At 39.3% G+C, this 57,167-nt stretch carries 64 protein-coding genes, 1 tRNA gene and 1 pseudogene (1 of these 66 only partly in view); 20 read left to right on the forward strand and 46 right to left on the reverse strand.

What is annotated here, in order from left to right; translation table 11 throughout:
- Positions 1-25, reverse strand: partial view of an enoyl-CoA hydratase/isomerase family protein gene (locus tag AWM71_RS00205; RefSeq protein ID WP_060776125.1) — the beginning only. It extends 764 nt beyond the left edge of the window; the window shows 25 of its 789 coding nt (coding positions 1-25); its start codon is at positions 23-25; its stop codon lies beyond the left edge, outside the window.
- A 733-nt stretch (positions 26-758) separates the two neighbouring features.
- Between AWM71_RS00205 and AWM71_RS00210 the strand changes: the two genes are divergently transcribed.
- Entirely contained in the window at positions 759-1,703 is a 945-nt protein-coding gene (locus AWM71_RS00210; RefSeq protein WP_060776126.1) for a 2-dehydropantoate 2-reductase, read from the forward strand.
- Positions 1,704-1,995: 292 nt separating this feature from the next.
- Positions 1,996-3,042 carry a PTS sugar transporter subunit IIC gene (locus AWM71_RS00215; protein ID WP_060776127.1) on the forward strand — a complete coding sequence of 349 codons (1,047 nt, stop codon included), beginning with the start codon at positions 1,996-1,998 and terminating at the stop codon, positions 3,040-3,042.
- A gap of 352 nt (positions 3,043-3,394) precedes the next feature.
- Here AWM71_RS00215 and AWM71_RS00220 read toward each other — a convergent pair whose 3' ends face one another.
- From AWM71_RS00220 to comGA, 24 genes are all read right to left on the reverse strand, one after another.
- Complete coding sequence (locus AWM71_RS00220; RefSeq protein WP_060776128.1) at positions 3,395-3,697, reverse strand: hypothetical protein; 303 nt, start codon at positions 3,695-3,697, stop codon at positions 3,395-3,397.
- A gap of 76 nt (positions 3,698-3,773) precedes the next feature.
- Complete coding sequence (locus AWM71_RS00225; protein ID WP_062121831.1) at positions 3,774-4,019, reverse strand: hypothetical protein; 246 nt, start codon at positions 4,017-4,019, stop codon at positions 3,774-3,776.
- Positions 3,980-4,573 (reverse strand): InlB B-repeat-containing protein, encoded by a 594-nt coding sequence (locus tag AWM71_RS00230; RefSeq protein WP_060776130.1) that lies wholly within the window; start codon positions 4,571-4,573, stop codon positions 3,980-3,982. Before AWM71_RS00230 ends, AWM71_RS00225 begins: the two co-directional genes overlap by 40 nt.
- Positions 4,574-4,665: 92 nt before the next feature.
- Entirely contained in the window at positions 4,666-4,950 is a 285-nt protein-coding gene (locus AWM71_RS00235; RefSeq protein WP_060776131.1) for a hypothetical protein, read from the reverse strand.
- 305 nt (positions 4,951-5,255) lie between these two features.
- Positions 5,256-5,329 (reverse strand) — tRNA-Arg (locus AWM71_RS00245).
- Between the two features lie 68 nt (positions 5,330-5,397).
- Positions 5,398-6,633 carry a GTPase HflX gene (gene hflX, locus AWM71_RS00250; RefSeq protein ID WP_082632682.1) on the reverse strand — a complete coding sequence of 412 codons (1,236 nt, stop codon included), beginning with the start codon at positions 6,631-6,633 and terminating at the stop codon, positions 5,398-5,400.
- Between the two features lie 44 nt (positions 6,634-6,677).
- Positions 6,678-7,625 (reverse strand): tRNA (adenosine(37)-N6)-dimethylallyltransferase MiaA, encoded by a 948-nt coding sequence (gene miaA / locus AWM71_RS00255; protein ID WP_060776133.1) that lies wholly within the window; start codon positions 7,623-7,625, stop codon positions 6,678-6,680.
- Positions 7,622-9,325, reverse strand: a complete 1,704-nt coding sequence (gene recN / locus AWM71_RS00260; protein WP_060776134.1) for a DNA repair protein RecN — start codon at positions 9,323-9,325, stop codon at positions 7,622-7,624. Before recN ends, miaA begins: the two co-directional genes overlap by 4 nt.
- Before the next feature lie 15 nt (positions 9,326-9,340).
- Positions 9,341-10,150, reverse strand: coding sequence for a TlyA family RNA methyltransferase (locus AWM71_RS00265; protein ID WP_060777411.1), 810 nt, complete (start codon positions 10,148-10,150; stop codon positions 9,341-9,343).
- A 7-nt stretch (positions 10,151-10,157) separates the two neighbouring features.
- Positions 10,158-11,066 carry a polyprenyl synthetase family protein gene (locus tag AWM71_RS00270; protein WP_060776135.1) on the reverse strand — a complete coding sequence of 303 codons (909 nt, stop codon included), beginning with the start codon at positions 11,064-11,066 and terminating at the stop codon, positions 10,158-10,160.
- Position 11,067: 1 nt separating this feature from the next.
- Complete coding sequence (locus AWM71_RS00275) at positions 11,068-11,307, reverse strand: exodeoxyribonuclease VII small subunit (protein WP_060776136.1); 240 nt, start codon at positions 11,305-11,307, stop codon at positions 11,068-11,070.
- Entirely contained in the window at positions 11,304-12,704 is a 1,401-nt protein-coding gene (gene xseA / locus AWM71_RS00280) for an exodeoxyribonuclease VII large subunit (protein ID WP_060776137.1), read from the reverse strand. The genes AWM71_RS00275 and xseA overlap by 4 nt, the downstream gene beginning before the upstream one ends.
- Positions 12,701-13,552: a bifunctional 5,10-methylenetetrahydrofolate dehydrogenase/5,10-methenyltetrahydrofolate cyclohydrolase gene (locus tag AWM71_RS00285; protein ID WP_060776138.1), complete on the reverse strand. Its 852-nt coding sequence runs from the start codon at positions 13,550-13,552 to the stop codon at positions 12,701-12,703. Before AWM71_RS00285 ends, xseA begins: the two co-directional genes overlap by 4 nt.
- A 108-nt stretch (positions 13,553-13,660) precedes the next feature.
- The gene (gene nusB, locus AWM71_RS00290) at positions 13,661-14,218 is read right to left on the reverse strand and encodes a transcription antitermination factor NusB (protein ID WP_082632681.1); all 558 of its coding nucleotides are present in this window, start codon (positions 14,216-14,218) and stop codon (positions 13,661-13,663) included.
- A gap of 15 nt (positions 14,219-14,233) precedes the next feature.
- Positions 14,234-14,599 (reverse strand): Asp23/Gls24 family envelope stress response protein, encoded by a 366-nt coding sequence (locus tag AWM71_RS00295; RefSeq protein ID WP_060776139.1) that lies wholly within the window; start codon positions 14,597-14,599, stop codon positions 14,234-14,236.
- Positions 14,600-14,632: 33 nt separating this feature from the next.
- Positions 14,633-15,190 (reverse strand): elongation factor P, encoded by a 558-nt coding sequence (gene efp / locus AWM71_RS00300; protein WP_060776140.1) that lies wholly within the window; start codon positions 15,188-15,190, stop codon positions 14,633-14,635.
- 149 nt (positions 15,191-15,339) lie between these two features.
- Positions 15,340-16,419, reverse strand: coding sequence for an aminopeptidase P family protein (locus AWM71_RS00305; protein ID WP_060776141.1), 1,080 nt, complete (start codon positions 16,417-16,419; stop codon positions 15,340-15,342).
- 110 nt (positions 16,420-16,529) lie between these two features.
- Entirely contained in the window at positions 16,530-17,546 is a 1,017-nt protein-coding gene (locus AWM71_RS00310; RefSeq protein ID WP_060776142.1) for a hypothetical protein, read from the reverse strand.
- Positions 17,539-18,024 (reverse strand): competence type IV pilus minor pilin ComGF, encoded by a 486-nt coding sequence (gene comGF, locus AWM71_RS00315; protein WP_060776143.1) that lies wholly within the window; start codon positions 18,022-18,024, stop codon positions 17,539-17,541. Before comGF ends, AWM71_RS00310 begins: the two co-directional genes overlap by 8 nt.
- On the reverse strand, positions 17,990-18,283 hold the full coding sequence (locus tag AWM71_RS08215; RefSeq protein ID WP_060776144.1) for a hypothetical protein: 294 nt from the start codon (positions 18,281-18,283) through the stop codon (positions 17,990-17,992). The genes comGF and AWM71_RS08215 overlap by 35 nt, the downstream gene beginning before the upstream one ends.
- On the reverse strand, positions 18,264-18,698 hold the full coding sequence (locus AWM71_RS00325) for a type II secretion system protein (protein WP_060776145.1): 435 nt from the start codon (positions 18,696-18,698) through the stop codon (positions 18,264-18,266). The genes AWM71_RS08215 and AWM71_RS00325 overlap by 20 nt, the downstream gene beginning before the upstream one ends.
- 17 nt (positions 18,699-18,715) lie before the next feature.
- Positions 18,716-19,072, reverse strand: a complete 357-nt coding sequence (comGC, locus tag AWM71_RS00330; RefSeq protein ID WP_060776146.1) for a competence type IV pilus major pilin ComGC — start codon at positions 19,070-19,072, stop codon at positions 18,716-18,718.
- Positions 19,072-20,154, reverse strand: a complete 1,083-nt coding sequence (gene comGB, locus AWM71_RS00335) for a competence type IV pilus assembly protein ComGB (protein ID WP_060776147.1) — start codon at positions 20,152-20,154, stop codon at positions 19,072-19,074. Before comGB ends, comGC begins: the two co-directional genes overlap by 1 nt.
- Entirely contained in the window at positions 20,099-21,106 is a 1,008-nt protein-coding gene (gene comGA, locus AWM71_RS00340) for a competence type IV pilus ATPase ComGA (RefSeq protein ID WP_060776148.1), read from the reverse strand. Before comGA ends, comGB begins: the two co-directional genes overlap by 56 nt.
- 223 nt (positions 21,107-21,329) lie before the next feature.
- Here comGA and AWM71_RS00345 point away from each other — a divergent pair, with 223 nt between their 5' ends.
- The 10 genes from AWM71_RS00345 (at position 21,330) to AWM71_RS00390 (ending at position 30,681) form a co-directional block, all read left to right on the forward strand.
- On the forward strand, positions 21,330-21,722 hold the full coding sequence (locus tag AWM71_RS00345) for a hypothetical protein (protein WP_060776149.1): 393 nt from the start codon (positions 21,330-21,332) through the stop codon (positions 21,720-21,722).
- Positions 21,715-22,743, forward strand: a complete 1,029-nt coding sequence (locus AWM71_RS00350) for a V-type ATPase subunit (protein ID WP_060776150.1) — start codon at positions 21,715-21,717, stop codon at positions 22,741-22,743. The genes AWM71_RS00345 and AWM71_RS00350 overlap by 8 nt, the downstream gene beginning before the upstream one ends.
- Before the next feature lie 20 nt (positions 22,744-22,763).
- The gene (locus AWM71_RS00355) at positions 22,764-24,698 is read left to right on the forward strand and encodes a V-type ATP synthase subunit I (RefSeq protein ID WP_060776151.1); all 1,935 of its coding nucleotides are present in this window, start codon (positions 22,764-22,766) and stop codon (positions 24,696-24,698) included.
- 53 nt (positions 24,699-24,751) lie between these two features.
- Positions 24,752-25,198: an ATP synthase subunit C gene (locus AWM71_RS00360; protein WP_101660634.1), complete on the forward strand. Its 447-nt coding sequence runs from the start codon at positions 24,752-24,754 to the stop codon at positions 25,196-25,198.
- Entirely contained in the window at positions 25,198-25,506 is a 309-nt protein-coding gene (locus AWM71_RS00365) for a V-type ATP synthase subunit F (RefSeq protein ID WP_060776152.1), read from the forward strand. The genes AWM71_RS00360 and AWM71_RS00365 overlap by 1 nt, the downstream gene beginning before the upstream one ends.
- Positions 25,507-25,517: 11 nt before the next feature.
- Positions 25,518-26,096, forward strand: coding sequence for a V-type ATP synthase subunit E (locus AWM71_RS00370; protein WP_060776153.1), 579 nt, complete (start codon positions 25,518-25,520; stop codon positions 26,094-26,096).
- Positions 26,097-26,100: 4 nt separating this feature from the next.
- A complete protein-coding gene (locus AWM71_RS00375) occupies positions 26,101-27,867 on the forward strand; it encodes a V-type ATP synthase subunit A (RefSeq protein ID WP_060776154.1) in 1,767 nt (588 codons plus the stop codon).
- Between the two features lie 13 nt (positions 27,868-27,880).
- The gene (locus AWM71_RS00380) at positions 27,881-29,311 is read left to right on the forward strand and encodes a V-type ATP synthase subunit B (protein WP_060776155.1); all 1,431 of its coding nucleotides are present in this window, start codon (positions 27,881-27,883) and stop codon (positions 29,309-29,311) included.
- The gene (locus tag AWM71_RS00385) at positions 29,311-29,970 is read left to right on the forward strand and encodes a V-type ATP synthase subunit D (protein ID WP_060776156.1); all 660 of its coding nucleotides are present in this window, start codon (positions 29,311-29,313) and stop codon (positions 29,968-29,970) included. Before AWM71_RS00380 ends, AWM71_RS00385 begins: the two co-directional genes overlap by 1 nt.
- 156 nt (positions 29,971-30,126) lie before the next feature.
- On the forward strand, positions 30,127-30,681 hold the full coding sequence (locus AWM71_RS00390; RefSeq protein WP_060776157.1) for an ECF transporter S component: 555 nt from the start codon (positions 30,127-30,129) through the stop codon (positions 30,679-30,681).
- 61 nt (positions 30,682-30,742) lie between these two features.
- Here AWM71_RS00390 and araD read toward each other — a convergent pair whose 3' ends face one another.
- From araD to AWM71_RS00410, 4 genes are all read right to left on the reverse strand, one after another.
- Positions 30,743-31,459, reverse strand: a complete 717-nt coding sequence (gene araD, locus AWM71_RS00395) for an L-ribulose-5-phosphate 4-epimerase AraD (protein ID WP_060776158.1) — start codon at positions 31,457-31,459, stop codon at positions 30,743-30,745.
- On the reverse strand, positions 31,452-32,309 hold the full coding sequence (locus AWM71_RS00400; protein WP_060776159.1) for an L-ribulose-5-phosphate 3-epimerase: 858 nt from the start codon (positions 32,307-32,309) through the stop codon (positions 31,452-31,454). Before AWM71_RS00400 ends, araD begins: the two co-directional genes overlap by 8 nt.
- 100 nt (positions 32,310-32,409) lie before the next feature.
- Positions 32,410-33,048 (reverse strand): 3-keto-L-gulonate-6-phosphate decarboxylase UlaD, encoded by a 639-nt coding sequence (locus tag AWM71_RS00405; RefSeq protein WP_060776160.1) that lies wholly within the window; start codon positions 33,046-33,048, stop codon positions 32,410-32,412.
- A gap of 41 nt (positions 33,049-33,089) precedes the next feature.
- Positions 33,090-34,160: a PTS fructose transporter subunit IIC gene (locus tag AWM71_RS00410; RefSeq protein WP_060776161.1), complete on the reverse strand. Its 1,071-nt coding sequence runs from the start codon at positions 34,158-34,160 to the stop codon at positions 33,090-33,092.
- Between the two features lie 486 nt (positions 34,161-34,646).
- Here AWM71_RS00410 and AWM71_RS00415 point away from each other — a divergent pair, with 486 nt between their 5' ends.
- From AWM71_RS00415 to AWM71_RS00425, 3 genes are read left to right on the forward strand one after another with little or no spacing between them, the layout of a single operon-like run.
- The gene (locus tag AWM71_RS00415) at positions 34,647-35,456 is read left to right on the forward strand and encodes a TrmB family transcriptional regulator (RefSeq protein ID WP_060776162.1); all 810 of its coding nucleotides are present in this window, start codon (positions 34,647-34,649) and stop codon (positions 35,454-35,456) included.
- Between the two features lie 11 nt (positions 35,457-35,467).
- Entirely contained in the window at positions 35,468-36,343 is an 876-nt protein-coding gene (locus AWM71_RS00420; protein WP_060776163.1) for a sulfite exporter TauE/SafE family protein, read from the forward strand.
- Positions 36,344-36,353: 10 nt separating this feature from the next.
- Positions 36,354-37,346: an ornithine cyclodeaminase family protein gene (locus AWM71_RS00425; protein WP_197415344.1), complete on the forward strand. Its 993-nt coding sequence runs from the start codon at positions 36,354-36,356 to the stop codon at positions 37,344-37,346.
- A 188-nt stretch (positions 37,347-37,534) separates the two neighbouring features.
- Here the strand turns inward: AWM71_RS00425 and AWM71_RS00430 are convergent, their stop codons facing one another.
- From AWM71_RS00430 to AWM71_RS00470, 9 genes are all read right to left on the reverse strand, one after another.
- Positions 37,535-38,503: a TIM-barrel domain-containing protein gene (locus AWM71_RS00430; RefSeq protein WP_250636674.1), complete on the reverse strand. Its 969-nt coding sequence runs from the start codon at positions 38,501-38,503 to the stop codon at positions 37,535-37,537.
- Positions 38,504-38,505: 2 nt separating this feature from the next.
- A complete protein-coding gene (locus AWM71_RS08530; protein WP_082632703.1) occupies positions 38,506-38,829 on the reverse strand; it encodes a TIM-barrel domain-containing protein in 324 nt (107 codons plus the stop codon).
- A gap of 744 nt (positions 38,830-39,573) precedes the next feature.
- Positions 39,574-40,422 carry a DUF2871 domain-containing protein gene (locus tag AWM71_RS08385; RefSeq protein ID WP_236701129.1) on the reverse strand — a complete coding sequence of 283 codons (849 nt, stop codon included), beginning with the start codon at positions 40,420-40,422 and terminating at the stop codon, positions 39,574-39,576.
- A gap of 15 nt (positions 40,423-40,437) precedes the next feature.
- Positions 40,438-40,998, reverse strand: a complete 561-nt coding sequence (locus AWM71_RS00445; RefSeq protein ID WP_060776167.1) for a TetR/AcrR family transcriptional regulator — start codon at positions 40,996-40,998, stop codon at positions 40,438-40,440.
- A 156-nt stretch (positions 40,999-41,154) separates the two neighbouring features.
- Positions 41,155-42,345, reverse strand: a complete 1,191-nt coding sequence (locus AWM71_RS00450) for an ABC transporter permease (RefSeq protein WP_060776168.1) — start codon at positions 42,343-42,345, stop codon at positions 41,155-41,157.
- A complete protein-coding gene (locus AWM71_RS00455) occupies positions 42,332-43,546 on the reverse strand; it encodes an ABC transporter permease (protein WP_060776169.1) in 1,215 nt (404 codons plus the stop codon). The genes AWM71_RS00450 and AWM71_RS00455 overlap by 14 nt, the downstream gene beginning before the upstream one ends.
- Positions 43,539-44,477, reverse strand: a complete 939-nt coding sequence (locus AWM71_RS00460) for an ABC transporter ATP-binding protein (RefSeq protein WP_060776170.1) — start codon at positions 44,475-44,477, stop codon at positions 43,539-43,541. The genes AWM71_RS00455 and AWM71_RS00460 overlap by 8 nt, the downstream gene beginning before the upstream one ends.
- Before the next feature lie 65 nt (positions 44,478-44,542).
- Positions 44,543-44,827, reverse strand: coding sequence for an FIVAR domain-containing protein (locus AWM71_RS00465; RefSeq protein ID WP_060776171.1), 285 nt, complete (start codon positions 44,825-44,827; stop codon positions 44,543-44,545).
- Between the two features lie 338 nt (positions 44,828-45,165).
- Complete coding sequence (locus AWM71_RS00470; protein ID WP_060776172.1) at positions 45,166-45,354, reverse strand: YSIRK-type signal peptide-containing protein; 189 nt, start codon at positions 45,352-45,354, stop codon at positions 45,166-45,168.
- Between the two features lie 165 nt (positions 45,355-45,519).
- Here AWM71_RS00470 and AWM71_RS07835 point away from each other — a divergent pair.
- From AWM71_RS07835 to AWM71_RS00500, 5 genes and pseudogenes are all read left to right on the forward strand, one after another.
- Positions 45,520-46,943 (forward strand): annotated as a pseudogene (locus AWM71_RS07835) (IS3 family transposase).
- Positions 46,944-47,199: 256 nt separating this feature from the next.
- Positions 47,200-48,303 (forward strand): sensor histidine kinase, encoded by a 1,104-nt coding sequence (locus tag AWM71_RS00485; RefSeq protein WP_060776173.1) that lies wholly within the window; start codon positions 47,200-47,202, stop codon positions 48,301-48,303.
- Positions 48,284-48,937, forward strand: coding sequence for a response regulator transcription factor (locus AWM71_RS00490; RefSeq protein WP_060776174.1), 654 nt, complete (start codon positions 48,284-48,286; stop codon positions 48,935-48,937). The genes AWM71_RS00485 and AWM71_RS00490 overlap by 20 nt, the downstream gene beginning before the upstream one ends.
- A 122-nt stretch (positions 48,938-49,059) precedes the next feature.
- The gene (locus tag AWM71_RS00495) at positions 49,060-50,253 is read left to right on the forward strand and encodes an O-antigen ligase family protein (protein ID WP_060776175.1); all 1,194 of its coding nucleotides are present in this window, start codon (positions 49,060-49,062) and stop codon (positions 50,251-50,253) included.
- Between the two features lie 153 nt (positions 50,254-50,406).
- The gene (locus AWM71_RS00500) at positions 50,407-51,207 is read left to right on the forward strand and encodes a MetQ/NlpA family ABC transporter substrate-binding protein (protein ID WP_060776176.1); all 801 of its coding nucleotides are present in this window, start codon (positions 50,407-50,409) and stop codon (positions 51,205-51,207) included.
- Between the two features lie 148 nt (positions 51,208-51,355).
- On the opposite strand, the gene argS is transcribed toward AWM71_RS00500, so the two are convergent.
- The 8 genes from argS to AWM71_RS07845 all read right to left on the reverse strand — a co-directional run bounded on the left by argS (position 51,356) and on the right by AWM71_RS07845 (position 56,987).
- Positions 51,356-53,047 (reverse strand): arginine--tRNA ligase, encoded by a 1,692-nt coding sequence (argS, locus tag AWM71_RS00505; protein WP_060776177.1) that lies wholly within the window; start codon positions 53,045-53,047, stop codon positions 51,356-51,358.
- A 235-nt stretch (positions 53,048-53,282) separates the two neighbouring features.
- On the reverse strand, positions 53,283-54,050 hold the full coding sequence (locus AWM71_RS00510; RefSeq protein ID WP_082632705.1) for a thiazole synthase: 768 nt from the start codon (positions 54,048-54,050) through the stop codon (positions 53,283-53,285).
- On the reverse strand, positions 54,037-54,669 hold the full coding sequence (gene thiF, locus AWM71_RS00515; protein ID WP_197415358.1) for a sulfur carrier protein ThiS adenylyltransferase ThiF: 633 nt from the start codon (positions 54,667-54,669) through the stop codon (positions 54,037-54,039). The genes AWM71_RS00510 and thiF overlap by 14 nt, the downstream gene beginning before the upstream one ends.
- Positions 54,669-54,866, reverse strand: coding sequence for a sulfur carrier protein ThiS (gene thiS / locus AWM71_RS00520; RefSeq protein ID WP_060776178.1), 198 nt, complete (start codon positions 54,864-54,866; stop codon positions 54,669-54,671). Before thiS ends, thiF begins: the two co-directional genes overlap by 1 nt.
- Before the next feature lie 73 nt (positions 54,867-54,939).
- Positions 54,940-55,215, reverse strand: a complete 276-nt coding sequence (locus AWM71_RS00525) for a hypothetical protein (protein WP_060776179.1) — start codon at positions 55,213-55,215, stop codon at positions 54,940-54,942.
- Positions 55,216-56,061 carry a carboxylating nicotinate-nucleotide diphosphorylase gene (gene nadC, locus AWM71_RS00530; RefSeq protein WP_060776180.1) on the reverse strand — a complete coding sequence of 282 codons (846 nt, stop codon included), beginning with the start codon at positions 56,059-56,061 and terminating at the stop codon, positions 55,216-55,218. It abuts the gene before it with no gap.
- A 348-nt stretch (positions 56,062-56,409) separates the two neighbouring features.
- Positions 56,410-56,859: an amidohydrolase family protein gene (locus tag AWM71_RS08390; RefSeq protein WP_082698930.1), complete on the reverse strand. Its 450-nt coding sequence runs from the start codon at positions 56,857-56,859 to the stop codon at positions 56,410-56,412.
- On the reverse strand, positions 56,826-56,987 hold the full coding sequence (locus tag AWM71_RS07845) for a YSIRK-type signal peptide-containing protein (RefSeq protein ID WP_144428605.1): 162 nt from the start codon (positions 56,985-56,987) through the stop codon (positions 56,826-56,828). Before AWM71_RS07845 ends, AWM71_RS08390 begins: the two co-directional genes overlap by 34 nt.
- Between the last annotated feature and the right edge of the window lie 180 nt (positions 56,988-57,167).

A 57,167-nucleotide genomic window follows, 5' to 3' on the forward strand; every position in this document is an offset into this window, starting at 1 on the left:
CTACAGTTACAGTTAACACTGACATAAGAGTCACTCCTTTTAAATTTTTGTGTTTCAATTCACAATAAAATTTTCGCATGTCCCTCTTCATTTCACAAATTCTTTTTTTCAGCATTTACCATAACTATTTAGGAATTCCTATGAATTCAACTTCTTTCTTCCTTTAGTTCCTTTGATTTCTAAATATTTTCTTTCAAATATCCCCTCATTATTTTTTTTATAAAGGTCTTAGTGTTTTTAATAACTAATACTTTTTTAGTAAAAGTGAAAATTTTTGCTTCATGTGTAAGAAATAACAAGTAAATTCTCGTGAAAGCCCCTTAAACTTTGCTTTTTTTAAAGTTTTTAGGTATAATATTCACACTAATATGTGAATATTTTTGTTAAATTTTTAGTTTATTTTTTGTTCTTAAATCTCATAAAAAACCTATTCGTCCTATAAATAGATTCTATGCTTTTAAAACTATGCTTTTAAAAAGCTTGAAAAATCAACGTTTTCTAGGGTCTTTTAAAAATTTTAAAAAAAACTGTTCATTTTGTATCAAAATACTGATATAATAACCTTGGTAATTGATAGGTGAAATAAAGCGCTATCTTTCATGTCACTAAGCTTTTTATCACAAAGTGCAAAAGTGGATTCAACTATCGACGTAAGCGCAATCATCTCTCACTTTCAAGCGAGTTTGTGAAGCTCGTCTCCATTTTAATTTATGGTCGTCATTATTTAAAATATTTCAAACTAAAAAGGAGGTATGTTCATGAAAATTGTTATTGTAGGTGCCGGTGCTATGGGTTGCCGGTTCGGTTTAATGTTAAAAAAAGCAGGTAAAGATGTCACATTGATTGATAGCTGGGACAAACAAGTCGAAGAAATCAGTAAGAATGGGATCAATGCTAATTACAATGGTGAAGAAGTCCACGTAGATATTCCTATCTATCACCAAAAAGCTGTAGATCCTAGCTTAAAAGCAGATCTCGTTATTATCTTTACTAAAGCTATGCAATTAGAACAAGCTCTAGAAGATACAAAATCCATTGTGACTGACAGTACACAAGTTCTTTGCCTCATGAATGGGATTGGTTACGAAGATATTCTTCGCAAATACTTCGACGGCGAACATATTATTATCGGGAATACTATGTGGACAGCTGGCTTAGAAGGCCCAGGTCATCCAAAACTATTTGGTAACGGATATGTTAACATGTTAAATCTCGGTAAGAGTGATAAAGCCGTTGAGGGTGCACAAGAAGTCGTTAAAGTCCTCGACGAAGGTGGACTTAATGCAATCTATGAAAAAGAAATCTTCTTCCTCATTTACAAGAAGATCTGCGTTAATGCTACAATGAATGGTCTATGTACCATTTTAGAAGCCAACATGGCTGATCTTGGTGAAGCTAAAGCTTCTGATCACATCGTTCGCAACATTGTTTCAGAAGTTGTTGATGTTGCGCGCGCTGAAGGTGTTGAAATGGATAAAGAAGAAATGTATCAACACGTTTATGAATGCTACAACCGTGAAACTATCGGGGCTCACTTCCCATCCATGTATCAAGACTTAGTTAAGAATAACCGTTTAACAGAAATCGACTATATTAACGGTGCTATTGCTGCTAAAGGTGAAAAATTAGGTATTCCAACCCCTTATAATCATTTCTTAACAGCATTAGTTCATACCAAAGAACAAATTTTAGGCGCTAAATAAAGCTTTTGTTTTTCACATCGACTTCTACATTTTTGACTTCTGCACTTCATTTTTTAATTTTATAGTTGAGCAAAGCCATTTATTAACCAAATATGGCAAGGAACGCAAATCATAGTATTTGTACGGCGACAGATTTTCTTCTTTCCTTGTTTCCTTATAGGTCTTTCTAAGTTTGGTTACTAATGTTTGAAATATTTTAAAAGAAAGACTCTAACTAAGGATATAATTTGCTCTGTGTTACTAATCAAAAATGTAGAGGTCTTCATTGATTTGATCCAGGGAGGTTTATATTATGGAAACTGAATCAAAAATGACTCCTAAAGTCTTTTTAAATAAAGTCTTAGGAGGGACCGCTTTAGGGGTAGTTATCGGACTTATTCCAAACGCTGTTTTATCTGGTATCCTTAAATACTTTACACACATTCCTTTAGCTGTAACCATTACTCAAATTGCAGTTATTATTCAATTAGCTACGCCAATTATCATTGGTGGTTTGATTGCTATTCAATTCGGGTTTAAGCCTATGCAAATCATGGTTACGGCAGCCTGTGCCTTTGTAGGTTCTGGGGTTATTAAATTTAATCCTCAAGTTAAGGCCTATGTCGGTGCAGGGACCGGTGACCTGATTAACACCATGATAACAGCTTCTATTGCTGTTCTCGTTTTAATGTGGGTCAAAGATAAATTTGGTTCAACGGCTGTTATTGCGATGCCAATCTTAGTCGGGTGTGGGGTTTCCCTCATCGGGGTACTCTTACTCCCTATCGTTGCTTCCTTAACAGGTGCTTTAGGTCATGTTATTAATGCGTTTACTAACTTCCAACCTATCATAATGACTATTCTCATTAGCTGTGCTTTCGCGCTTATTATCATCTCCCCAGTTTCTACTGTGGCTATCGGTTTAGCGATCCAATTAAACGGTATCTCTGCTGGTGCTGCAGCTATGGGAGTTGGTGCTTCGGCAGTTATCTTAGTTATTCATTCTTGGAAAGTTAATGACTCTGGTGTTACCCTCGCCATTGCCCTTGGTGGTATGAAATTAATGATGCCTAACTTATTCAAATATCCAATTATTATGATTCCTGTTCTCTTTACAGCAGCTTTTTCCGCAATTCCTGTTTCCATCTTCAACGTTTTGGGTACTCCTCAATCCGCTGGGTTCGGTCTTGTCGGAATCGTTGGGCCTCTCGCATCTATCGATGCAGGTTTAAGCGTTATCTCAGCAGTAATTGTTTGGTTGATTATCCCTATTATTGCAGGTTTAGTAGCTTACTTCTTATTTGCTAAAATGCTCAAACTTTACGATCCAAATGTTGTCTTCAAATTCCAAGGCAACTAAGCTTAGCTGTTAAGAAACCAAAAAACGTGAAGCAAAAATCTTCACGTTTTTTTTATTTCTATTCGTGTTTTGTATGCAGCCCTTACTCACTCATCCCTCACACAACCTTTTTCCTATATATTCACCTCTAAAAAAATTAATTACTTTAAACTTCTCCATAAAAAAAGCAGAGCTCCTGAAGCACTTCCAAAAAGTTGAACTAAAAATCTAACTTTTTGGGAGCACCTCATCTATTAAACTCTGCTTTTTTTGATATTACCTTTCAAAAATTAGAATCGTTTCTTCTTCCGAAATGCAAATAAACTTCCTAAGCCTAAAGCAAGGATTCCTAATCGCTCTAAAACTTCATAGTTTACTGCACCCGTCTGTGTTCTTCCGTATTATACGCTTGTCCGTAAAACTTCATCTTATCCGAATTAAGAAAAGATTTGCGTTGATCTTCTGGAATTTCTTCGCTGACGCCTTCTTTCCATTCCTCATACTCGTCCTCATCCAAATGACGAGAGAGTTTCTTTTCTTCTAGAGCTTGATAGCCTTGAATTTCTGGACTAGGGAATAGATACTTTTCATAATCCGTATCTTGTTTATTATTGGAAAGCTGAGGGACGATTTGATAAGCACTAAGGGTTGCCTGATCCACTTTCTCTTTATCCATCTGTCCCTCACTCAGACGTTTTAGTGCAGACTCCGTCGTCTCCTTCTTAATTAGGACATGGTGTGCCATGCCACTATTAGAAGATAATAGGGACCAGAAAGCGCTGATAGCGTAGTCTTTCTGCCCGTTCCTCATCCGTTTCTCCTTCTTCAAGCTCAGGGTATAAGGCTCCCACCTCTTCATCAGCCTCTGGATCTAGCTGAAATTTAGCAGCCACAAACATATCCTTCGTCAGCCGGAAAGGCGCCGTATCCCAATATTCATACTTGTTATTATCTGCATCTATCGTTTTCTGGCTTTTAAGCAAGATATATCCTTGCAAGCCTCCACTTTCTCACCGTCTAATTCCTGACAGGCCTCATAAAAGGCTTGGGGCGTCAGTTGACCAGAAGTGAAAGCTTTCAGATCTTTTTGAGGCGTTTGGCTAGAGGAGTCATCCTCTCTAATCCAACCAAGGAAGGTATGTCCCTTCCACTTGGGCTCTTTATCCTTGGCTAGTGAAGGGACTTGCTGGCCATAATAGAGTTGTTGCGACCGAATAGGATTTTCAGCCCCGCCTGTATCATAAGAGGCGGTATACGACTTACGATAATACCGCAAATCAAAATGCAGTCTTCCCCCTGTATCTGGTAAAGGCGAGCGAACAAGTTCTCCTTCAGGTGAGAAGCCTCGGATTTCCAAAAGTTGTGCCAAAGCGTTTTGCCCCACTAATCCACTCTGTGGCGTTCCTCCCTCTTTATCGGTTTTCTCCTTGGATAATTGTTCAGTATAAACTTCAAATTCTTCGGATTCATCCTTATCTTTCGTCTGTGGGTTATCCAATTTCTGAATTAAGTGGCGAACATAATATTTGGCTACAGCGGATTGATAAGGCACATTAATGACTTGATTTTGATGGTCTAAGATATATTTCTTTATCAGAGGGCAAAGGACTGGTATAGCCAGGAATCTTCTCTAATTTCAGAACTTTATCGAACTGGTCCAGCTGGGTCTTCACGCACAGTCATTTCATAAGGTTGATAGAGAACAAGATTCGGATTATCTCTCACAACATAACGGAACTTAAGGGTATAGGTTTTCTGAGAAGGAACCGGTTGAACTTGTTGATTAGCCTCTTCCTTACTTTTGGGCTCTTTAAGATCGGTTTTAGGAAGTGCTAGCTCTAGTTGGTTAGAATCCAGTGGATGTAAAGCAGGTGCTGTTTGATGAAGTTCTTTGATTTGCTTGGAACTTCTCAGCAAACCTTCTTCCACAGAGACTTTCTTCTTTTGAGGAAGGGAATTTTATTGAGAACTAAGCGAACTCTCATTTGAACTTGATGGCTTAGGGCTTTCTTTAGAAAGACCACTTGGTAAAGAAGCAGTCGGATGATTCTTAGACTTCTGGTCTTCTTTGTCTGAAACTTGCTTATGAATATCTTCCTTAGATGGAGAGGAAATTTTCACTTCTTTAGCTAAAAAGGGTGGGGGCAAAAAAGGGGGCAACTTTTTAAAAGCACATAAAAAAAACAGCGCCCCACCAACGCATGAAAACGCTGATAGAACGCCATTCCTTAACATCTGAAGAGCGGGATTCGAACCCGCGACCCACGGTTTAGAAGACCGTTGCTCTATCCAGCTGAGCTACCCTCAGTTATCTGACAACTCTTATATTTTACTCAATACTAGCCTTATCTGTCAAGTTTTTTCTAGAGCAAGCCTCTAAAAATCCCTTGGTAATTGGAAAGTTGGTGGACGATAGCCTTTCAAGCGATAAGCATTGTGTCCTTGATCAAAATGGACAGACTCTAAATAAAGCGAAGAGCGACACTTGAGCCATGAAGAGAGTTCTTCAGGAGCAACCCATCCACTAAAAGGCGTATAAGCGCGCTTGATTTGATCCGCAATGGCTTCCTTCAAACGCTCAATATCTGACTTAGACTTCGCAGATAGCTTCAGGAAGGGACGAGAATACGTCAGAGGGACTTCTTGAGATATAGGAAGGTAGTCGGTCTTATTATAGAGGTAGAGGCGTGGAATCTCTTGCATGTGAAGATCTATTAAGAGCTGATTAACAACCTCTTCTTGCTCCTTAGCATAGGGCGAAGAGCTATCAACCACAATGAGAAGGAGGTCTACTTGTCGGCTCTCTTCTAAAGTCGAATGAAAAGCATCAATAACTAGCGGTGGCAAATCTTGAATAAACCCCACTGTATCTGTCACACTGACCAGGCATTGATTCGAAAATTGAAAGTGGCGGGTCAAAGGTGTCAAGGTTGCAAATAGCTGATCCGCTTGATACGTGTCTGCAGACGTTAGGCCTGTCAAGAGCGTGGACTTGCCAGCATTGGTATAGCCCATGAGCCCTACTCGAAAAACGAAAGAACTTGTCCGATTTTTTCGGGCCACTTGCCGATGCTTTTCGACTTGTTTCAGATCTTGTTTGATTTTTTGAATCTTCTTTCTGAGAAAACGTCGGTCTTGTTCCAGTTGCGTTTCACCAGGGCCTCGACTTCCAATGCCTCCTCCTAAACGAGAGAGGGACTTACCTTGACCAGCTAATCGAGGCAAAAGGTACTGGCTTTGGGCGAGAGCCACTTGGAGCTTTCCTTCTTTCGATTGGGCACGCTGGGCGAAAATATCTAAAATCAATTGTACCCGATCAATAACCCCCACTTCTAACGCCTCTTGAAGGTTCCTATTTTGTGTGTGAGTCAACTCTTGGTAAAAGACCACTAAATCTGCTTCTAGACTGCCTACTAAGTCTTTGAGAGCTTTTAATTTTCCCTTTCCAATAACTGTTCTCCCATCAATTTGAGGTCGGGCTTGCATCAATGTGCAAACCACCTCTCCCCCTGCTGTTTCAACGAGGGATTGGAGTTCTTGGACCTGTCGCTTCATCTGGTCTAAGGGATTATCTGGCAATTGCACATGAACAATAATGACTTGCTGGGGCACTCTGCTCCCTACTTTCCTTGAAATACTGATATAGAATAATTCTCCTATGCGCCTGTATGAAGGAAGGCATCTACTTCCTCTTCTAAAGTTTGAAGACTTTCAGGATGCTGAATGAGATCATACCAGCTCACCTCTGACATCCGATGCTTGAGCCAAGTCAGCTGCCTTTTGGCATAGCGGCGAGAATTACGCTTGAGAGTTAGGATGGCTTGGTCTAAGCTTTCTTCTCCTCTGAAATAAGGAAAAAACTCCTTATAGGCAATAGACTGCAAACATTGGTAGTGAGGATCAAGATGAGCATCATAGAGATAGTGAGCCTCTTGTAAAAGCCCCTCTGCCATCATCAAGTCTATCCGTTGATTAATACGTTCATAAAGTAATTGTCGATCTGTCTTTAAGCCAATCATAAGGTAATCATACGAACTTTGATGGTGGTCATGATCTTGCGATTGTTCTGAAAATAGATGGTCTGAAAATTTTCCCACTTCTAAAGCACGAATCACTCGTTTAACATTGTTGGGATGAATCGCTTGAGCCGCTTTAGGATCTTGTTGAGCCAGCCGATCATGCAAGGCTTGAACCCCTTCGTCTCTTGCAATAGCTTCCATGTCCTGTCTAAATTCCGGATGAGGGACCACTTCGCCCCCTAAATCAAAATCAAAAAGAAAAGATTCAAGATACAGGCCCGTCCCTCCGACTAAAATAGGAAGGTGCCCCTTTTGACGAATGGTTTGAAAACTTTCAGTGGCCTCTTTCTTAAAATCTGAGACGCTATAAGTTTGATCAATTTCTCGACTATCTAAGAGATAATGCGGCACCCCTTGCCTTTCTGCTAGACTGGGCTTAGCCGTCCCTATCGAGAGATGGCGGTATACCTGCATAGCGTCTCCGTTAATAATTTCTCCAGAAAATTTTTGAGCCAGATGAATAGATAGGGCTGTCTTTCCTACGGCAGTCGGTCCTCCGATCAAGAGAAGTTTGGGCTTCTTCATTGCTCTTTCCGCCTTTCTTGTCGGTAGCTAAACGATTGAGCTACTTGTTCCTTAGCGGCTAAATGGGCGGCCTCTGTGAGATCTTCTCCACTGGTCATTGAAGCAATAGCCTTAATACGATCCTCTGCATCGAGATAGGCGGCTTGGGTTTGCGTCCGCCCTTCTTGACTAGTCTTAGTAATGTGGAGCTGCTGGTCAGCCATGGCTGCCACTTGAGGTAAGTGAGAAATACAGAGCACTTGAGCAGATAGAGCAATCTTAAAGAGGCGCTGAGCGATAGCTTGAGCAACTCTGCCTGAAACGCCCGTGTCTACTTCATCGAAAATCACGGTCGTCGTCTGACGAGAGGCTTGGAGGGTCGCCTTAGCTGCCAACATCACACGAGAAAGTTCTCCCCCTGAAGCTACCTTAGCTAAAGACTTGAGTCCTTCCCCGACATTGGTTTGGATTAAGAATTCTACCTGGTCTGCTCCTGTGCGATCGAAGGTTTTCTTTGCGCTAAAGTGAGCCTTAAAACAGGTATGTGGCATATAAAGTAAGCGTAACTGTTCCTCGATCGCTTGACTCAAGGTATCTGCTGCAGCCTTTCGAATCTCATGGAGTTTACGAGCGGCTTGGGTAATGTCTGCTTTAGCTTTTTGATAATCCGCTTGAAGGACTTCTTTATGACTGTCCCGATCTTGAAGGTTGTGGTACTCTTCTTCGATCTTTTCATAATAAGCGAGAATCTCTGGAATAGTTTGCCCATACTTATGCTTCAATTGTTCAATCACTGCTAAACGATTCTCAATGTGGTCCAGTCGATCTGGATCATAAGAAAGATCATCCGTCCTCTCTCCTACACTATAGGCTAATTCTTGTAAGCCAAAATAAATAGAAGCCATTTCCTTGGAAAATTCTTCAAAAGAAGAGCTAAGTGACGCAATTTTATCAAGAGAAGTTTGGGCTTGACTAACCTTATCTAAAGCATTGTCTTCTCCTCTCGTTAAAGCTTCCAAAGCCGTATGTAAGGAAGTTGCGATGACTTGATAATTCCGTAAAGTGTCACGTTCTTCCTTCAATTGTTCGTCCTCTCCTACCACTAATTGAGCAGCGGACAATTCTTTACATTGAAAACTTAACAAGTCTAGTCGTTGCGCAATCTCCTGCTCATTTAAATTAAAATGCGCTAAGGCCTGCTTAGCTGCCGAAAAACGTTCAAATACCTCTCGATACTGACTAAGGGCTTCGGCTAAAGCTTGCCCCGCATATTCATCCAGCATACTCAAATGATAAGCGGGATTAAGGAGAGCTTGGCTTTGATTTTGACTATGAATATCAATCAAAAAATGCCCTAGCTTTTTCAAACTCGACACGGTTAATGAACAGTCATTCACCTTGATCGTATTTCGCCCAGATCGATCCAAACTTCTGACAATCATCAGTTGATGGTCGGACCATTCGATGCCTTCTTGGTCTAAGAAGGCACAGAGATCTTCGGACGGATTCGGCAGATAAAAAAGGCCTCTCAAGTGGAAACTCTCTTGCCCTTTTCGGATAAAATCTACCGATCCTCTTCCGCCGGCTAAGAGTGCCACCGCATCAATAATCATTGACTTCCCAGCTCCGGTCTCCCCAGTGAGAACGGTCATGCCTTCTTCAAAGTCAATCGCCACATGATCAATTAAGGCGAAATGATCAATTCTTAAATATTGTAACATGGCTCCCCCTCCCTTCTAATCGAATTGTTGGTGAGCTTCCTCAATGACTTGAGCAATGTCTAAATGATCGGCATAACTGCCTTCTTCTTGTCTTGTCATCAGACAGAGAAATTCAATATTCCCTGTTCCCCCTGTAATTGGAGAATAGGTAAGAGATTCAATCCGGTACCCTAAAGCCACTGCCTTTTCGAAAACTTCTTCAATAACTTCCTGATGAACCTTCTTGTCACGAACGATCCCTTTTTTGCCGACCTTGTCCTTACCTGCTTCAAATTGCGGTTTAATCAAGGCAATCACTTGCCCACCTGTCTTCAAAATTGCATGAAGGGGCGGTAAAATCAATCCCAAAGAAATAAAAGAAACATCAATTGTCGCAAGATCTGGCTGACCCTCTTGGAAGTCTTCGAGCTTAGAATATCTAAAATTCGTTTGTTCCATCACAGTTACCCGCTCATCGCTTCGAATTTTCCAGGCTAGTTGATTGGTTCCAACGTCGAGAGCATAAGAATGACAAGCGCCATTTTGAAGGGCAACATCCGTAAATCCCCCCGTGGAAGACCCAATATCGAGGACATTTTTCCCTTGAAAATCAAGATGAAACTCTTGACGAGCCTTCTCTAACTTGAAGCCTCCTCTCGACACATAAGGTAAGGTTTCTCCTTTAATCTCTAATTGGCTAGTCACAGGTATTTTTTCACCTGCTTTGTCAATACGTTCCTGGTGTTCATTATAGACCTGCCCCGCCATAATCAGTCGCTTGGCCTTTTCTCTAGAGTCGCTTAAGCCTTGTCGAACCACGAGCAGGTCTGCTCTTTCTTTTTGCACATGTTCTTTAGCCATCTTGACCTCCCTTTCCGTGATCCATTTGTAAATAAGCCACAAAATCTTGCAACAACTCTATCTGGCAAGTTGGATGCTTTTCTTTTAAACGGCAGAGCTGAGTGAGACAAGCTCCTCTCTCTTTTTCAAGCGCTTCAAGAGCTCCCGGCGTCCCTAAAAGGCTCGGATAGGTATTTTTCTCATGAGAAGCGTCTCCTTTAGATTTCTTTCCCCGTTCTTCATCTGTCCAAAGTACCTCTTGCAAATCATTTTGAATTTGATAGCCAATTCCGTAGTGTTTAGCAAAAGTAGAGAGAATAGCCATCGTTTCTTCATCCACTTGACTAAGTAATCCTCCAGACACAATCGCAAAGTGTAAGAGGGCGCCTGTCTTTTTAGCATGGAGGGCTTTCAACTGATCAAGCTGTAAGTTTTCATGCTCAGAAAGCATATCCTGCATTTGGCCTTCTACCATCCCCTCTTTACCGGATGCTTGCGCGAGTAATCCCACCAATTGTAAACCCAGCTGAGCTGGATAATCATCGGTCAACTTCGTTAAAGCAAAAAAGGCTAAAGTTTGTAGAGCATCCCCTGCTAAAATAGCGGTAGCTTCATCAAATTGTTTATGATTAGTCAATTTGCCTCGACGATAATCATCATTATCCATGGCTGGAAGATCATCATGGATCAAGGAATAAGTATGAAGATACTCGACTGCACAAGCTGCCGGATAACCTTTGTGCGTGGGATAACCGAATGTTTTTAATACCGCCAAAACTAATAAGGGGCGCAGAGATTTTCCACCACCATTCAAGGAATAAAGCATAGCCTCTTCTAATTTTGTCATTTGGGAATGAAAAGGTGCCAATAAAGCTTCCCTTAAAGAAGGAAGCTCCTCCTTCATAAACGCTTGTAAGTGCATACTAGCCCTCTTCTCCGTGAGAAATTTCAAAATCTTCTAAGTCTCCTGACTCATTCATTAATTTGGTCATCGTTTTTTCAGCTTGTTCTAAGGTTTGGCTACAATAATTGCTGAGCTGAATGCCCTTTTGGAAAGCCTCCATAGATTCTTTCAAAGGAATATCTCCATTTTGAAGTTGACTAACAATAGCTTCTAGTTCACTTAAAGCTTCTTCAAAACTTAATTCTTCTTTTTCTGTCATGACTTACTCCTTTTCTTCTGATCCCCTTGTCCCTTCAAAAAAGCACTTGGGGTCATCTCTTGCTTATAGGTTGCCGTAATTTGACTGCTTAATCGGCCATCTCGGAACTGAATATCCAAATTTTGGCCTGGAGAAAGAGTCGTTACAGAAAGAACGGATTGTCCGTTCTGACTAACATATGCATATCCTCCTGACATTCTCTTCAAAGGGGACAATAGGTCTAATTGTCCGATCCGTTGAGAGAGAGTATGTTGAATATCTTTCAACTGTTTTTCCATACTTTGGCATAAATCTGCATGCTCTTGTTGGAGGCGGTGTTTCTCGTCTACAATTTTTCTCTCTGGAGACACCCGATATAGCCCTTGATAGAGCCGATAAAAAGTCTCTTTATGTTGATAGACCTTTTGACGCATATGTTCTGATAGCTGCTTGTCTAAGTCTGCGATCTTCAACCGATAGCCATCATACAACTTCTCAGGTTGAGTGAAGAGATAGGACTGCTTCACCTGACCCAAACGATGTTCAAAATAATCTAGGCGATTGGTTTGACTTTTGATGAGCCTTTGCCGGTAGTCTCCCAGTTGATAGAAGACGTCTTTAAGAACTGGGGTTGCCAATTCTGCAGCGGCTGTAGGCGTAGCTGCCCGTTGATCTGCAACATAGTCAGACAAGGTCGTATCCGTTTCGTGTCCAACTGATGAGATCACAGGCGTTTGACAAGCCGCAATCGCCCGAACCACTTTCTCTTCATTAAAACACCAGAGATCCTCGATCGAACCTCCTCCACGTCCGACAATGATCGTATCATACGCTCCACTCTGATCTGCCCGTTGAAGATTTTTCACAATGCTTTGAGCCGCTTGTTCTCCTTGAACCACTGTAGGATAGAGGACGATTTGAACAATAGGATAACGCCTCCGACACGTCGTTATAATATCCCGAATCACCGCACCCGACGGAGAAGTAACCACGGCAATTTTTTTAGGATATTTGGCAAGGGGCTTAGGTTGAAAAGTAAAAAGTCCTTCTTGCGTGAGTTTTTTCTTTAATTCTTCGAAGCGGACATAGAATTGCCCTACACCATCAGGTTGAATGGCATCAATAATCAACGAATAACGTCCAGACTTCTCATAGAGACTGATCCGTCCAATGACTTGAACTTTCATTCCATCCTCTAAGTCAAAATTTAACTTCGAAAAAACATGACGAAAAATAATGGCATTGATATAAGCCTGATCATCTTTCAGGCCAAAGTACTGATGAGCTTGTTTGCCTCTATTGCGAAACCCTGACACCTCTGCTACCAGATGAACCGTCTGCATATAAGGATCCCGATCAAACTTGGCCTTGATATAGGAGGTTAACTGACTGACGGTAAGATAGTCCTTAGGGGTCATGCCTTCTCCTTCGCCTCCAGTCGATCCAGTAATTGCTTGAAGATCATTACCGTCGTCACAGGACCTACTCCTCCTGGAACCGGGGTAATAAGTGAAGCTTTTTCAGCTACCTTTTCAAAGTCTACATCTCCCGTTAATTTACCCGTTTCATCGTCATAATTCGTTCCAATATCGATTACCACAGCACCTTTCTTGACCATATCCGCCTTGATGAGACGAGATTGTCCGCAAGCTACACATAAAACATCTGCTTGGCGGGTCCATTCTTCCAAATGAGGGGTCCTCGAATGGCACATCATCACTGTCGCATTTTTTTCTAAAAGTAATTGAGCGAGAGGCTTGCCCACAATATTCGACCTTCCAACAACAAGGGCTATCTTGCCTTCTAAATCCACTTTTCCTAATTCTAAAAGTGCCATCGCTGCTAGAGGCGTATTAGGAAGTGTGTGCCTTTGTCCCTTCAATAAATATCCCATATTCATCGGATGAATCCCATCCATATCCTTCTGAGGATCTAGGGATTGAATAATTTCTTCTTCATTTAAAGACTTAGGAAGTGGCATTTCTACCATGACACCGTGCACATTCTTGTCCGCATTAAGGGCGTAAATTTTGGCAATCATCTCTTCAGTGGTCACATTAGCAGGCATCTCTTCTAATTGATAGCTGATCCCAAGTTGATCGGCTATTTTGCCTTTCATTTTAGCGTATGCCTTAGAGGCAGCATCTTCTCCTACCAGTAAAACAACGACATTCGGATAAACTCCCCGCTGTTTCAATTGAAGAACGCGTGCCTTCAAATCTTCTTTTAAGTGAACAACATATTCCTTAGATCGTAAAACTTTCACTCTTCTCTCCTCTCTTTTCTTACTGCCATTATAAGACCTTCCTCATAAAATCTTCTATTAAAAAATAGTTCTCAAGGGGATTCCCCCTCAAGAACTAATCGCATCCTTTTATTGAACTAGTAAAGCGGATAAAACCCCATTAATAAAGCGTCGGGATTTTTCATCCGAGTAACGCTTAGCTAATTCCACCGCTTCATCAATTGCTACCACAGCAGGAATTTTTTCCTGATTTCCGTATAGAATTTCATAAGCTGCTATGCGTAAAATCGCTAAATTAATGGATTCTAAACGTTTAACGGACCATTTCCCTGTGATATGGTTGTTAAGTTGTTGATCAATGACCTCTTGATGTTGACGAACGCCTTCAATTAATTCCACAAAGTAGGCGGGAGGTGTCACCTCTTCGTCTTCACTGACCTTCTTCACTTGATCAAATCGTGATTTTGGCGTTTGAACAGATGAAGTGGAGTGGAAGGGGAGTCCCTTCGCCTTTAATTGATCAAAATCTTCTTCATTAATTTCCTTGTATTGGAATTTTTCTTCTAATTCGTTCACATTAGCAATTAAGTGATTAAAACAAGCTTTGGGATCTAATTGAGGATCGATCAAACTGGAATAAATCGCTAAAACTGCTAATTCCCGTATCTGTGAACGTCCGATTTGCATGTGATCACCTGTCTTTTACTCTTTATTTGTTACAAGGTCACACACTAATACGTTGACCTGGTCTACTTTAATGTCTGTCATAAAATAGATTTGTTCTTTGATGTATTTTTGTAAGGCCACAGCCGCTTTAGGAATTTCTGTTCCACAATGAGCAGCTACTGCAACGTCAAGTTGCAAATTGCCTGAATCATCAGTCCGCAAAACTACTCCACTATTCTTAGAGAAAAAGCTCTGAATATTTCCAGCATAATCTGCTAGAGGAGTAAACGCTTGGCCTTTTTCACTAGCGATCCTTGCAATGCTTTCAATGACATCGGGTGCAATATTGATGGCCCCTAAGACGCCACTTGTCTTAATTTTAGTGTTTTCATGCTTAGCCATGGTATCTCCTCTCTTCCACACGTATTCTCTAGCTTAGGCCCGTTGAATATAAGAACCGTCTCCTGTATTGATGACCAATTTATCGCCCGCATTCACAAAGAATGGTACATTAACCACAAGTCCTGTTTCCATAGTTGCTGGTTTGGTCCCACCAGAAGCTGTATTTCCTTTGATACTTGGTTCTGTTTCAGCCACTACTAATTCTACAGTATTTGGCAATTCCAAGCCAATAACTTCGCCTTCGTAGGTTACAATATCTACCATCATATTTTCGAGAAGATAGTTCAATTCTTCTTTGATAACATCGCCTGGGATTTCCATTTGTTCATAAGTAGAAGTATTCATGAAAACATAGGTGTTGCCCATAGCGTAAAGGTATTGCATTTCTTGAGATTCAATATGGGCAGTTTCCACTTTTTCGCCTGCACGCCATGTTTTATCAATCACAGCACCTGATCTTAAATTTCTTAATTTGGAACGAACAAAGGCGCTTCCCTTACCTGGTTTGACATGTTGGAATTCAATTACTCGGTAAATATTGCCTTCACTTTGAATCGTTAAGCCGTTCTTAAAATCGTTGGTTGTAATCATAAATTATACTCCTTTAAATTTGTATTCACACTATTTTATCATAGTTTTTATATTTTCATAGAATTTATTCTCAGTTAGTCCTTAGTTTTCCAAAAAATCAAAACGTTTCACTCCCTAACAGAGGAACTCAATTCTCACATTCACCATTTTTAAAGCAAAATAAGCTCACGTGGAGATTGTGTCAAACAAACATTGCCATCTTCTATAAACAGCAAGTCATCTTCAATTCTTGCTCCCCCTAAGCCTTCAATGTAGATACCAGGTTCATCTGTCACTAATTGGTTCACTTCAAATGGCGTGTGGGCAGATGGCGTGGCATTCGGATCTTCATGCACTTCTAAGCCATAGGAGTGACCTAAAGCGTGACCGAAATATTTACCATAGCCGTGAGAATCAATATAATTTCGAGCGATAGCGTCAATCTCTTGACCTGTCATTCCAGGCTTGGCCAGGTCTCGAACCAATTGATTGGCTTCATACACAATTTGATGGATTTCTTTCAATCGAGGATCCACATCTCCTAGGGCAACTGTTCGAGTCATATCAGAAGCATAGCCTTGGTAATAACATCCGAAATCAATCGTAATAATATCCCCTTTTTCAAGGCGCTTTTCACTCGCAACTCCATGGGGCATAGCTGACCGTTTACCCGAAGCTACAATCGTATCAAAGGACAAACCAGAAGCCCCATATTCCCGCATCTTAAAATCTAAAGTATTAGCAACTTCAATTTCTGTTAAGCCGGGTTTGAGATAAGTCAACAAATAATCAAATGCCTTATCTGTAATCGCGCAGGCTTGTTTAATCTTAGCAATCTCGTCTGCATCTTTATAGCTTCTCAAGACTTCAATCATACCTGAAGCTGGAACAAGCTCAGCTTTGAGAAAGTTTTCGTAGCCATCATATTCAGCGACGGTCATGTGTTGCTCTTCATACCCGATCCGGGTAAGGACTTCCTTCTCAATAATGTCTTGGAGAATATGTAAGGGAGAACTTGTTGAGGCCGATCCTCCTGCTAAGATCACCTCATACCCTTCACATTGCTTGCTAGCTTGCTGAGTATATCTAAAATCCGTCAAAAAATAAGCATGACTGGCAGTTACTAGAGCTAGACCATTCGTTCCTGTAAAGCCACTCATATAACGTAAGTTATACTTTTCAGTAATAAGGTAAGCACTCAGGCTTTCTACTTTTAAACTCGCTTGGAGCCGTTCGATTCTCCTTTTCACAATTTTTCCTCCCTACTTGATCTTATATTAACAGCTCCCATTATAGCAAAAAAGCAAGACTATGGAAAGTCTTGCCCAATACAGCTTCAGTCATCTTATCATTTTTGAAATTAATAAATAAAATGGAAAACATGTTTGGAATCCTTCATGGTCACTTGACAATGCTGTTCTTTCTGTTGAATAAAATATCGAACACTAGCACAATCAAAACGAAAAGTCTTCTCAATTTTTCCTCCATTCTGCCACTCACTCTTGGGATGTTCCAAATAAAACTTATCTTGGCGCTTTCTTGCTTTCTTAAAGGCTTGTATCGTTTGCTTTATCTGCTCTTGACCTTCTCGCATAGACGTAAACTTTAAATCTTCATCTGCCTCCTCCAAGCAGGCTTTGATAAGTGGAAATTTATCCAAGATTTTTTTTAAAGAGCGATCTTGAACCATCTGCTTTTTCTTGTAAGTTTCAAAATCTTCTCGGGAAAGTTTCTCTTCATTTAAAATCTCATTAGGCGAATCTAAAGGTAAAGGAAAAGAAGGAGGAGTTCCGGTATCCACTGATCGCTTCTTGCGGTGCTCACTCGAATGCTTGGGAGATTCCTTCAAGCAATTATTTCCTTTCTCTAAAAAAGTAAGATCAGGCAAACTTGGCAAAAATACTTTCTCCTGAGAAATATGTGTCAGTTTCGATTCAATTTGCTTTTTCTTTTGACAAAAAATCTCCTTTTTTTCAGAAGACTCTGTCTTTTGAATCTCACGCTCTAAATCCTTCAATTGAGCTTCTAATATTTGAATGTGTTGATTTTTTTCTTCAAAGGAACGCTTCTCCTGCAAGTAAGTCACTAAAAGTTCTCCTAATTCTTTGGACAAATGTTTTTGGATTTTTTCCAAGTCTTCCTCTTTGGCCTGCTTATCTTGCTCCCATTTCTCTTTTTTCTTAGCTTGTTCCTTAGCTCTCTCTTCTGCTGTTGTCTGGTAAGCATACTCGGCTAAAGCATGTGCCAAATAACCTTCTGAAACAGTCTTCATATTTTGAACATTCATCTGATAAAGTGTTAACCCCGCCATAAAGAGAAGGCCGCATACAAAAAGCAAAGTCAAACTATAAAACAAAATCGACCCTTTTTTATTCATCTTGCTTCTCCTCTGGCTTTTGAAAATAAATGGTGGCTTGATGCTTTTCTTCATTAATAAATGTTAAATCAATATGCACGATATTTGGACTTTGAAAAGTAAAAATCACTCTTCTAACATCCATAAGATAAGGCTGATGTCCCAAGCCTCGTACTAATTTTCGAATCATACGGCTATTCGTGTTTTTATAAAATTCATAAGAGATGTGACGCTCTTTTTGATTTTTAAATTTCAAAGAAGTTCTAGAAACCGCTATTAATCGTCCATTCCGCGCTTCTCTTTGAAGCTGCATGAGAAATACTCCCCAATCATCTGCATAAACTTCTTTGACTTGTTGATAATAGTTTGTTTCTAAATGAAGAGTGGTCATAAGAAGAGACTGAATGCTTGCAAAAAGTAACAAGGCTAAAATCGCTTCCAAAAGGGTAAACCCTCGCTTATTCTTATGGGGATTGAACCCCTTCCAAATGGATAACATAACCTGTCTCCTCCTGAGTGGGATGTACCTGTAAAGTCTTTTCCTGGTAATTAATACCTCGTCCACTTCGTCCATTACTTTCTACGACCCGAATATACAAATCTTCCATCTGATTTAATTGCCCCCGTTGTTTTTTATAATTAAGAGATTGCAAGCGAATCATTGCAACAAAAAGGACAATAAACCCTGCTACCAAGAAAAGGCTAATCATACTCTCTACTAAAAGAAATCCGGACTTATCATTTTTTAACCAGCACATATTTACCTACTCCTAACTGAATTTTTAATGAATACAGCCCATTCGGATAATCAATATCTATCGTAGTTGGTTTAATGTAGCCTGTTAGTGGATGAATTTTGATATATCCACCCCTTGGAATCTTTGCTCCTTTAGGAAGAGATATGACCCGTTCAATCACTCTGGCATTGCTTTCAGACACCGTTCGCACCTGCACCTGATAGTGGCCAAAATCTATCCAATAATATTTTCCACAAAGAATCGCTTTTTTCTGAGCCAATTCATAAGCTTGCGTAATCTCTTGAACAGAATTTCTAATTTCAAATTCTACCTTGAAGTGTTGACAGCCCTTCACGGTGACTAACATCATCACTCCCACCACAATTAATACCAAAATCATTTCTAATAGGGTAAAGCCTTCCTTGCCCTTATTCATGCTAACGCCTTCTCAGTCTATTCATCAGCTAAAACAGCGTTTGTTTTCTTATCTGCAGGAATAAGTTTATACCGTGTGACTTGTTCTGACGTCAGGTACCCATTGCTTTCAAGATCTCCTAATTTAGGCTTCGCATTCTTTGCATTTTCATAAAGAACAGCTTGAGTTTCTACTGTCTTGACTAAAGCTTTATCTCCAGTTTCTTGAGCATTTTCCTTTTGAGTCATCATATTAGGAATAATAATTAAGAGTAGAATCCCCACAATGATCAGAACTAAGCACATTTCTAATAAAGTAAATCCAGATTTATCTACACTTTTTCCTTGTAGCAAACGAAACAGTTGCCGTCTAAAGTTTAAAATTCTATTTTCCATTATTGAATCGCTCCTAACATATTAAACATCGGTAACATTAATAAAAGGTAAACCATCACGACTAAAGTCGCTACAAAAATAAACATCACATTCTGAGCCACTATTATTAATCCATGAATTCGCTCATGAAAAGTTTCTAAGCATCTTTGACTAAATAATCGCATTTTAATGGCTAGCTGGTTAAGGAGTTCTCCTTGCTGAACAATTGATGGAAATTCCTGCTCAAAAACGCCAGACTCTTTTAAAGCTTTTGAAACAGGTTGACCTTCTTGATAACTCGCCTGTAAAAATTGACCGAAGTCTTTCAAAAAAGGGACTTCCTCCTGGCTGGAAAACGTCTCTATAATTTGCTTGATTGAATAACCGACAGCAAAGAGTTGACTGAATTCATAAGCAAAAAAGTAAGTATAATAGAGGCGATACACCCTTCCAATCAAAGGGAGTTTCACGTATCTTTGAGCTCTGTACAAGGGAGAATGCTTCTTGTACCATATTCTTCCTCCTATCAAAAACAGAATACTTAATCCCAAAAAGCCAGCCAGTAAAAGCGGCATATTTTCTAAAGTTCCTAGCAAAATAGCGGCTAATCCTCCCGCTTGGCTGATTCTCATCGCTTTCAACTGAGGAAGTAAAAAGAGTCGTAATCCCCCTAACAAAATTGCAATCATGCCAACCAAAAAAGCAGGATAACGAAGGGTCTTTCTAATCTCTTGCCTCTGCTGGTCACGCGTCTTTAAATAATCTGAGATAACTAATAGATCCTTTGCAAAATCTCCCCATTCCTCACTCACTTTCACTTGAAAAATAACAGATTGTGGGAAATGAAGAATAGACAAAGTCTGATAAAAATAGTTTCCTCTGATTAATTGACTCTCCATGGCTTGAAAATCTTCTTTTTTCTCTGGATAAATTTGACCTAAAAATTGGAAAATTTCGATTAACTGAAATCCTTCCGAAGACATCTGGGCAATATAAAGAAGGACATCTGCTTGCTTTTTCCTTGTCCAAGAACTCGTTATCTCATAATTAGCAATCGCTTTCCAATTGATAGCTCGCTTTGACTTCTTGACTGATCCTTCCACCCTGATACGCCTCCTCTAATTTCTTATTTAATGAAGAAAATTGATCACTATGCTGGCCATTCATCATCCAATGAGTAATCATAGAGGCATCCATCCACTCACAAATCATGGAGCGACGATTATCCTCTAAAGGTAAGAGAGGGATCAACCGCTGAGATACAATCAACAATAAGGTTTGAAGCAATTGTTCTTGACTAATCCCTAATTCCTGTAATCTTCCTAAAACCCCTACACAATTTTTGGCATGAACCGTTGCTAAAACTAGATGTCCCGTCAAAGCAGCTCGCATCACCATTCGAGCAGTCCATTCATCACGAATCTCTCCAATTAATAAAATATCCGGATGGTGGCGCAAACTCGCCTTAATCAAAACATCATAAGTCGTTCCTGCTTTCTCATTCACTTGAACCTGAAGAAAGTTTTTTTCTTTAAGTTCTACTGGGTCCTCCATAGTAATGATTTGCTTAGCTTGTTTTTGATAAAGATCTCTTAACAATTGATAAATCAGTGTGGTCTTTCCTGAAGAAACAGGACCAGAAAATAAAATTAAGCCGCTCTGTTTCTTCATATAAGTTTTCATTATTTCAAAATCATCTAAAGATTCTATACTCAGCGTTTCTTGCTCATAATCAAACAACAAACGAATCACTAACGATTCTTGCAACATATAATTAGCAAGGGTAGACAAACGAAGTTCGATTTTAAAATCGTCTAAATCGTAAAACAAACTTCCTTCTTGAGGTAACCGCCGCTCTCCAACATCCAAATGACTGACATATTTAAGATATCTTATCCACCGTGCCCCCTCTTCCAAATTCAAATCTCTCTGATGAACTAAATTTCCGCCTTGTCGAAAATAAATTGCATAATGATCTTGGTCAGGAAGAAAATGGATATCATCTACCCGTCCGTGATAGGCTCGTTTGAGTAATTCTTTGATAGCCTCTTCCATTTTGCACTTCCTTTCTTCATATAATTCCCTTGCTTTTGAATATTTCCGTTTTTTTGCATCTTTTTTCTTTAAATTTAAATGTTTCCTCTTACTATTTTTCTATTTTCCAATGAAATCTTCCCCTAATTAAAATATGTAAAAAAAAATCGTTTTATATATTTTTGAATTTTTTTGCACTTTTTCACGAAGTCTGAAACTGACAAGTCTAAAAGGATCCCCTATAATGAACATTGGAGCTTTTCGAGAAGCTCTTTTAAAAATAAAAAAGAAGGATGGTGGAAAAGTAATGGATAAAATTATTGATCAATTGTTCCAAATGGAAGTCCAGGCCAACAAAGCTCTCAGCAATGTTCAACAACAAAAACTGGCTCTCAGAGAAACGTATGATCAAAAGAAAGCCGACTATCGCAAGCAAGCACAAGAAAATTATGATCAGACTTTGGCCGATATTAAAACCCAAACTGATGATTATCGTGCTAAGCAATTAGCTGCTTATCAATCGAGCTTCACCCATAAAATGGAACAGATTCAACAATTGGTTGACCATGACCAAGCAGCTTATCTTCTTGATTTTAAGAAGCAATTAACAGCCTTGGGAGTGAACACGAATGAGTAACTACATCGCAATCAACACTAAGATCAAGGCTATGCGAAAAAATCTATGTCTTGATCGCAAAGATTTTGAAGAAGATTATTCTGTTTCCAATCTTCAAGAACTTTATCGTTTGATCGACCAATTACCTAGCTACCACGCCGTTCTAAGTAGAAAAGGCAATCATTATCAAGAGAATCCTAATTCTTTTATTAATGTCTTACAGCAAGGCCTTATTTCGGACTTCTTGAAAATTTATCGTTTTGCAGACCTTACCCAAAGAAAAGCTCTGAAATTATACGGTATTCGCTTTGAAGCCCGATTCATTGCTCGCATTTTACGCCACTTAGAAAAAGAAAAAAGCGTTCAATTGGTTGTTGGACCCTATACAGATTATTTAGAAGAATGTCGTAATTTTAAAATTGGCCAACTTCTAACCGCAACTACTATCGAAGGGGCTATAGACAGTTTCAGTGAAACAGATTACCGACCCTTCTTTGAACAATTCAGTGAATATTTCCATGCGAATTCTTATGATCATTACATTATTTCAACTGCTTTTGATCAGTACTGTTCACTGCTTGTTTGGAAAAAAGCGCGACAAGCCTTCTCTCCAAAAGAACTTAATGCCTTCAAAAAACTTTATGGCATTCGGATGGATTTAGCGAATATTCGGACGATCTATCGTTTGAAATTTCTCTATCATGCAGATGAAAATTATATTCGCGCGCAATTGTTTGATCCAAGTCATTATCTTAATGAGTCTTCGCTCAACACCTTGCTTTCAAGTCAAGACGAGACTTCCTTTATGAATCATCTCAATCTTCTCGGCTTTGAAAATTTGTTTACAAGTGATGATGCCTTGACCCGAAGTGAACGACAACATAATTACTTAGCCAATCTTCAAAAACGACTAAGCAAAGCCCTTCCACATTCGATTCTGCCTCTTCTCACCTATCTCGAAGATAAGGAAAAAGAAGCTCATTTATTCGAACAAATTATGGAAGAAGTGGCCTATAAAGTTGACGATCCTACTTATGTATAACCACGAAAGGAGTTAAGTGAATGATTACAAAAATGAGTATGGTTAACATTACCGGCCCACGTGATGACATCGACCGGATGTCTGACCAATACTTAAGTCACTACGATATACATCTCGAAAACACACTCAAAGAGCTATCAGATATTCGTACCTTAAAGCCTTATACGAGTCCAGATCCCTATAAGCCTTTATCTCAAAGAATTGATGACTTGTTACAATTGAGTCCTACTGAACAAAATGCCGCAGCGATCGAACCACGTTCTTTAGACTTCGACTATATCAAACGTTTAGTAGAACAAGTTGAACATGATGTGAAGACAGAACAAGAAAAATTACAAAAAGTCAACCAAGAGATTACTCAATTAACAACAGATTTCAATAAGTATGAACCTTTCGAAAAAATTGACTATCCTCTTGATGATATTCTCATTATGAAGAAGGTTAAATTCCGTTTTGGGCGCTTCACTCTTTTGAATTATCATAAATATAAAAAGTACATTAAAAATATGGTGCCTGCGATCTTTATTCCTTCTAAAGAAGTTGATGGCTACGTGTACGGAGCATACTTTACTTCTGCTCAAGATCGTCAACGTGTCGACGCTCTCTTCTTCTCTTTGAACTGGAAACGTCTCTATCTACCAGAAGAAAAAGGAACCTTCGTAGAGATCTTGAGTCGCTTCTCTGAAAAAATGGAAAAACTCAAAAAAGAACAAAAGCAACTCGAAACGACTCTTCGTCAAGCGGTACAACCAATTTCTAAAGAACTCTTAGAAGCAAAAGCGCGTTTAGCCCAACTCTCTAAAGCCTTTGGCGTAAGACGGTACGCTGCGATCACCCGTAATGAATTTGCAAAGAAAGAGACGCGCTATCTTTTAATTGGTTGGATGGCAGAAATAGATGCTGCCCAACTCGTTGAGGAAATGAAAGACGATCCAAATGTAACCATCTATTTGGAAGATTATAATGATGGCAATAATATCGAGCCACCTACAAAACTTAAAAACAATTTTTTTACAAAGCCTTTTCGCATGATCACTAAAATGTATGGAACCCCAAACTATGAAGAGTTTGATCCTACTCCTTTAGTCGCACTTACTTATTCTTTAATGTTCGGAGCGATGTTTGGTGATGTAGGACACGGACTCTTATTGATGATATTAGGGATCTTGGGCTACATTAAGAAAAACCTTTCAGGGGCTAAAATGTTCGTACCTGTGGGAATTTCTTCTATGATCTTTGGTTTCCTTTACGGCAGTATCTTCGGATTAGAAGATGTTCTTCCTGCCATCTGGTTAAAACCTAGCGAAGCCATGACAAGCGTTCCTTTCTTCGGAACCTTAAATTCAATTTTCATTGTTTCTGTGTGCTTTGGGATGTTCCTCATCTTATTAACGATGACCATGAACGTCTATATGCGTCTTAAAGAAGGCGAAAAATTAGAAGCTATTTTTGACAGAAACGGCGTGATGGGATTAATTTTCTATGGATTACTCGTTATCACCCTTGTCCTCTATATGACTGGACATGCCATCCCTGCCTTCTCTTTAGTTCTATTGGTGATGCTAATCGCCCTTGCTTGCATTGGGTTTAAAGAAAAAATCATTCATCTCATTACGAAGAGTAAAGAAAAGAGCAGCGACGGTATTGTAATTCAATTGATCACTGTATTCTTTGAAGCTTTCGAAACCCTTCTATCCTTTATCTCAAATACAATTTCTTTCGTCCGTGTGGGTGCTTTTGCGATCAGCCACGGCGTCATGATGGGGATTGTCTTGATGTTTGCTCACTTAGAAGGTGGACATCCTAATTGGCTCGTCTTCATCCTCGGAAACCTATTTGTTACAGGGTTTGAAGGACTCGTTGTCTTTATTCAAGTCCTACGTCTTGAATTCTATGAACTTTTCAGCCACTTCTTCAAGGGAGACGGCATTGAATTTAAATCTATTTGGTCTTAACGGACCCAATGAACAATCATTTTAATCGTCTATAAAAAAGGAGAGTATTTTACATGTCTATTTCTACTTTACTTAAATTAACCATCGCTTTAACTTTTATCCTTGGCTTCGTTCTTCCTGCTGGCTACTATTTCTTTGGTCAAGCTGGTCGTGAACGTTACAAGAAAACTTTAGCTTTTAATATTTTCACCGTTGTTTGTGGTATCGCAATTGCTTTAATTCTCGCTTATCATCCTGAAGTTGCCTACGCTGCTGGTCAAGAAGCTGGTAAAAACGTTGATGGCTTAGCAAAAGGTTTAGGCTTTATTGGAGCCGCTCTTTCTACTGGTCTCTCCTGTGTAGGTGCCGGGATCGCCGTTTCTAACTCCGCTTCCGCTGCTTTAGGTGCTATTAGCGAAGATGACTCCATCTTTGGTCGTTCTTTAATTTTCGTTGGGTTAGCTGAAGGGATTTCCCTATTCGGTTTAATCGTTTCCTTCTCTATCTTGGGGCAACTCTAATGAAAGAATATATCATTAGTGATAACATCCAAGCTTTAACTGGCATGCAGTTAGTAGGCGTGGATGGGGTCTTAATTGACGAAGAGACCAAATTTGAGGATGCTTTTCGTGCTGTTCTCGCTGATGATACGATTGGTGTTTTGATGATTTCTCCTCAACTCATTGCTAGCCATCAGAAACAAGTTGATGATGTGCGATTCAATCGTTCCAAACCTTTAATTGTTGAAATTCAAGGGCCTGCCGAGTATGCACACTCTCAAAGTTCCATCCAATCGACCATACAAAGTGCCATTGGCATATCGATTTAGAGGAGGTTACTATGAAACTCGATGAAAAATTAACTTATTTTGACGATCAAGTCAAATCGCAAACTCAAGAAGAAATTGACCAAGAAATTGAGCAATATCGCCAAACTTTGGAAGAAGATTTGGCTAATTACAAAAAACAAACGGATGAGAATCTCGCTAAACGCTTAGAAACTGAAAAAGAAGCTATTCGCAGGGAAAGTAATAAGATTCTCTCTCAAATGCAAATTAGTCAACAAAAAGACTTATTCTTAAACGAAGAAAAAATGAAAAGTACCCTCTTCCAAGCTTTTGAAAAAGAAATCGAAAACTATAAGAACACCGATCAATATGTCGATCAACTTCTCGCAATGATCAAAAAAATCCAATCTTTTGCGAAGAATGAAACTTATGATCTCTATATTGATCGCAGTGATGCCCATCTTAAAGACCAATTGGCTCAACGGGTCAATCATCCCGTTAGTCTCTCTGACCGTGACTTTATTGGAGGAATAAGAGGCGTTTTAAGAGAACGCCAAATTCTCTTCGACTATTCCTTCTCTAGCCTCTTAGATCAGATGCAAGAAGATTTCGTCATAAAGGGGGCACTATAAATTCATGGAAGTTACAGAAAAAATTTATGCGATTAATGGGCCGATCGTTACCGTTCAAGGGCCTACTGAATTCTCCATGCAAGAACTTGTCCACGTCGGACATTCCCAATTAATCGGAGAAGTTATTCGGATCGACGAATCCAAAACTACTATCCAAGTCTATGAAGAAACTGCAGGCTTGAAACCTGGAGAGCCTATCGTAGGGTCTGGTTCCGCTATGTCCGTTGAATTAGGACCTGGTTTGCTCAATAATATCTTCGATGGAATCGAACGTCCCCTAGAAGAAATTGCCAAACAATCTGGATTCTATATTCAAAAAGGCGTCAATGTTCACTCCTTAGATCGCACCAAGAAATGGAAAGTTCAACCTAAAGTGAACCTAGATGATCAAGTCTCTGGTGGAGACATCATTGCAGAAATTCCAGAATCTGCAGCGATTACTCATAAAGTCATGGTTCCTCCAGAAGTTGTTGGACAAGTCGTTAAGATTGTTGAACCTGGTGAATACACGATTGAAGACACCTTAGCAGAAATTCGTCTCTTCAATGGCGACATTTATCCTATTAAAGCTTACCAAAAATGGCCAATTCGGACTCCTCGTCCTGTGGCTAAACGGCTAGAATCTACTACCCCACTTCTCACTGGACAAAGAATTATCGACACCGTTTTTCCGATTGCTAAAGGCGGAACGGCCGCTATCCCTGGGGGATTTGGGACTGGAAAAACAACCATGCAACACCAAATCGCCAAATTTGCGGATGCAGATGTGATCGTCTATATCGGATGTGGTGAACGTGGAAATGAAATGACCGAAGTTTTGGAAGACTTTTCAAAATTGATCGACCCTCGTTCCCAAGCGCCCCTTATGGAGAGAACGGTTTTGATCGCTAACACCTCCAACATGCCTGTGGCTGCTCGTGAGGCTTCTATCTATACTGGTTTAACCATTGCAGAATACTACCGCGATATGGGGTATGATGTAGCGATCATGGCGGATTCCACCTCCCGTTGGGCAGAAGCCTTACGTGAGCTCTCTGGACGTTTGGAAGAAATGCCAGCCGAAGAAGGTTATCCAGCTTACCTCGCTAGCCGAATTGCTACTTTCTATGAACGGGCTGGAGATATGGAAACCCTCAACCACTCTTCGGGTTCTGTTTCTATTATCGGTGCCGTTTCTCCTCAAGGGGGCGACTTCTCAGAACCTGTTACCCAAAATACCAAACGTTTTGTTCGCTGCTTCTGGGGACTCGATGCCAACTTAGCGCACGCTCGTCACTATCCTGCGATTAACTGGATGAATTCTTATAGCCAATATGTCGATGACCTTTCTTCATGGTACAATAAGAACGTTTCTCCAGAATTCGTGGAAAATCGTGCAGAAATGATGGCCATCCTTCATGAAGAAGATGAATTAAACGAAATCGTTAAGTTGATTGGTTCAGACATCTTACCTGATAATCAAAAACTTACCCTTCAAACCGCTCGTGTCCTTCGTTTAGGATTCTTACAACAGAATACCTTCCATGCGATTGACCAAGCGATTCCAATGGCTAAGCAAGCCAAAATGTTAGATGTCATCCTCTATCTTCACCATCGGATGCAACAACTTGTTCAATGGGGAATGCCGATGTCTTACCTCAGCCAATCAGACATCTTCAACCGGTTAATTACCATGAAATTTGATATTCCAAATGATGACCTCAAAGTGTTTGATGACTACTACAAAGCTATCGATCAATTCTATGATAAAGCCATGCAAGAAAACGGATAAGGGGGAAAAAAGAATGGCAATTGAATATTTAGGTTTAAATTCTATTGAAGGTCCCCTTGTCGTGGTAGATGGGGTTCGTGGAGCCGCTTATGGTGACATTGTCCGCTTCCGTACCAATCGGACCCATCACAAGGTTGGACAAATTATCTCCATTGAAGGGGAACATGCCCTCATTCAAGTGTTCGATTCCACCACAGGAATGTCTCTAGAAAATACCCACACCACTTTCACAGGAAAAGGAATGGAAATTGCTCTAGGGCCTGACATTCTTGGAAGAACCTTTAACGGATTAGGCAAACCTCTCGATGGTTTAGGAACTATCCATGCGGAAGTGAGTCGTGATGTCAACGGCGCTCCTCTTAACCCTGTTTCTCGGATTTACCCAAGAGACTACATTGAAACAGGATTCTCCGCTATTGACGGTTTAACCACCCTCATTCGTGGTCAAAAACTTCCTATCTTCTCAGGAGATGGGATGCCCCACAACGAACTCGCTGCCCAAATCGCTAAACAAGCCAAACTAGGTGACGGCGTAGACGGCGAATTTGCGGTTGTCTTTGCTGCAATGGGAGTTAAACACGATGTGGCGGATTACTTCCGTCGTTCTTTCGAAGAATCAGGAGCAATGAAACACGTCACGATGTTCGTGAATACTGCGGATGATCCCGTTATGGAACGTTTGATCACCCCTCGTATGGCACTCACCACTGCTGAATACCTCGCTTATGACCTCGGCAAGCATGTCTTAGTCATCCTTACCGATATGACTTCCTTCTGTGAAGCCTTACGTGAAGTTTCCAACGCCAAACAAGAAATTCCTTCCCGTAAAGGTTACCCTGGCTACCTCTATTCCGAACTCGCTACTATTTACGAACGGGCAGGTATCGTCAAAGGAAAATCTGGTTCTGTGACCCAGATTCCTATCCTTACGATGCCTAACGATGATATTACCCACCCTATTCCAGACTTAACTGGGTACATTACTGAAGGACAAATCGTTCTTGATCGAAGCGTAGCAGGTAAAAACATCTATCCACCAATCAACGTGCTTCCTTCTCTCTCTCGTTTGATGAAAGACGGTATTGGGGAAGGCTTCACACGTGAAGATCACGAAGACGTTGCCAACCAATTATTCGCCGCTTATTCTTCCGCTATTGATGCGAGAAGTTTAGCCTCAGTTATTGGGGAAGAAGAGCTCTCTGATCTTGATAAGAAATACCTCGCCTTTGGTCAATCCTTCGAAAAAGAATTCGTTGGCCAAAAAGCAGACGAAACCCGGACGATTCAAGATACCCTCAATCTCGGTTGGGACTTGTTAAGACAATTTCCTAAAACAGAACTTAACCGGATCGATTCCAAATACTTGGATAAATACTATGACAACCTCACCTATTCCTACCATACTCCTCTTAAAGAAGGGACTCTTGAGGAAGGTGAAAGGTAATGGAAGTCAATCATACTCCTACCAAAGGGAACTTGATGCAAATTGAAAAGACCCTCCGTCTTTCCAAAAATGGTCATGAATTAATGGACCGTAAACGGATGATTCTCATGAACGAAATCATGGCATTAGTTCAAAAATCACGTCAAGTTCAAACAGATCTCAAAGAAGCTTACGACAAAGCCTATCAGCTCCTCGCAGCTGCTCAAAGAGAAATCGGCCTACACACTATTGCAGAATGGGCACAAGACGTTCCTGTGAGCGATCAACTCACCATTCACGTGCGTAGTATCATGGGAAGCGAAGTCCCTGACCTTCATTACGAAAAACAAAAAATGACGCCGTCCTACTCTTTTGCTAAGACAGCAGTAGAAATGGACCGCGCACGGATGGCTTTTGAAGAAGTCAAGCAACTTCAAATTCAATTAGCACAAATTGAAAATGCCGCCTATCGACTCGCTTTCAATATTCAAAAAACGCAAAAACGGGTTAACGCCTTACAAAACATTACTATTCCTCAACTTCAAGCAGCCCAAGGAGAGATCGCCTCTGCGCTTGAAGAAAAGGAAAGAGAAGAGTTTACTCGCTTGAAAGTCGTTAAACGTATTTTAAATGCTAAAAATGAAGCTCAAAAAGCACGTATGCAAGCTGAAAATGCGTAAACTCTACAAAAAAACCGCCTATCTAAAAAAGACAGGCGGTTTTCTTTTAAGAACATGCTCTTTTTATCCTTTCTCCTTTTTCAAAAAAGACTAGCTTTTAAAAGAGAGAATCACTATAATAAAACATAATTTATGACTTAGTAAGGAGTGATTCCATTGAATCGTAACCATTTGTTTCCTTTAGTTGCTACAGCCTTATACGCTGCCATAATTATTTTAGCGATTACCTTTATTCATATTCCGATGCCTTCCGCACTCTCTAAGAGCTTTGTCCATCCTGGGAATGCTCTCGTTGTTCTCGGCTTACTCCTCCTTGGAGAAAAGAACGGGACTTTTGCAGCTGTCATTGGACTTTTTCTCTATGATACTCTTAATGGTTATGCTGCCTCTGCCCCTTTTACTGTTCTTGAAAATCTCATCGTCTTGCTCATAGTAAGTCTTCTCTACCGCAAAGTTTATCATTCAAAATTAACCCTTGGGCGTCTCAGTTTTATTGGAAGTCTAGCAGGCTTAACCAAAGTCATCGTGATTTTTATCAAGTACACCCTCCGTCAATACCTTCTCGGAAACTCCTTGTTTGCTTCCTTAGCCATCGCAGCAACCGGAATGCCAGCTAGCCTGTTCACAGCGATCGTTACTGGTCTTCTCGTAACCACTCTCTACTTTCCAATGAAGAAAATCTTTGATCGCTATCAACTCACCCAAAATTAAGCCTAAAAAATCCGCTATCCCTAAAATTTAACTAGAGATAGCGGACGTTTTTTAGGTGAAATTATTTTTGCCCATAATAGGCATTTTTACCATGTTTTCGGTAATAATGTTTATCCAAATAATGTTGCGGGATAGGCTCGCCAGCTTGTCGCCTTAAATTTTCTGTTCGTTCTGCCATCTCACAAACTGTTTCAATGACTTTCCCAACTTCTACAGATTTCATTGCACTATTTCCCCAAGAAAAAGTCCCATGATTTCTAACCAAAACGCCCGGTACGGCTATTGGATCAATCTTGCGGTCACGGAATGTCTCTACAATGACTTTTCCCGTATTTTCCTCATAGGCTTCTTCCACTTCTTCTTGTGTTAAATCACGCGTACAGGGAATGCACCCATAAAAATTATCCGCATGCGTGGTCCCATAAACCGGAACGTCACGTCCTGCTTGTGCCCATGCTACCCCTTGAACACTATGTGTATGCGTAATTCCTATAATTTCTGGAAATTCTCTAAATAAAACCACATCCGTAGGGAGATCTGAAGACGGCCTTAAACTTTCTTTTTCTAGAACGTTCCCTTCTAAATCTGTCACGACCATATCTTCAGGTGTCATGGTTTCATAAGGGACCCCTGAGGGTTTAATCACAATCACACCGATCTCTCGATTTACTTCTGCGACATTTCCCCAAGTCAGCGTGACTAAGCCATACTCTGGCAATTTTAAATTAGCTGCACAGACTCTTTCCTTCATCTCACGAATCATTTCTTCTTTAGACATGGAAGCCCGCCTCTCTCATAAATGGTAAGACATAATCTTTTGCTTTTTGAATTTCTTCTTCTGGATGCTCTGAAGTTTCTGACCACATCTCAATCATAAAAGTTCCGTTATAATTCAATCGTTTTAAGGTCTTAAAACAGCCTAAAAAGTCAACATCTCCTGCCCCAAAACGGACTTCTTTAAATTTACCTGGGAAGTTTTCTGTGACATTTAAAGTGTCCTTGACATGACAGGCCACAATTTCATCAATGCCTAGTTCGAGCTCGGCACCGACGTCATTGCCTGACCAAGCGGATATATTCCCTAAATCCGGATAGACTTGCAGCCATGGAGAGTGGATGGTGCGTTTAATGGCATTGAATTTCGTAATCGAATTAATAAAGGGATCATCCATAATCTCAATAGACAACATCACTTGTTTTTCAGCTGCCATATGTACAGCTTTTTGTAAATTTTCCATAAAATAAGCGCGTGAAGTCAGTGTTTTTTCTTCATAATAAACATCGTATCCTGCCAACTGGATATTTCTAACCCCTAAATCAACTGCCAAATCAATCGCTTTTTGCATCATATCTAAAGCTTTTTCTCGTTTTTTAGGGTCTGCGGATCCAAAAGGATAACGTCGATGGCCACTCAAACATATCGAAAAGATGCGAAGACCACTTTCATACATCGCTTCGACTACTTCTCGCCGTTCTTCCTTCGTCCACTCTAATCGCGCAAGACGTTCATCCGTCTCATCAATGGACATTTCCACAAAATCAAAGCCTAATTTTTTTGCCATTTGTAACCGTTGTAACCAGGTAATGCCTTTAGGAAGTGCTTTTTCATAAATACCTAAACTGACCAAAATAATTCCTCCTTATTACTGGGTGCCCTTCTTCTTAATAAAAGAAATTCAGCGATTCTGGGGAGCCGACCGCTGAACTGTTCAACTTATCTGCAGTCTATTAACCCCAGATCTCTTTAATTTTATTTTGGAAATCTATCGCTGCTTGTTTGGGATCTTCTGCTTGGGTAATCCCACGCCCTGCAATAAATGTGTAAACCTCTACCCCTTTAAAGAGATCCAAAATCTCAACTTTTAATCCGCCAGTAACGGATACTTTAAAGCCCATATCCACTAATTTCTTGACTTTTGTGAGATCCTTTTCTCCCCAAGTTTCTCCAGCAAGAAGCGCGTCTCGGCTTTGATGATAAATCGCTTGATGGATGCCTGCATCTAACCAAGCTTGCGCTTGATCATAGGTCCAGTCTCCATAAAGTTCCACTTGAACTTCATCGACTTCTTTCGCCGCAGCTTTCATGGTTGGAATCGTGGCTGAACAAATACAGGTCATAAAGTTTGCCCCGGCTTCTTTCAAATTTTTAGCAACCGTTCCCCCGGCATCTGCACATTTAGGATCCGCTACAATTAATTTATCTGGATACAAGGCTCTAAAACACCGGACAACTTCTGCGCCGTCTTGTAACAAAAGAATTGTCCCTGCTTCAATAATATCTACAACGTCTCCTACGGCTTTAATATCTGCCAGGGCACTCGCTAAATCATTATGATCACACGCTATTTGTAATTTTGGTAAACTCATTGGTTCATTTCCTTTCATTTTGTACTAATAAGAGGTCTTATTTAAAATTTAATTTCAATATCATTATCTGAAACTTCCTCTTCTTCAATTGTCACTTCCTGAATAGGGACTTTAGGCTTTGTAATCGAGCAAATTAAAGCTGTCACTAATGCTCCTATTAAATAAGCAGCTATCCAAAGATGAGGTTTATTGGTTAAAGGAATAGAGAAAACCCCTCCATGAAGGACAGGGACTTCAACTCCCCACACTAAAATCAGAGCATGCGCTAACCCGGAACCAATCGTAGATGCCGCAATTACACGAACAGGATCTCTAAAGGCAAAAGGTAATGCGCCTTCTGTGACTTGACATAAAGACAGAGCAATAGCTACTTTTGCGTCTTCTCTTTCTTCAGGTGTATATTTTTTAGGAGTTAACAATAAAGCGCTAATCGCCATTCCCAATGGAGGCGCCATTGCCGCTGCATTTTTACCAGCCGCAGGTCCCCATATACCTTCTGCTGCAAAAGCTGAAACCACTGAAAATCCAATTTTATTCACTGGGCCTCCCATGTCAAATCCAGTCATCGAACCTAATAAAAAGCCAAGCACAAATTTAGAAGATGTATTCATATTCATAAAGAAATTAACAACTGCCGCTGTTAATTGGGCGAGTGGTGGCCCAATGACATATAAAATAAAAAGTGAAGCAATCAATCCAGAAAAAACAGGTAAAATAACAATTGGCATCATCGATTTCATCGCCCGACCGACTTTAAAATATTTCTTCATTAAGAGAATTAAAATTCCAATAAGCAGTCCTGATAAAATTCCTCCTAAAAAACCTGCTTTGACTTGGCTCGACAGAAATCCTGCTACAAAACCTGGTGCAATTGCTGGTTTTCCTGCAATGGAATTTCCAATGAAAGCAGTTAAAACAGCAATCATAATTCCAAATGAAGCATTACCTGTTTGTAATAAGTAATAACCAATACTCCCAGTAACCTCTACACCACCTATCATTCGAGATAAGGCTGTTGCAAAACCACCGAGAACAATAACAGGAATCATATAAGAAATCCCTGACATAACATGTTTTTTAGTATCTTTTAAAACATTGATTACAATATCCATTAATGCGCCTCCCACTTTTCTCTAATTTTTATCAATAAATTTTCAGGTGATTTAATGCCTAATTTAGTTGGAACTTCCACAATTGGTTTCCCTTTAAATCTTTCTTTTCCAGTCACTCCTATATCTACACAAAATCATTCTTCACTTTCTCTTTGTACAATCTTTTAATTTCACTAATTCTCAACTTCTTGATTCCATGAGTTCACTAAGTTGTATCCACTTTCTTTTTATATCAAAAAAATAGCCTCCTTCGATACACGCTCAAAGGAAGTTGTTCTCGCCTTTGAATTTCTCTAAACGATAGATCAATTAATAGTTATTTCAAACAGATTATGGCAACACTATTTTCTCCCGATACACTCCATTTTTTTATAAAAAAAGCTCAAAACTGCTTGACAATTTTATCACAAGCGGTACAATAAATTTGCTAGTAGCCCCTTAAAGTAACTACTAATATGGCCATATTTTTTAGTTGGAGGGAATGACATGTCACTTATTCATTTACTTGAACAATTTAATTTTACAGAATCAGAAGCAAAAGTTTATATAGCCTTTTTAGAAAACGGACCCACTACTGGGTATGAAATCAGTAAACTTTCTGGTGTCGCTCGTTCGAAAATCTACAACATTATCGAAAGTCTTATCCAAAAAGGAGCTTTAATTTATTCACAATCGGATCGATCCAAAATTTACAAAGCCGAATCTATCGATACTTTATCAACCGTTATTCAGCAAAAAACTAATTCCAATTTAGCAAAACTCAAACAAGAAGCCGCATCTCTTACCCCACAAAAGGAAGATAATCAAATTTGGAAATTAAGTGACTGGGAAGTTGTGGAAACTCGAGCAATAAATATGATTCAATCAGCTACAGACCAAGTGATGATTCAAATATGGGCAGACGAATTAGATGATACTTTAGAAAAAGCCCTTTTAGAAAAAGAATCCCACTTAGAGAAATTTGTTGTTATTTTCTATGATCTAAAGAAAAAATACAAAACAAAACTTCATCGAATCTATTGTCATGGTTTTGAAAAAGAAAAACTCAAAGATATGAATGGTCGATGGATCTTAATTACTGTAGATAGGAATCAAATGCTTTATGTTAGCTTAAATTCTGAAGGAATGACTCAAGCTATTTATACTGAAGAAGCTCAAATGGCTCTCTTTGCAAGAGAATATATTCTTCATGATGCCTATTGCTTAAGAATCTTAGAGCATTTGCAAACAAGTGCTGTGAAAGAATTCGGCGAGGCTATGGAAAAAGTAAGAGATATATATAAAATTAACGAATAGAGGATGAAAAAATGCTTGTTAACACTATTTTATTTTTAATTGTCATTGTTAACGGATGGTTTGCAGTAACTTTTATCAAAGATCTAATCAAACACAAAACAGAAGTTATGAAAGAACCCGGTAACCCTATCATAATGGCTATCGTTACTTTCTTGATGTTCTTATTATCTACATTCGGAATTTCCGATTTTGCAATTGGCTCTTCCTTATATCCTAAAGCCAAATGGGTCAGCGATAAAAAATTACCAGGGACTTTAAATACAGAATGCGTCATTCCAGTAGCTGTGATGGCTTTATCCTACATCTCATCTATCAAAGTAGGTTTGCTCACTCTAGCTACTGCTATTATCTGCCAAATTATAGGAGCCTATGTCAGCCCTAAATACGTTACAAAACTCCCTGCTAAAGTTATCAAAGAATTCGTCGCTGCTGGATTAATTATTGCAGCTGCTCTAATTTTAGCCGGAAAATTTGGTGTTTATCCTACAGGAGGAGAGGCCACTGCTCTAACGGGTGGTAAATTAATCTTGTTTGCTGTTCTATGTGTACTTTATGGTGCTTTAAATAATATCGGTATTGGGTCTTATGCCTTAACAATGGCAACCGTCTATGCTTTAGGTTTAAACCCAGGAGTAGCTTTTCCAATTATGATGGGGGCTTGCACCTTCTCAGTTCCTATTGGATCCATGCAGTTTATTAAACTCGATGCTTATAGTCGAAAAATTACCTTATTCACTTCTACTTTTGGTGTTATAGGCGTATTAGTTGCAGCTTTTGTCGTAAAAAGCTTAAATACTTCCACTTTGCAATGGATCGTTGTGATTGTTATTCTATATTCCGCAATTACCATGCTAAAAAGTGCTTTACAAATGAAAAAGGAGAATTAATCTTATGGAAATTCGAATCTTAAATAGAGAAAATATTCAACAAGTCTTATCTATGAAGGAAACCATTGAAGCTGATAAAGAAGCTCTAAAAATCTATTCTGATAAACAAAGTGATATTCCTCTTCGCGCTAATTTAGATATTCCAGAATACGATGGTCAAAGTCTTTATATGTATGGCTACGTTGCACCTGCTAAAGCCTCTGGTGTAAAAATCGTTTCTGTCTATCCTCATAATATCGAACGCGGATTAACGAGCGTTCCAGCAACTATGGTTACCTTAAATAGCGAAACAGGCGAAGTCAACTGCCTGATGGATGGAACCTACCTCACTCAATTAAGAACAGGAGCCGTTGCTGGCGCAGCTACAGATGAACTCGCAAGAAAAGACGCTTCTATATTTGCCTTATTTGGAACAGGTGGGCAAGCCGAAACTCAATTAGAAGCTGTTTTAAATGTTCGTCCGATCAAAGAAGTTAAAGTTTTTGATCTCTCAAAAGAACGAAGAGAAAATTTCGCCAATAAAATGCAAAAGAAATTCGGGAACATTTTTGAAGTGAATATTCGAGCAGTCAATTCTTCAGATGAAGCTGTCAAAGACGCTGACATTATCACTACGGTCACTACTGCTAAAGAAGCCGTTTTTGATGGAACGCTCGTCAAACCAGGTGCTCATATCAACGGCGTTGGTTCCTATACGCCAGAAATGGCAGAAATTCCAGAATCACTCATTATAAAAGCAGACAAAATTTATGTAGACACTTGGGATGGGGCTGTTAAAGAATCTGGAGACCTTATTCAGCCTCTTGAAAAGGGAATTTTACAAGAAAACCAAATCACAGGAGAGATTGGCGATCAAATTGCTGGTCGAATTAAAGGACGGGAATCTGAAGAAGAAATTACCTTTTTCGAAACCACTGGAAGTGCTGTTTTAGACTTAGTCGTTGCTCAAAAAATTTATGAAGCCGCTGCGGAAAAAGGAATCGGGCAAATAATTTCTTTGTAAGTTGCTAGTATCTGATTAACTTAATGAATTAAAGGCGATGGGAATTCCTGTTGCCTTTTTTATAAAAAAGCTATGTATAAATTAGCTAAAATTATGCCAATTCATTACATAGCTTTTTATATTCGTCTATTATTACTAATTTTGAACCATAGATTCACAATTTAATTTCTCTCTTATGTAACTACATCCTACTCATTTATTGTTTCAAAAATTTTACTATATTTAGATCCTTCTTTATAAAAAACAGGTATATTTTCAATATTTTCATTAATTTTTATTTTCTTACCTCCGCCAAAAACTTCTTTAGTGAATAAATTTACCCATTTATTTCCTTTAGGTAAATAAACTATTTTTTCTTTTAATTTATATTCAGTGATAGGTGCAATCAATAAATCAGATCCAAACATATACTGATAGGTTTCTTCCCAAGCTTCCTTATCTTCTGGAAAATCAATGAATAAACTTCTTATTATAGGTACACCTGTAAGTCTAGTCTCTTCATATGCATCTACTATGTATTCATTTAACTGTTTTCTAAGAAAAGTATACTTAGTTAATATTTTTTCTACTTTTTCTCCAAACGACCATATTTCATTATCAGATCCACTTGTTTTCAATCCTCCACCAAAATTGGATAATCGTTCTTTATGAGGCTGTCTATCTCCATGCATTCTCAAAATAGGAGAAAAAACTGCATATTGAAACCATCTTACGAGCAATTCTTTAAATTTATCTGTCGTACTATCTCCGCTATGAAACCCGCCAATGTCACTAGTACACCAAGGAATACCGCTGATCCCCATACTTATTGCAATTTGAATTTGTCTTTTTAACGAATCGAAACTAGAATCAATATCGCCGGACCATGCTAAAGCACCAAGTTTTTGTGATCCAAACCATGCTGAGCGTATTAATATAGGAAATGATAAATCACTTTTTTTATATAATTCATAAAAAGTTTTTAAATAATAATACGGATATTTATTTGCATATTTTTCAAAATTCCCATAGCATATTTCATAATTCCTATGAACATAATTATCCATTTCAGGTTCAGCTTGATCCGCCCAGAACATATAAATATTTTTCTTCATATAATTTTCATATAATAAATGCGAAATATATTTTCTGGTCTTCCGATTAGTATAATCCAACACGCTCAACCATTAAAAACTAAATTTTCTTTATCAAAATAACTTTTAATAAGTAACTGATTATCCTTAAAATACTTATAATTATTACTATTTTTATGAACAGTCGGCCACACAGATACCATAAATTGGATATCCTTCTTATTTAATCTAGCAGCTACTTTATCAATTTCTTTCCAATAATCCATATCAAAATTAAAATCTCCATCGTACACCCAATGATAATAATCAATTACTATTACTGATAATGGAATTTGTTTAAGAAAATATTTTTTAGCTACTTCTTCTACTTCTGTGGTTGTTCGATACCTTAACTTGCTTTGCCATAAAATATGTAACCTTGCTCAGCATTCAAATTAATAATATTCTTTGCACTCTAGACCCAGCAACTATCGTAATTAATGGGAATCTATTTTTCAATATTTCTGACTTACTACCTCTTTTACATAAAAATTTATCCAATAACCTTTATACCAACGCTAATATTAAATTAAGTACATTAAAAAATGATGCCATTTTATTGGGATGCGTTGCACAAATGGCTAGACACTTTCTTAAAGTGGAACACCTTAAATTGACAAATATATTTAATGCAAATTCAGCATATCCAAAAGCGTAAAATTGAATAAATGAAATAGAGATAATATCTGGGTAAAGTTAGGAATTAAAATATTAGTGATAGTAAAAAATAGAATGTGTTCTTTATCTTTTAAGAATACTTATCATTCCGATTTCATCTTATCTATTCTACTGTCAAACATTCTATTCGCTTGAAGCCAGTTAATTTTTTTGATACATTTATTGTTAGGACGTTTATCTTGAAAAGTGATTATCCTATAGCTATGAAAAAAGAGTCTAAAAAATTAGTATATCCATACTAAAAACAGCCTCAGAGTACTTTTATCATTGATGAAAGTACTCTGAGGCTGTTTTATTGCCACGTATTCTTATTAACTTAACTCTTAAGATAAATTTAAGATCTCAACTTTTTAACTTTTTTATTAAAAGTCTGATTTTTAGTGAACAATCCATTTAACTAGAGATAGCGGACGTTTTTTGTTTGAAGTTTATTTTTTCTAACAACAAGAGCTGCCTTCTTGAAGTTGAACCTTCAACAATTTAAAGAAGAGAAGGCCAGCTACCAATAAGCCAATGTGACTCAAACCCGCAATACCAGAAATAGCGCCATTCATTCCTGAAGTCAGCGGAGTACCTAGAACCGTCAGAATTCCTCTGACCATCATCATTCCTCCCATCACTAATAAGGAACCATGATATAAGAGAAAGAAGCGTTTAAATAAAGGATGATCGCTCAACTTCATGCGTTGATCTAAACTCAAGAGAGCTAAACAAACTCCCGTCCCCAAAATCAACCAGTGCCCATGTACATAGCCCAAAGAGGTTCTTCCTGTAAAGGCCATAGCTTTGGTCAATTCACGATAAACCACACCTGCACTCATAGCTAAAAGAAAATATAGGAGGGCCATATTCACTAAACTTTCCGCCCAAGTCACAGAGGGTCTATGATGAAAGAATTGCCGAGCAAACCCTACACCTGCTAAAGCCAAAGATGCTCCTAATCCCGTATAGAACCACGCAATCACACCTTCAGGAAGTAAAGCAAAGTGACGAATACTGATTCCCATCCCCATCATAAAAAACATAATCAAAAAAGAAGGCCCATCAAAAAACTTCCAAAAAGCGAGCTTATCCTCTCTCGACTTTAAGATCCGTTGCGTGTGCTTAACAACCAAAGGGCCAAAGACTCTCCACTGAAATAAAGCAAAGACCAGCATACTTAATAAGCCATTAATCAGCATCCAATGTCCCTGATAAGCGCTCACCCCTATTTTTAAAATATTTAATCCTGCAATGAGCCAGACAAGACTTGCGATTGCTAATAAAGTTACTTTTTTTACTTTCATTATTGTTCCTCTTTCCTATCTATACAGATAATGATTCACTAAAATTTTAAGGTCTTCGAAACTTGGACTGCCCTTCGTTAAGCTATCCATGAACAATGGAAAAATCATTTGTGTAAATTTCTCTACATTTAGCTCTTCATCCCACAAATCAGAACGAATCTGAGAATCCTGCAAAAGACAAGCCGTCATATTTTTCTCAAATTGCTTGAATACCCCTTGCATCCGCTCTTGACCAGTTTTCTTGCCCGCTCCTTTTAAGAGCTGGCCATGCCCCATCAAAAAACCTGGAAACTGTTTTTCTCCTGCTTGAATGACCTGATAGAGATCCCATAAATAATCACACAAGGTTTGCTCTGGGCGAATCTGCAAACAATCCTTCAAAATTATCCGCCAAATTGAGCCAATCGTTTCCAGAATTAATTCTTCTTTTGAACCAAAATAATTATAAATAGATCCCAAAGCTATCCCTGCCTCATCCGCTACGCGCCGAACAGTTAATTGGTTCAGACCTTCAGTGGATACAATCTCCCGACAGGTTGCTAAAATTTCTTCTTTACTCGATACTTTTGGATTCATTCACTCACCTCCCCAAAATTGAACAGTGTTCATTTTATAAAACTTCTCTTTCTTTGTCAAAAACTTTGCCTGTTTTTCTTCAAAAATTTTAAAAGGCCGCTAAGTAGTGAAAGTTTACCCTCACTCCTTAGCAGCCTGATTGATTTTTCGAAGGAACTATTCTTTTTGCGCCTTCAATCGATACTTCATAATTAATAAACTCAAAGTCAAATAAGTTACTCCTAATAAAACTTGAATTCCTACATAGGAAAGTGCTTCTTGTCTTTGACCAATTGTCCACGTCTCTAAATTAAAAAGAAGTTTCGTCAAACGAATATTCCAAATAGGACTTACCAGTGAAACCAAACTCCGAAGGAAAGGAGATACCACTTCTAAGGGGACAAAGATCCCACTTCCAAAAGCAATCAAAAGTCCTAAAAGAGTGGAAGAAAAATTAACAGCGCCTGGGCTATTGGCTAACATTGCCACAAAATAAGAGAAAGCTAAAATACTGAGCATGTTAATGAAACTTGCTCCTACAATCCCCCACATGATCACTGTTTTACCTAAGACACCTCCAAACAAACTATTCAAAGTCACCATGAAAAATATCCAATATCCCACGCCTAAACAAGCCCCCGCAAGATAGGTTTCTAAAACCCGCTTCCAAGGCTTAACATGTCCTAAGCGCTCGCGCTTCTGAATTTCACTTTGTCTCATAACATAAAAGGTAGTCCCCATTACATAAATAAAACTAATCACAAAAACATAGCTCAATATAGGTAAGGCTCTCTCTCCTACCCCTAACTGCATTTCGGAATCTCCAGAATTTTCGTAAAGGATCTCTACATGATCCTCTAATGCCTGATCTAAATCTTTGAACTGTTTATCAAGCTCTAGTTCTTGATCGGAAACCCTCGTTTGCGCTAAAGATAAAAGTTGCCAGGTATTCAAGTAAGTCGCTAATTCTTCTTTCACCAAACGTTCTTCTTGCGGATAATCTTTGCTGGTAATTTCAAGAGGGGCATCTTGAACCCTTCCATCCTTCAAAGCTTTACCAAAGCCTGAGGGAATCATCAACATGACCTGCGCTTTGCCCATATAGAAAGCTTCTACCTGGGCTTTTTCTCCTTCTTCTACTGATCGTAAGTGGTGATGAGTGGACAAACGATGGATCACATCTTGACTGATCGGATCATCCCCATCCTTGTTCACGATTCCTATCTGTACGGATCTGGCTTGAAAATTTGTTTCTTGTGGCATGAAGGCAAAAGGTAACGTCATCGCTAAATAAATAACAGCTGGTAGAAAAAGATGACTAACCCAATTTGCCTTGACTAATTTGAAAAAGAGCTTAAAGGTGTTCATAAGACAACCTCCTTGTTCCAAATCCAATAATTCCCCAAGAGATCATCAACATCATCAGGAGGCGTCGAACATTCTCATAGAAGAAGCCTAAATCCTCATAAGCATTTAATTGGTAAAGAGCATCCCCAATCAAAGCTAAGGGATTCCACTTTGCCACAAGTGGCCATTGTTCAACTACCCATAAACGAACATTTGGGATCATTAATCCACTCAAACTACCTAAAATCAAAGGGACCGATATCGCAATGGCCATCAAGTGTTTCTCCCCTACTGGCAACAAAACCCCCATCGCCATCCCTAAACTGATGCCCAACAAAACACCAAGTGTCAGTAAAAGGCCTAATTCTCCTACATGGCGAGAAAGAGGAATCCCATAAAAAGTCATAAGTTCAGCAGAAAGATAGGTCACTAAGAGGGCAACCAAACTATAGAGTCCTCCTTGCGTGACTACTCGCTTCCATTTAGGTTTTGGACTTGCTAATTCGCGTAAAGCCACTAAACTTTGATCTGCTTCCGTTCCACTGTATAAGGTAGCTCCAAAGCACATAAAGTACAGGCAAATATAGGCCATACACGCATAAAAACTTGCCGCTCCTTTTGAGATTCCTTTTTTTGTTTCTAGAGAAGCTAATCCAGGCACCGAATCATTGGATATTGCCTTCACTTGCTCCCAAAAAGCTTCAAAATCACGATCACTAGCCTTTGAAGCTATCATTTTATCCAAAGAGACTTGCAAGGTTTGGTTCATTTGATTCAAAGTTTTTAAAACCTGATAGGCAAGGGAAGTTTGAAAATCTTTTTCTCGTCCTTGAGCGATCTGAAAAGCAAACTTCACCCGGTGATCTTCCATCTTGATAGACAACTTGCCAACTGCTTGACTTTTTTGGACAAGCTTAGAAGCTTCCTCTCCTGGAGAAACAATTTTTCCCACTAAGAGTTTCTCACCACGTGGCGCTGTTTTTACTTCTTCCGCGGTTTCCTTCTCTTCGAATACCGGCTCTAACATCTTCTTAAAAAAAGTCTCTTCTTCTTCATTTCCCGTCAATTCCACAATGATAGGTGCTGGCTCTAAATGAGCGTGATCAGACAAGCTTCCCCCAATCGCAAAAACATAGATCAAAACAAATCCTAAAGGAAATAACATACCAAATAAGACAGCAGACTGATTACGAATCAAGGTCTTGAGATAAGCCTTAAACATGATCCCTCAACTCCCTTCCTGTCAGCTCTAGGAAGACATCATTCAGACTCGGCCTCTTCACGGTCAAATGTAACAAATTAATCTGGAATTTTTCAAAAGCATCCAATAAGGCCATCAACTGACTCTTCCCTTTGATAAAGCGAACCGTCAGAATAAAATCTTGATAATTCCAATCACTCACTGCTGACCAAGTGTTGAGATGGTCCACAAAAGCTTGAGACAAACTCATCACTTCAGCTGTAACAGACTCTCCTACTCGAGACATCCCTTTGAGATCGTCAACCGTCCCACTCACCAATTCTCTCCCGCTATCCATAATCGTCAAGCGATCACAAATTTGTTCTACTTCTTCCATGTAGTGGGTTGTATACAGAACCGTAACGCCCTGCTCGGCTAAATTTTTAATACCATCCAGAATATATTGGCGAGATTGAGGATCCACCGCCACTGTCGGCTCATCTAAAATCAAAAGCTCTGGCTTATGCGCAATTCCACAAGCTAAATTTAATCGACGAAGAAGCCCTCCAGAAAGTTTTTTCGGACGAAACTTCGCAAAATCCTGCAATTCAACAAAAGCCATCGCTTCTTCCACATATTTCTTACGCAAACTTTTGTCCTGAATATAGAGTCCACAAAAATAGTCAATATTTTCTTGAACCGTTAGCTCTTGATAGACGCCGATCTGCTGGGGCACTAAGCCTACTCTTGCTTTCAAATCATACCGATGAGGTTCCATCTCTTCTCCAAAAAGGCGAATTTCTCCGCTTTCTCGCTTCAGTAAGGTCAATAAACAATAGATAAACGTCGTCTTTCCTGAGCCATTAGGGCCTAACAAACCATAAATTTCTCCCTTATTCACCTGCAAACTCAGATGATCTAAAGCAACTAATTCACTGTAGCGTTTAACCACCTCATGGGCCTCAATAATCATCTACCTCTCCTCCTATCTTCCTCTTTATTATAAAAACCCCTCCTTATAAAAAGAAGGGGCATCTGTCATCTCTTCACATGACAAATGTCATCTTCTGAGGAAGCAAAAAATTCCCCACGTTCTTGACCATCTAAAGCTTTTTTGGTTGTCTCTATTTCCTGTTTGAGTTGTTCAACTTCTTCGGCAGTTTTATTTTCACCTTTCTCCATATCGAGAAGATTTTCAGTCTTTTGAACAGCTTCATCATAAGGTTTTTGTCTAATTTGATTAGCTTTTTTATAATCAACTGATTCTAACGTTTCAGCCTTATCATGAATGCTTCCTGATAAAAGCATCATTTTAGCATGCAAAGCACGAGCCTCTTTATATGCAGCATCAATATCATTTACAGAAGAAGCTTCTTCAAATTTTTTGAGTTCCCCTTCTTTCTGTTTATTATTTAATTTAGTGAATCCAACTAAAAGACTTCTAGCATTTTCTTTTTGTTTATTTAATTTATCTTTCTCTTCATTTTGAGTTTCTTTTTTAGTTTCTTTTCAGGAGTTTGTGCTTCTTTTTTCTCCTTTCCAGATTCTTTTTCATTCGTTCTCACTTGCTTATTTAAAGCTTTTTTATTTTCAGAAGGCTTTGCAGGACTTGGTGAAACATTCCCTCCCACACCTGTTACAGGCTAGATTTGTGGGGCAGCTTATCCTTTATCTTCACCCTTCTTATCTTTTTCTTGGGTAGCTGTTGGCGTTGAAGTAGCAGGTTTTACTTCTGCAGCAAGTGCTTTTGGCCCTGCAAGGAAGCAGGCTGCGACAGCAACGCTGACCACACCTATGCTATATTTTCGGATAGAATAACAAAATTTCTTTTCAGGATTTGAGTTTAACATGAATTTTCCCTCCACATATTCTTCATTTTGTATTTTTGCCTTTATTTAATTTCAATAGCCAAACATTTGCACTCAAATTGTAACCAGCGATAGAAAAGAATACCAGTAATGTACCGATCTCCAAAAGTTAGACCAAAAATCTAACCTTTGGAGGTCGGTATTTTTATGTCAAAGTATAGTTATCAATTGAAGAAAGAAGTTGTTCAAGCTTACTTAGAAGGTAAAGGTAGCTGCGCATTTTTTGCTAAACAATATGGAATAAAAAGTAAAAGTCAAATTCGACGATGGATCGCTAATTACAAGGCTTATGGGGATAAAGTCTTATTGAGGTCTAGAAAACAAAATTCTTATTCTTTTGAAACGAAGCTAGCTATTGTACAATTATATTTATCAAGTGAACTCTCCTATCAGGACATAGCGATTCAGATGGGGATAATGAATGCATCCCTTGGGTTTCTCGTTTTTGATTAGCTGGTCCTGATGCATTGAGATGCCATAAAAAAGGGAGTAAACCGACGATGGATAAACAAAAACAAGAGAAAAGAAAGAGAAGAAAGGCAAACGCCCCAATGGGGCAGATTCAGTAGATACGAGTACAGATCGGATTAAACAGTTGGAAGATGAACGATATTGGGCCAAGTTAGAGAATGCTTTTTTAAAAGAGTTGAGGAGGTTGCGTTTAGAGGAAGAAGCCAAAACGAAAAAAAGCTAACATCATACACAGCCTCCGAGGACAATTCAAACTGAAAGACCTTCTCAAATATACAGGTATGCCAAAAGCCACTTTTATGTACTGGCAGAAAAGATTCAATAGAAAAAATCCAGATCAAGAAATCGAAACAAAACTCATAGAAATTTGCCAAGAAAATGAAGATTACAGCTATCGGCGTATGACCGCTGCGCTGAAAAATCAAGGCTTTCTGATCAATAAGAAAAAAATTCAACGACTCATGCAAAAATTAAAGCTTCAAGTTACTTCATACACGAGAAAAAGTCGAAAATATAATTCTTATAAAGGTAAATATGGTCGAATAGCGCCTAATAGAATCCATCGTCGTTTCTGCACCTCGATTCCTCACCAAAAGGTGACAACTGACACGACTGAATTTAAATATTACGAAGTCGATAAAAAGGGGCGTATGACGATGCACAAGCTGTATTTAGATTCCTTTATGGATATGTTTAATAGCGAAATCTTAAATTATAGTATCGATAGAAGCCCTTCTGCTATCAATGTGATGGCAGCTTTAGATCAAGCCATTCAAGTAACATCAGATTGTCCTTATCGTCGTACTTTTCATTCAGATCAGGGTTGAGCTTATCAGATAAAAAGTTATACAGATCACTTAAAGGCAGAACGAATTTTCCAAAGTATGTCCAGGAAAGGCAACTGTCACGATAATTCAGTGATGGAAAACTTTTTTGGCTTACTAAAACAAGAAATTTATTATGGGGTTATCTATTACAGTTACGAAGAATTAAAATCCGACATAGAGAAATATATCAAGTACTATAACGAAAAACGAATCAAAGAACGACTAGGATGGATGAGTCCTGTTCAATATCGGATCAGCCTTACGGCTGCATAAAAAAACGTAGCAGTCGATAAAACTACTACGTTAAAAAAAGTCTAACTTTTTGGGGTTACATCATAAATAAGCGCGCCTTTTTATAGACCTTCTCGCGGATAAAATGTGAATAAAATATGAATTTTGAAGTCGTTAAAGTAAGTGCTTCCTTAAAGTGCCTATTTCATTGAAAACACGCCCTCCTTATCGCCTGTCTGCGAAAAATTTGTTACAATAAAGTATAAAGAATAAGCGTTTAGAAAGGAGGACTCCCACCATGCAACGAAGTTTATGGACGTTACCGCTTATCATTTTTATTATCATGTGGTCTTTGGCTTCTTATGTGAGCGGAGACTTACTTGTTGTAGAACCCTGTTTAGCGATTCTTATAGTAGGGGGATTAGAAATGATGCACTCCTTCTTCCCCTCTTCCTCCTTTTCGTGGACTGATCTGGCTCTTTTGGGAATATGTGGTGGACTTCTTCTTTATTGGCCACTGTTGATCTTCTATTTTCCAGCTTTGCTCTTTATTTTTCACTTGTCTTATCCCGTCATGTTCGGGTTCATCCTTATTGAAAGCTTGATTAGTCACTTATCGCTCATCCTAGAAATCTTAGTCCTAGCTACGAGCATACTCTGTCTCCTGATTCGTCAACAAACCGAGCAATTTAACACTTTCCGTCAAAAAACTCACGCCAATCTCGATACACTCAGATTCGATAATGTTCACTTCAAGCGGGCTCAAGATCGACTATTAAGTCAACAAAATCAACGTATCGCTACTTCCATTCGTCAGGAGCGTCTTCGGATAGTCAGAGATATCCACGATTTACTAGGCCACCAACTCACAGGCGCTATTGTCCAACTCACCGCCCTAGAAATGACCTCTAAAGATACTTCTCAGAAGTCGCAGCTCTCCCTAGTCACTCAACAACTGAAGGAGGCCATGGAAAACGTCCGTACAGTTATTCATCAAGAACAAGCAACGAGTTATGATCTAAAGAGTGACTGTCAACAGATCATCGATCAATTCAAGGCTTGCCCAGTTACCTTCACCTTTCAAGGAGAGACACCCCTCAAGGCCAGCAGCGCCCATTCTGTCCTCAATATCCTCCAAGAAGCTCTAACGAACGCTGCCAAATATGCCCAAGCCACTCTGATTCAAATTCAATGGTATGAACTTCAAGATCGCTACACCCTTCTCATCGCAGATAATGGAAAGGCTGCTGCACCAGTCTCTCATAGTGGGATTGGTCTGCTTAATATGGAAAAGCGCGTTCAAGAAATGGGGGGAAGCTTCCACCTCAACACCATCAAGGGCTATCGTATTTTTATTAGTTTACCGAAGGAGATGAATCAAGATGAGACTTTTACTCGCTGATGATGATGTTCTCGTCACTAGTGGCATTCAAACCATTATCGAAGCCTCTACCAAAGAACGACCAGATCCTTGCAAAATTGTCGCTATTGCCAAAGATGGTCAAGAAGCCTTGGACGCTTATCGTCAATGTCAACCAGATATCGCCCTTTTAGATATCCGGATGCCCGGCTTAAACGGCATTGACATTGGACGCAAGATCCTCTCAGAAGATCCAGAGGCTCGTCTGCTTTATCTGACCACTTTTCTAGAAGACCAATATATTATTGAAGCGATCCAAATTGGCGCCAAGGGCTATCTGCTCAAAACAGATTTTGAAAGTTTGGTGCCCGCTCTAGAAGCTATTATGAAAGGTCAAACCGTCTACGGAAGTGCTGTCACAGAAAAACTCCCGACTTATTTATCAGGCAAGCCTCTTCCTTCTGGCTTCTCAAACACTCCATTTGTTCCTCCACTCACCGCTACAGAACGGCAACTGATCAGCTGTGTCGCAGAGGGGATGAATAACAAGGAGATCGCCGAAGCTCTTCATTTTAGCGAGGGAACCGTTCGTAATTACCTCTCTGTCCTTCTCGATAAACTCCAGCTCAGAGATCGAACCCAACTGGCCATCTACTACTACAAACATCTGACTTAAGTCATGAATAGCGGCCTTTCTTTGCTTAATTTTGCCTTAAAAGTAAGCAGGGGGACTTGTAATTTTATCTTTTTTGAAGTAAATTGAAATTTGATGAAATCATTTGAAAGTGGGTGTCCCCTTTGTTCAATAAGAGTCATCCTATTTTACCGGTTGATATTCAAAGTCTCTTATTAACTTTACTGTTAATTTCTTTATTTTTCCCTTTTTATATCACGCTTATTGTTTTCTGTCTTGTCATGATTATTCTGGCAGCTACAGGATTACTGAGCGTGAAACAGTGGCCCAAGCATCGAACGGCCAAATCCATTATCTTATTTACGGTTTATGCCTTAGGAATTTCTCTCATCTTCCATAATTGGGTAGGGGTACTGATCGCTGTAGGCATGATTATCCTTCTCTTTTTCGGCTTTTACTATGCGCGAGCGGCAAGAGTCGACTATTTAGAGGAGATTATGAACGTTTCTCTTATTGCTTCCATTATTCTGATGTTCTTCGCTATGATGGAACACTACGGAATTATCGCAGAGTGGGACTATACCTTCCTCTCCAAAGCCATGAATAAAGTTCATCCTAGCCGAGTAGAAGCCACCTTCTTTAATCCCAATTATTTTGCGATGATTCTAGAATTCTTTTCGATTTTTGGCCTCTATCAATTTATTAAGGCTAAACGTTGGCTTCAAAAGTTGACCTATTTGGCTTTAACGCTGTGCAATCTATACAGTCTAGCTTTAACGGGTTGCAGGACGTCCTACCTTGTGATTATCGTGGCCTATTATATCTTTTTCTTCATGATTGGTTATAAAAAACAAGCCATCTTGTCCCTGATTGTACTCACAACTTTAGCGATTGTCGCCTTTGGAATGGGCTACCTCCCTCGCTTTAATGAATTGACTTTTGCCTTTTCAGATCGAGGAGAAATTTGGGAAACAGCTTGTCGTGCCCTGAAAGATAACTTTTTATTTGGACAAGGGCCGCTCACCTACATGCACGTCTATAGTCACTACTCTACCCACTATACCCAACATGCCCATAATATTTTCTTAGATATCTTACTTTCTTATGGCTTGGTGGGAACGACTCTATTGGCTTATCCCTTCTACCAACTTCTGAAGTTATTCAAACGAATGAGCGCTTATCCCGCCCTTCGCTTGCCACTAGCTCTCATGGTTAGCTTAGTCAGTGTGATCTTCACCCACGGTCTCACAGACGTTACCATCTTCTGGATACAAACAGCTGGTATCTTTTTAGCGGTTATCTTAATTGCTCCTAATCTGCTGAAAAGCGCCCAAGAAGGCGAAAAAAATTTCCTATAATTGAGAACCCCTCCATGACCTAGTCATTGGAGGGTGTTTTTTATTCTCTGTGTTCATTCTTATCGATCAGCATTGACGGAAAACCCCCACCCTAAAACAGTCCTTCCTTCTGTATAATAAATATTATTCCAATAGATAAAGGAGAAAATGAAAATGAAAAAATGGTTAAAGATATTAGGGGTGTTCGCCTTATTTTTGGCTCTAACAGGTTGCCACAAATCAAAAGAGAACGTTATTAAGGTCGGTGTAGTCGGCGAAAAAAATAACGAATGGGAATACCTTCAAAAGGAACTCAAGGAAAAAGAAGGCCTACAAATTGAATTGGTTAAATTTACCGATTATCGAGCGCCTATTGAAGCTTTGGAACAAGGAGAGATTGACCTTCACGCTTGCTTAACTGAAATTTACATGGACAAAATGAATAAAGAATCAGGCCGTCACAATACAACCATTGGCTATACCACTTTAAATCCTATGGGAATCTTCTCCAAAAAAATAAGCTCTATCGATGCTCTTAAAGATGGTGGCCTAGTAGCTATCCCTAATGATGTCTCCAACGAAAGTCGGGCCCTTCTCTTACTTCAAGAAGCCGGTCTCATTCAATTAGATAAGAGCAAAAGCCTCTTGCCAACAGTTCATGACATCACTGAAAATCCAAAGAATCTCCAATTTAAAGTGCTAGAATCCAACCAAACTGCACGTGCCATGGATGAAGTAGACATCTCTCTCATTAACAATGATATGGCCGCTAATGCCGGTTTAATTCCAACTAAGGATGCCATCTTCATTGAGAAAAAGAGCGATTCTTCCAAGCCTTACTGGAATGTCATTGCCGCTGATGTCAAAAACAAAGACAAAGAAACTTACAAAACTGTTGTGAAATACTATCAAACAGAAAAAGTTGCTCAATTAATCGACGAAAAATCTAAGGGATCTTCTATCCCTATTTGGTAATTTTTAGGAAGCTCGTCTTCATTGAGAAATGACTCAATGAAGGCCCCTCCTCTACATCACTCCCTACACCAAAACGATCTTCCCTTCTTAGCAAGAATGCTTAAGAGAGGAAGATCGTTTTTTTGTAAGATTCGTAATACGTAAAAAATTACATTTCTTTAGGGGCTTGAACGCCTAAAAGACGTAAGCTTTCTGTTAAGACGCAAGACACACAATAAACGAGTGCCAACCGTGCATTTTGTTGGTCATCTTCTGCCAATACCCGGGTATGGGCATAATATTTATTGAAGGCTTGAGCTAAGCTGAGCGCATACTTAGCAATCACACTTGGCTCATAGTCTAGATAAGCTTTTTCTACAATAGCTGGAAAACGATCAAGGGTTTTAACAACTTGGTAGGCCCGTTCGTCTTCTAAGGAATAAGTTTCTTCCGAAGAAATGTGGAAGTTCCCCTTCCGTAAGATAGATTGGGCACGCGCATTTGCGTATTGAACATAAGGACCAGTTTCCCCTTCAAATTGAACGACTTCTTGAAGATCAAAGTCAAAATTATTCAAACGATCATTCTTCAAGTCGTGGAAGACAACCGCACCAACGCCTACGCTTTCAGCGACAGCTTCTTTGTTTTCAAGGGCTGGATTTTTGCTTTCGATTTGTTGACGAGCGAGTTCAATTGCTTCGTCTAATACTTTGGCGAGGAGAATCACTTTCCCTTTTCGGGTTGAAAGTTTTTGCCCTCCTTGAGTGATTAAACCGAATGGGATGTGATGAATATCTTCGTTCCAATCATAGCCCATTTCTTTAACGACAGCTTTCAATTGCTTGAAGTGAATAGATTGTTCATTTCCCACCACATATAAGCACTGATCAAAATCATAATTCTTCTTCCGATAGAAGACAGCGGCCAGGTCACGAGTCATATAGAGGGTAGCCCCATCGGACTTCTTCACGAGAGCAGGAATGAGATCATACTTTTCCAAGTCAACTAAGGTGGCCCCATTGTCAATTTTGAGAAGACCTTTTTCTTCTAATTCATCAATCACAGCGTCCATCTTGTCGTTATAGAAGGCTTCCCCGTTCATAGAATCAAAAGAAATGTTTAAGAGGTCATAGATCGTTTGGAATTCTTGAATAGATTCACTCCGCATCCATTTCCAGAGTTCGACTTCTTCTTCGTCTCCATCTTCTAATTTCTTAAAGGCTGCCCGTGCAAGATCATCTAATTCAGGCTCTTTTTCAGCTTCTTGGTGGAATTTAACATAGAGACGGTTCAATTCTTGGATAGGGTTGGCCTTCACAACTTCTGGATCTCCCCATTTGCGGTAAGCCACAATTAATTTTCCAAATTGTGTCCCCCAGTCTCCTAAATGGTTAATGCGAACAGAATGAAAGCCCACTTTTTCAACAATATTCCCAATCGCATTGCCGATAACGGTTGAGCGCAAATGCCCCATGGACATCGGCTTAGCAATGTTAGGGCTGGACATATCGATACAGATATTTTCCCCATGTCCAATCTCTAAGTCGCCATAATGCTCGCCCTTTTCAATAATGGTCGTTAACACATTTTCGGCGATTTTCCCAGATTTAAAAAAGAAATTAATATAAGGTCCAGCGACTTCTACCCGTTCCACATAATCATCCCTTAGGCCTTCTGCAATCTCTTGAGCAATCATTTGGGGGGCTTTTCGTAAAGCCTTTGCCAAAATAAAACACGGAAAGGCAAGATCACCTTGACCTTGATGTTTAGGCACTTCTAAAGCTGCCTGGACTTCTTCTACTGTCAAATGGTCACTCACTCTCGAGTGAATCAATTCGGCGAGATGTTCTTTAATATTCATACATGAACTCCTTTATCCTTGAATAAATGGTCTATCCTTAGACACAAATCATTTCTTATTCTACCATAAAATTTGTTGCCTTGGTGGACTTTTCATCAAAAGCCTCTCTAGGTCAACCATCTATCGATAGACTCAAGGCTTCTGCACTTCCGAAAGGCCCTTCCTAATAAAAAATTTTCCAGAAAGCACCGCGGCCTTCTGGAAAATTTCTGACTAATCCAAGTCAAATTAAAGCCTATTCATCATCCCGTTTAGGGGAAGATGGCGCTGCACCATCTACTAAGACACGACCTGGTCCTGCAAGGAAAGCCGCACGTCCTGCTTCAATCCCTAACTTGAAGGCCTTAGCCATCAAAAGAATATCATTAGCAGTAGCAACTCCTGTATTCGCCATCACAGCCGTAGCGCCCATTTCCATGACTTCTGCTGCTTGACTTGGAACTCCTATTCCAGCATCCACAATCACCGGTAAGTCGATTTCTTTGATAATCATGCGGATAAATTCTTTCGTAACTAGACCTTTATTCGAGCCAATAGGCGCAGCTAATGGCATAATAGCAGAAGCCCCTGCTTCTTTGAGGTCATAAGCCACTTGCAAATCTGGATACATGTAAGGGAGGACAACAAAACCTTCCTTGGCTAAAATTTCTGTAGCTTTGACGGTCGCTGCATTATCTGGTAACAAGTATTTGCGGTCTCTCATGATTTCCAATTTGACGAAGTTTCCGCATCCCATTTCACGCGCTAAGCGAGCGATTTTGACTGCTTCTTCAACATTGGTTGCTCCATTCGTATTCGGCAAGAGGGTCACTTCTTTTGGAATATGTTTCAAGATAGTTGCCGCTTGCTCATTGCCAGCGTGACGAATAGCCACCGTAATCATTTGAGCGCCTGCTTGTTGAACAGCAGCATCGATCAATTCTGGGGAATATTTCCCTGAACCTAAGATATACCGTGAAGTAAATTGTTTGCCACCTAATTCAAAAGAATCATTCATTTCCATAATAACCTCCATTTTTTATCCATTTGAGTGCTTCTAAGGCTTCTAAACTCGCTATTAAGGACACATAAGGAAGATAGAGTCCTTCCTCTACACTTGTCTTATAGTCTCCGATTAAACAGATATTGTGCAAATATTTGACTTGGACATCTTCTAAACGGCCCAAACCCGATAGTCCGGAAGCAGTAATCAAAAATTTATCTTCGTGTTCCATAAAATAATCGAGTAATAAACGTTTCGCCTCTCTGTCATCAAAAGCTTCAATAAATAAACGCGAATTTTGACAAATATCTTCTAAGTTTTCTTGCGTCACTTTTTGAGAGTGAGCTTCCACTTGAACATAAGGAATAGTGTTTTCTAATCTAGCCTTGCAGGTAAAGACTTTGGAAGCTCCAACTTCCTGGAAGGTATAATTTTGGCGATTAAGATTAGAATATTCAATAGCATCATAATCGTAGAGTATCAACCGCCCAACTCCTGCTCGCGCTAACATCATCGCCACATTCGAACCTAAGCCCCCACAACCAAAAATCGTCACGGTTTCTTTCTGAAATTCTGCACTTATTTTGGAATCTTGACGCTTTAAAATACATGAGCGAAGCTTTTCATCCGTCATTTCCATTAACCACCTCCTACAATGGTAAATACTTCAATCACTGCCTCATCAGGAATGAGTAAAGTTTGAAATTCTTTTCTTTTGATTAAGTCCCCATTCACTTCCACAGCAACAAAATCTGGCGAATAATCTGCCCGTTCTAAAACCTGCAATAAACTTTCTCCTGGATGATAGTCTATCCATTGCTTGTTAATTTTAAGCATGGCCTTCCTCCTTTCTCTTCTTCTATTAAATACTTGAGAACCACATCCTTTCCATGGGATCTTCTCAAATTTCTTACTTCTTTAACTTAGGATGCAGAATAAACTTTCCAAGGAATTCTTTCTGCACACCCTTTTCCTTCGAATAAATTTCGTGTTCCCTTAAAAAAGTCCCTACCACTTGACAGCCTATCTCTTGGCCGACATAAGGGCTGAAGCGATTGCGATAAGCCAAGTCTTTCGCTTTTAACACATAAGGAGCATGCGGTTGAATCAAAGCCAGATCTGCATCATTTCCTAAACGAATACTTCCCTTATTCTTTAACCTGATATGCTTACTATTCTCATTCATTTATATAACCTGTAAATGTTTCATTGATAAATCTAAACATCTCGCAGAATGAGTAATTTCCCCACTAGAAATATAATCCAACGGTAAATCTTTATATTCACTAATATTATCTAACGTAAAATTGCCCGATGCTTCAACAATCGCCCGTCCATCGATCCATTTTAAAGCTTCTGCCATAGCCTCATGTGACATATTATCCAACATAATAATATCTGCTTGGCCATGTATAGCTTCTTTAACCATTTCAAGAGTCTCTACTTCTACTTCAATTTTTTTAATAAAAGGAGAGTAAGCGCGTGCTGCTTTAATCGCAGGAATGACGCCTCCCGCAGCCTCAATATGATTGTCTTTGAGCATGATAGCCTCTGACAAGGAAAAACGATGATTATACCCTCCACCAATTCTTACCGCATATTTTTCTAATAAGCGATAACCTGGGGTGGTTTTTCTCGTATCTAACAGTTTGATCGTACTGCCTTCCAAAGCTTGAACCATACAATGTGTAAGCGTTGCAATTCCGCTCATTCTCTGCAAAAAATTTAAAGCCACCCTCTCCCCAGTTAATAGGGTATTGACAGATCCCGTAATTTGCATCAATTGATCATTAGGATTCACTGCATCCCCCTCCTGAACAAGCCACTGGCATGTTGTTTGAGGATCTAAATATTGAAAAACACGTTCAAAAACAGCTAATCCACAAATAATTCCTGATTCTTTAGCTAACAATTGTACTGTGGCTTGTTGTCCCATATAAATAGCTTGTGTTGTGACATCTTCATAAGGTACATCTTCTTTTAATCCGCGAGCAATATACTCATCCACCAAGTCTTGATTAATCGCTAACATGTAAACATCTCCTTGTGTTTTCCTCCTCAAATAAGGTAGTTATCTATTCTTTTATGTTTTATCATACCACAAGTCTTAAAAGCGCTCTTCTTTTTTATTTTTCCTTGATCGTCAATTCGCTTTGTTGACAAATCCATGCGTTCCTTTTAAAATTGTCATTGATTGCTTTTTGTTAGTATTACTTGGCATAAAATGTGATAGAAAAGGAATTGTTGAATGAACCACAATACATTATCAAAAACGTTTTCCTCTACTCGCACCTTATCTGTTGTAGCCCTTTTCTTTCACCTATTTTCCACTTTAACGTTAATCCATCAGGATTGAACCTATCTTTTGAACAGACCGCAGTTAAAACACCCTGCGGCCTTTTTTGTAGACTTGTTTATCTACTTGTTGAACCACTTTAATATCCTCTAGTGGATTTCCCTTCAACACAAGAAAGTCGGCTACTTTTCCTGTTTCAATAGAACCATAATCTTTATCAATCTTCATTAATTGCGCAGAATGATAAGATGTTAGTAGAGCTTGGAAAGGCGTTAAGTGAATTTTTTCGACAAAAAGTTGAAATTCCACAGCAGTCAGTTCAAACCCATTAAATGGCGTCCCAGCATCAGTTGCTAGGGTTAACGGAATGCCTGCTTGATATATTTTCGCAACATTCTGGAGTAAGTCGGTCCAAATTTCCCTTGTCTTATCTGCTTGGTAGCTAAAGGCTGTGCCTTCTCCAATCTTTAAAATTCCTGCTCCAGCTACTAGCGTTGGGCTTACAAAAGTTCCTTTAAACTTTGGCTCTGAAATCCCCCAAAGAAGAGACTGGCCCCGATCACAACCGACGCTATTCCAACCTTCAGCTTCCGAATACTAAATTTGTCCTTCTTTTGCGCCTGCTTCTCTTCTTGAAGTCGGCGATTATTTTTCGAGGCCATTTTCATTCCTTCTTTCTATTTTTTTATTTTTAAAACTTTTCTTTTTAAGGATCATATAAAAAAAACGCAATAAATTTAGGGATTACCTTCATTTTTCAACACTTTATTGGATTTTTTTGGATGAAATTTACTTTTTTTGAAAGTGGAATAAAGAGTGGCGATATTTACAAATCTTTATAA

The sequence above is a fragment of the Aerococcus christensenii genome, assembly GCF_001543105.1.
In the GTDB taxonomy this organism is placed as follows: domain Bacteria; phylum Bacillota; class Bacilli; order Lactobacillales; family Aerococcaceae; genus Aerococcus; species Aerococcus christensenii.

Excerpts from the sequence above, each read along its gene's own strand:
- AWM71_RS00210 (WP_060776126.1), top strand. The coding sequence starts at position 759 with ATGAAAATTGTTATTGTAGGTGCCGGTGCTATGGGTTGCCGGTTCGGT.
- AWM71_RS00215 (WP_060776127.1), top strand. The coding sequence starts at position 1,996 with ATGGAAACTGAATCAAAAATGACTCCTAAAGTCTTTTTAAATAAAGTC.
- AWM71_RS00220 (WP_060776128.1), bottom strand. The coding sequence starts at position 3,697 with ATGGATAAAGAGAAAGTGGATCAGGCAACCCTTAGTGCTTATCAAATC.
- miaA (WP_060776133.1), bottom strand. The coding sequence starts at position 7,625 with ATGAAGAAGCCCAAACTTCTCTTGATCGGAGGACCGACTGCCGTAGGA.
- recN (WP_060776134.1), bottom strand. The coding sequence starts at position 9,325 with ATGTTACAATATTTAAGAATTGATCATTTCGCCTTAATTGATCATGTG.
- AWM71_RS00270 (WP_060776135.1), bottom strand. The coding sequence starts at position 11,066 with ATGCACTTACAAGCGTTTATGAAGGAGGAGCTTCCTTCTTTAAGGGAA.
- AWM71_RS00275 (WP_060776136.1), bottom strand. The coding sequence starts at position 11,307 with ATGACAGAAAAAGAAGAATTAAGTTTTGAAGAAGCTTTAAGTGAACTA.
- xseA (WP_060776137.1), bottom strand. The coding sequence starts at position 12,704 with ATGACCCCTAAGGACTATCTTACCGTCAGTCAGTTAACCTCCTATATC.
- nusB (WP_082632681.1), bottom strand. The coding sequence starts at position 14,218 with ATGCAAATCGGACGTTCACAGATACGGGAATTAGCAGTTTTAGCGATT.
- AWM71_RS00295 (WP_060776139.1), bottom strand. The coding sequence starts at position 14,599 with ATGGCTAAGCATGAAAACACTAAAATTAAGACAAGTGGCGTCTTAGGG.
- efp (WP_060776140.1), bottom strand. The coding sequence starts at position 15,190 with ATGATTACAACCAACGATTTTAAGAACGGCTTAACGATTCAAAGTGAA.
- AWM71_RS00310 (WP_060776142.1), bottom strand. The coding sequence starts at position 17,546 with ATGAATAAAAAAGGGTCGATTTTGTTTTATAGTTTGACTTTGCTTTTT.
- comGF (WP_060776143.1), bottom strand. The coding sequence starts at position 18,024 with ATGTTATCCATTTGGAAGGGGTTCAATCCCCATAAGAATAAGCGAGGG.
- AWM71_RS08215 (WP_060776144.1), bottom strand. The coding sequence starts at position 18,283 with ATGTGCTGGTTAAAAAATGATAAGTCCGGATTTCTTTTAGTAGAGAGT.
- AWM71_RS00325 (WP_060776145.1), bottom strand. The coding sequence starts at position 18,698 with ATGAATAAGGGCAAGGAAGGCTTTACCCTATTAGAAATGATTTTGGTA.
- comGC (WP_060776146.1), bottom strand. The coding sequence starts at position 19,072 with ATGGAAAATAGAATTTTAAACTTTAGACGGCAACTGTTTCGTTTGCTA.
- comGA (WP_060776148.1), bottom strand. The coding sequence starts at position 21,106 with ATGGAAGAGGCTATCAAAGAATTACTCAAACGAGCCTATCACGGACGG.
- AWM71_RS00345 (WP_060776149.1), top strand. The coding sequence starts at position 21,330 with ATGAACATTGGAGCTTTTCGAGAAGCTCTTTTAAAAATAAAAAAGAAG.
- AWM71_RS00350 (WP_060776150.1), top strand. The coding sequence starts at position 21,715 with ATGAGTAACTACATCGCAATCAACACTAAGATCAAGGCTATGCGAAAA.
- AWM71_RS00355 (WP_060776151.1), top strand. The coding sequence starts at position 22,764 with ATGATTACAAAAATGAGTATGGTTAACATTACCGGCCCACGTGATGAC.
- AWM71_RS00360 (WP_101660634.1), top strand. The coding sequence starts at position 24,752 with ATGTCTATTTCTACTTTACTTAAATTAACCATCGCTTTAACTTTTATC.
- AWM71_RS00365 (WP_060776152.1), top strand. The coding sequence starts at position 25,198 with ATGAAAGAATATATCATTAGTGATAACATCCAAGCTTTAACTGGCATG.
- AWM71_RS00370 (WP_060776153.1), top strand. The coding sequence starts at position 25,518 with ATGAAACTCGATGAAAAATTAACTTATTTTGACGATCAAGTCAAATCG.
- AWM71_RS00375 (WP_060776154.1), top strand. The coding sequence starts at position 26,101 with ATGGAAGTTACAGAAAAAATTTATGCGATTAATGGGCCGATCGTTACC.
- AWM71_RS00380 (WP_060776155.1), top strand. The coding sequence starts at position 27,881 with ATGGCAATTGAATATTTAGGTTTAAATTCTATTGAAGGTCCCCTTGTC.
- AWM71_RS00385 (WP_060776156.1), top strand. The coding sequence starts at position 29,311 with ATGGAAGTCAATCATACTCCTACCAAAGGGAACTTGATGCAAATTGAA.
- araD (WP_060776158.1), bottom strand. The coding sequence starts at position 31,459 with ATGTCTAAAGAAGAAATGATTCGTGAGATGAAGGAAAGAGTCTGTGCA.
- AWM71_RS00405 (WP_060776160.1), bottom strand. The coding sequence starts at position 33,048 with ATGAGTTTACCAAAATTACAAATAGCGTGTGATCATAATGATTTAGCG.
- AWM71_RS00410 (WP_060776161.1), bottom strand. The coding sequence starts at position 34,160 with ATGGATATTGTAATCAATGTTTTAAAAGATACTAAAAAACATGTTATG.
- AWM71_RS00415 (WP_060776162.1), top strand. The coding sequence starts at position 34,647 with ATGTCACTTATTCATTTACTTGAACAATTTAATTTTACAGAATCAGAA.
- AWM71_RS00420 (WP_060776163.1), top strand. The coding sequence starts at position 35,468 with ATGCTTGTTAACACTATTTTATTTTTAATTGTCATTGTTAACGGATGG.
- AWM71_RS08385 (WP_236701129.1), bottom strand. The coding sequence starts at position 40,422 with ATGAAAGTAAAAAAAGTAACTTTATTAGCAATCGCAAGTCTTGTCTGG.
- AWM71_RS00445 (WP_060776167.1), bottom strand. The coding sequence starts at position 40,998 with ATGAATCCAAAAGTATCGAGTAAAGAAGAAATTTTAGCAACCTGTCGG.
- AWM71_RS00450 (WP_060776168.1), bottom strand. The coding sequence starts at position 42,345 with ATGAACACCTTTAAGCTCTTTTTCAAATTAGTCAAGGCAAATTGGGTT.
- AWM71_RS00455 (WP_060776169.1), bottom strand. The coding sequence starts at position 43,546 with ATGTTTAAGGCTTATCTCAAGACCTTGATTCGTAATCAGTCTGCTGTC.
- AWM71_RS00460 (WP_060776170.1), bottom strand. The coding sequence starts at position 44,477 with ATGATTATTGAGGCCCATGAGGTGGTTAAACGCTACAGTGAATTAGTT.
- AWM71_RS00470 (WP_060776172.1), bottom strand. The coding sequence starts at position 45,354 with ATGTTAAACTCAAATCCTGAAAAGAAATTTTGTTATTCTATCCGAAAA.
- AWM71_RS00485 (WP_060776173.1), top strand. The coding sequence starts at position 47,200 with ATGCAACGAAGTTTATGGACGTTACCGCTTATCATTTTTATTATCATG.
- AWM71_RS00490 (WP_060776174.1), top strand. The coding sequence starts at position 48,284 with ATGAGACTTTTACTCGCTGATGATGATGTTCTCGTCACTAGTGGCATT.
- AWM71_RS00500 (WP_060776176.1), top strand. The coding sequence starts at position 50,407 with ATGAAAAAATGGTTAAAGATATTAGGGGTGTTCGCCTTATTTTTGGCT.
- argS (WP_060776177.1), bottom strand. The coding sequence starts at position 53,047 with ATGAATATTAAAGAACATCTCGCCGAATTGATTCACTCGAGAGTGAGT.
- AWM71_RS00510 (WP_082632705.1), bottom strand. The coding sequence starts at position 54,050 with ATGGAAATGAATGATTCTTTTGAATTAGGTGGCAAACAATTTACTTCA.
- thiF (WP_197415358.1), bottom strand. The coding sequence starts at position 54,669 with ATGGAAATGACGGATGAAAAGCTTCGCTCATGTATTTTAAAGCGTCAA.
- thiS (WP_060776178.1), bottom strand. The coding sequence starts at position 54,866 with ATGCTTAAAATTAACAAGCAATGGATAGACTATCATCCAGGAGAAAGT.
- AWM71_RS00525 (WP_060776179.1), bottom strand. The coding sequence starts at position 55,215 with ATGAATGAGAATAGTAAGCATATCAGGTTAAAGAATAAGGGAAGTATT.
- nadC (WP_060776180.1), bottom strand. The coding sequence starts at position 56,061 with ATGTTAGCGATTAATCAAGACTTGGTGGATGAGTATATTGCTCGCGGA.
- AWM71_RS07845 (WP_144428605.1), bottom strand. The coding sequence starts at position 56,987 with ATGGCCTCGAAAAATAATCGCCGACTTCAAGAAGAGAAGCAGGCGCAA.